We start from the raw sequence: 57,671 nt of genomic DNA, 5'->3' as shown, positions 1-57,671 counted from the left end.
TATATCCTTTTATGAACATGAAGAGTAATAGGAAGATGATTAAACTAACAATAATTACTGGAAACAAAATAAATCCTCTCCTTACTGTGCTTTTTAGCTGATTTTAAATCTGATAAACCATGGCTTACTTAATCCTAATATCAGTGTACCATTAGAAACCATTAAGTTAGAAATAACAGATTTATATCTACGATTTCTCGAAAGTGTTTAGTTCCATTATAATAAAAGCAGATTGCAAATAATTAATCACTTTGACCTGGAAGCACCGGGCTAACTCCGTTAGGAGTTAGTTCCGTGTGCTTTTTTTGCGTTCGAACGAGGGGGGAGAACAAGTGCAGTAGATTTATCAGCTAAAGCAAACTGATTGTAGAAGGTTCTTTTTCATAGCAATAACTGAAAATCTTCGACTCTAAGAAAGGAGAGATAGAACTGGAGAATAATATGCAGCAAGAGGAAGAAGAAAGATCGATGTCATTGCTAACTGCTCTATATCGAAAATATTGGGTGGATAATCGCGAGCGGGTAATGGAATTTTACCGTAAATATTTCCATACCATTTTTGTTACCTTGTTGATGATATTGAACCTGATGACGGGCTATTCAGCTATCATTATCTATCTTTCGCAATGGAAGCATAATTCAGGCAGTGTCGAGACGTTTCTCACGCTTTTTTTTGAAAGCCCACCTGATTTCCTAATCCAGCTGATGAGTATACCATTCATTGATTTGGAAAGTCATATGATTTGGTGGTGTCTCTTTTTCTTGAATCTACCGATATTTACTTGGTTTTATTCGACTGTAACTCAACCAATTAAAAAGGGATACACTACCTTGATAGACTGGAAAGGTCAAAAAGGACGAATTATCTCAGTAGCGATAAATGGATTTGCTTTACTCGCACATTATTGTGCTGTATTTGCTTGGTACGTGGAGCATTACATGTTTGATTTTTTTGCAGGAATCCAATCTGATAAAGAGTACCTAGCAGTAAAATCAATGGCGAGTTTTGGGTATATCTTGATGGCCGTGCCTGTGTTTATTTGCATAACAGGTTTTTATTTGTTATTAAAACAATTTCTAATGAATGAAGACTTGCGGAAGATGTTCTTTACATGGGAATTCGGTCCTTTGGCAAGACAATCATTCTCATTACGTAATAATAAAGCAGACGTTATTATTGGATGGGATAAGGCGACAAAAAAACCTATTGTTTTAGTTGAGGAATCACGATATCTCCATGAACTTGTTGTGGGGGCAACAGGTACAGGCAAAACCTCTACCACCATTCTAACTAGGATAGTACAAGATCTAATTCGTATCGCAAGAGGAAGAAAGATGGGTGTGTGTGTACTAGAACCAAAGGGGGATCTTATTCGCGATGTTCTTAGTCTCTGCGAGAAATTAGGTATTCCAAAAAGCAAAATCAAGGTAGTAGATTCCACGGATCTAATTCATTCAACAAAGTTTAATCCGTTTGTCGGTCCTTTAGAAAAAGCAGCAGAAACGTTCAGAGGAGTACTCGATGCTCTTACTGGCGACCAAGACAAATTTTTTAAAGATCAACAAGGTGAGACTGCTGCTTTATATACTATGCTCGGTAAAATAAGATACGGTAATATGTTTTCTATTATTCATATGCAAAAAATGTATACAGATCCGCGTTACTTGGCTGACGTGACAGAAGAAGTAAGAGCTTGGATTATAAAAAATTTAGAAAATCCAACGTTAACAGAGGAAACTCGCATTTTATTAGATCGATATGACAGAGTTTGTTCTTATTTTGAGGATGAAGTAATCCAATTAAAAACTTGGAAAGATAAAGATAAAATTATGCCGGTTCTATATCCAGACGGTCATAAATATGAAGGAAGACAAGTAGTTGAGAATTTGAAAGATAAATTTATTTCTGGTGCAAAAAAATATGTGAATGATATCTGTATGAATGCCATGCTAGCTGAACTTATGGTTGCGAACGATGATGATGAAGTACTCGATATCGATAAATTTTTGGATGAGGGTGGGGTTCTTTTAGTCAATACTGCACTGGGAGAACTTGAAGAATTAAGTATGATGTTCGGTCAATTCTTTATTCGTCAGTTTCAATCCGCTGTCTTTAGGAGACCTCCAGAGTTAGATGGATACAAACGGTGCCCTATACTTTTTGATATTGATGAATTTCCTCTTTTCATCAACGAAGCGTTTGAACGTTTACTTACACTTGGTCGCTCATATTATGTAGGTACCCTAATTGCAATTCAATCATTGGGGCAGCTAGAGTCCGTAGTCCGAGGCTATGAAAGAACAATCATGTCTAATGCCTCCAACAAAACGGTATTTGGTCGCGGTCAGATTTCGGATAATGAGTTGTTTAGTAAACAGTTTGGAGAAGAAGCACAGGTAGAGGAAAGTATGAATGAATCCGTCACACCAGTCAGCCAACCGAATCCAAGTTTAGGGTACCGTTATAATACAGCACGCCAATTAGCTCCCCGATTTACGCCAACTGACATTATGGAGCAAGAATTTAAAGGATTCATCGTACAAATGGTTAAACCAGACGGTGCAATAGAAGTACCAATACAAGCATACGGGAAATTTATTTCTGAGACTAAGTTTCTAAAACGATTTGTTAAAATTGGACAGGCTGAATTAGAAACAAGTAAATACAAGGGTCTGGGTGACCCGATGAACTGGATTCAAAAACTTGCGATTGATACAGTGGAAAAGTTAAGTCCATTTGAGTTGTTGGATAAGCTCACCAAAAAAGAACAAACTGAGGAACCTTTATCTGATGGAGATAATAGGGTGGAATCGTCAGAAGAAACTGAATCAATTGCACACGAAATGAATCAGAATCAAAAACAAAATGCACTTCCTGTTAGAACTGATGATGTTGAAGAAACCGAAGTTTTTGATGAAGGTGTCAGTTCATCAGTCGAAAGATATAATTCAAAATCTGCAAATTCAGAACTAATCGATTGGAAAATAGAAATGCCGGCCGCTCCAGATCCTACGGATGACGTTAATGAATATGAAGGAGGGATTCATTTCAATGGAAATAATCCAGGGTCAACAGATTCTCCAGGTGAACAACATATAACTTGGATGGATTTACCTGTTCTCTCTGAACCAAACGCCCAAACTGGAACTGCAATTGAGAATTTGATTCGGGAAGTCACAGTAGGACAAGAACAAACCGCAATGGATCATGGATCACTTGAAGATAAAATAGCAAAAGAGTGGAGTCTGGATGACCTTATGGCATCTGACGCAATAGATGTAAATTCAAGTAATAATCCACATACTCCGCAGGAAACTCATGTTCAACATGAAAAGGTTAAAGAAATCGAATCGGTGGTAAATAACCAAGATGATTTAGTCCCAGAAACATTAACCGGCATCATAATAGAGGAAGACGACGTTTAGTTGACAACTCATTTAGAACCAAATACTATTGAGTTAGTAAATTTATAATGAACGAAAAAGAGGGAGCACCTCTAAGTGTCGGGCCAAAAGCCCGTTCTTAGAGGTGCTCTTTTTCTTCGTCGTCCATCAAATCTAAAAACTTATAACAAGGGAAGGTGCTTTTGATGACAAAACGAACTGTTTCACGACATATCGATGAGGAACTGAATGAGCAAATGGTAACATGGTTATCACTTCGAGAAGCGAAAAACCGTAAACGGGTACTTTATGCTAAGGCGGTTGGCTTGGAGGAGATTTCCCTTGGTGATCTCAGAATGGAGTGCTTAAAGCTAAATTATGAAGGGGTTTACGGCTATCTTCCCCGAAACAAAATCGATGATTATGAATTCAAAGGTCTCCATAATTTTATGGGTAAAACTTTTGAGTTTGTAGTAGAGACCCTTATAACAGAACCAGACGAGCAAGTGGGTACATTTGTAGCTAACCGGATTGAAGCTCTGAAATTATCAGCAAATCGATTCTGGAACAATGCTCAGGTAGGAGAGATCTACGAGGCTTTTATTCGTGGTATTGACCCTTACCATCTTTACATCCTAGTGGAAGGTGTACAGGTTAAGTTGCATCGTTCTGAGGTAGGTTACAGTTTGTATGACGATCTTCGTGAAGTATATAGTATCGGGGATAGCATTGAAGTGAAGATTCTCGAACTCGGAAAACCCAATGAGGAGAATTCTGAAGGCACGCTTCAAGTAAGTGCTAAGATTCTTAATCAGGATCCATGGGACAATATCGGCAATTACAAGGAACGAATGTTTTATCTGGCCGAGCTCAAGCGCATTCATCCAGTTCATGGGATGTTCTTAGAACTTGAGCCGGGGCTGAGTGTGTTGACTTATTTTCCTGCCGGTACACGAGGGAGAAAGTTTAAACCAGGTGATGAATTGGAAGTCAAAATTAAAACAATCGATGTAGAAAAGCGGGAGATCTTTGGCACCATTGTACTCCCACGAAATAAAATCGGGGCAAATAATCCTTCATTTAGGAATAGTGGTATCCGTCGAGGCAACAGAGGTTAATCTATGTCTCAAGAACAGCTTCTATCTTTTGATCAGCACCAACATGCTGGTACAGGGGGAGTGGAGAAGACCTCTTCACTCCTCCTAACGCCACCAGTGGCTCAAGAAAATCCTTATAAAGACTCGTTGTGCCCCAACGATCTAATGGACTTTCTGTTGCCGAACGGAGAGCTTTTCGGATGTTTTGCTGACCCTTATGCGACCATGTATTACCATAATCCAAATGAAGGCCAACGTGCGGGCCGATATTGGCTACAGGAAAGAATCGAAGATGGAACATTTACTGAGCGTGAAATTCGATTGTTGGATTTCCTTTCAAATGTCCGAATTGCAACCCGTAGTCAAATTCGTAGGGTGGTGTTTAAAGAAACCGATGATGATAAAGTTGTCATTGAGTTCTTAAAAAAATGCCGACGGACGGGTATCCTATGTGCTTTTAGCTGGGTAACTCCACTTAAGAATAATAGGAAGAAACCCCTAGTCTACGCACTAACAAAAGCAGGCTATGATGCAGCCGAGATCATTTTAAAACGGAAGTTGGCCGAGGATTTCTGGTTTCAACCGATTGAGCTTCAGGCAGGTAGAGGCCCAGAAATGGCTCCCCTATTCCTTGATCTTGTATCAGCTGAAATCTACAGTGAACTTAGCAAAATTGATCGTCTCATTTCATGGCAGAGAAACCCTCTAATTCGATTGAAAAATGGTCAAGTACATCACCCGACAGCAACTTTCCAGGTTATAAAAGATGCAGGTGAAATGCGGATATTTTGGGTTGAGACTGTTCGAGCAGGTAAGGACTGGGTTGGAAAGGTAAAGAATCGATTTCAAAAAACCCAAAACGCGATAGATCATGTAAATGGATTTCAAAAACCGACTCGTGTGATCGTCGTAGCTGATGGTGATTCAAGGATTCCTTTTTTAGCACAACTTGCAAAGCAGTATATGCCTAATGTTGAAGTTCGATTTACTACGGATGAACGCCTGATCCAAGGCCTTGGTTCTGACACGTTTTTGGCTTGGGATTTTGATTCAAATAGTCTTATTGTCAAGAGAATCGGTTTCCTCCAATCAGGAGCAACAGGTATGACAGCATCCGAATATCTTAACTCTCAAATGAGTGAACCGGATGAAGATGAATTTGAGGAATAATCCCTTTAATCGAACTCAATGACAAGACAACCGGGGAATTACTTCGGTTGTTTTTTGTCATGCTTATGCTTCATTTTATATGGTACACTTGTTCAACGATAAGGAAAAAATCAGTTGGATACTACTGAACGGGAATGAGAAACGCGGCGTCAATGTAGTTTTGACTTAATCGATAGCTCTTCTTTTTCCCATAGAATTATGATATTATATCAATAAATCAAATGATTTTTTATGGGTCTCGCCAAGCGGCATAAGGACTATATGATGTAGCTATTTCTTGTAAGCGAAGAATGGCCATTTAAGGTATTAACACCTCTTAAAAGGGAATTGTTAATGCTTTAAATGGCCTTTTTTGGCTTCTATCACAACCCATTTGAGTATTCTCCAATGAAAGGAAGGATTACATGAAGTATTTGTCTCAAGAAACGATTGATATGGTCAAGAAGGTATCTGTGTACGAACTCGCAGATGTATTGGGGTATGATCTTAGGAGGTCCGGAAACCATTGGAATCTCAGGTGCCCGAACCCAAATCATCAGGAAAAAACACCGGATACTTATATCAAAATTTCTACTGGGTATTATAAGTGTTATGGTGGAGGTGGCTGCGGACCCGAAGGTGATGCAATCAATTTTTACAGTTGGCATCACTTTGAAGGTTATGATTCAAAGAAAGATTTTTATCGTTCAGTTGAGGGAATAGCGAAACTGATGGGGATCCCGGTTCAATATCGAGATGGTACCATCTTGATGGATGAATCGCGACCTACCTACGTCCCAAGGGACAGACCCAAGGTCCCCGTAATTCCGGCTGCTTCTGCTGATGTCTGTGATCGAACCTATCGAAGATTCTTAGATTTGTGTCCCGTTTTTGATGAACATTTAGACGAATGGCTTGGATCTAAACGTCAGTATACACGAGAACAAATTGGTGCTATAGGTCTAAGATCCATTCCTAAAACACTGGACCATGCAAAAAAAATTGTTGATACACTGATATCCGAAGGTTATCAAATTGAGAGAGTACCTGGCTTTACTCAGTTTCTTAGGAATGGCGGAAATCCTAATCGCGAAGAGGACTGGTTTTGGTTAATAGCAGGTAAGGGGAAATATTATATTCCGGTACGCGATGACTTGGGACGAATTATTCGTCTTCGCATCAGAACAAATTACGATAATAAGAAGAAATATGTCTGGTTCTCTTCAGCTCCTGTAAACGAAGGAGATTTTATCAGAAGAGGAGGAGCTGAATCGGGTGCGCCTATTAATGTTGTACTCCCTTCAAAGGTTATGGCCATCTGGGAACCAGGAACTGATATATCTGCAATTTATAAAATTCAGAAAGCACTTATTATTGAAGGAGAGCATAAGAGTTATATTTCAGCGGATCGATTAAATATGCTTGTTTTTGGTATTCCTGGGGTGGGTAACTTTCGTGAGGTGCTCCCACTACTTAAAAAATATGGGATAAAGGAAGTTGCAATCGCGTATGATATTGACGCGTTTCATGATGAGAAAAAACCTACCGGGAAAAATGAACAAGTATTTAAACAACTTGTTAACTTGGGAAAACAGTTAATCAGTGAAGAGGGCATACATACCGAATTATGGGCCTGGAATCCGAAGGACGGTAAAGGATTGGATGATCTTCTTATAAATTTAAAATTTCCTGTTGTTACGGATCTAAGAACAAACGAACGACTACCATTTGCAATTTAAGTTTTGATTTTCTTAAACAATGAATGAGTAATTATAAAAAAAGGGCGAAGCGCAGTGCTCCGCTCTTTTTTTATATCTTTTTAAAGGAGAAGAATAGATATGAATTATTACACTATAAAAGCAAGAGAACATGAAAGATTGTTTTCAAAAAAAGCAAAAGAAGGCATGATGCTTACCACAGGAAATGGAAAAGTGAATTTCATTGAGAGTATCACCAACAAGTATGTTTTCTTTAAAACTGAACAAAGCAAAAATCTAATTAAAGTTCCACGGGAAAAAATAAGAAGTGCTATAGAGTATTTACTCTACAGAAGAGCGGTTACACGAGAGAAGTTGGGTGATTTCTACAAATTTAATAGTTTTCTCATGGGGTTGCTCCGTCAAATGTTCGTACATTTGAGTGACCTAGCCAAGATGAAAAAAAGTTTAGGTAAGAGAAGCATCATGCGTTTAGTACTTAAAGGTACACGTTTTTATTTCGCCGGAGCTGATAGAAGTCCTGGTGATCTTGCCATGATACAGCAGCATGGAGGACGGTTTGTATTGTTCTCTTATTGGAATCTTCGAACGGACAAACACGAAACATGGAAATATCACATCAAAAAATTGGGTTTAAAGGTTCTTTTAGATTCTGGTGAATATAGCATGCATCGATTACGAAAAAGGATCGATGTCGTCCAAGATCGATTGCAAACTATGCAGGAAGGGACGAGCAATTGGTCAAAACAAATCTCTGAACTACGCAAATTAGAGGCTAAAAGCCAACATCCTGTGAGAATAACGGATTACGCAGAGTTTATCTTAAGACATCAGTCTGTTTTGTTTGATGTATTTAACCTAGATAAAACAGGAGATCCGGAGGAATCAATGTTTAATCTGAATTATCTGTATAGAAGAGGGATCAAGGCAATTCCAATTTGGCATCCACAATCCCCCATGGATGCTCTTGATACTCTTGTAAGGGATGGGAGGGGGTTTGATGTCATCGCGATTGGTGGCCTATTAAGCCTAAAAGAAGAAGAGAGGCACAGAATAGTGAACACAGTCATGGAGCGTTACGGGGAGCATCAAAATTTTCATCTCTTAGGCTGCAGCAGCCCCCTTATTTTTAAAGGGGAAACTTTTCAGTGTGACTCTACTGGGGCGCTTATGGGAAGAAGATACATGACGGTTATAACTGAGCATGGTCATATAAAAACAGATGAAGTTTACCCTGAACAAAAATGGACAGAAGAAAAATGTCTTGCTTTCAATATACAAAAGTTGTCTAGTCTTGAAGATTATCATACTACTCAGCAGCTAGAGATACTAATGCCACCGGCGCTAACATCGGAAGCAATTACGTTATTCTAATTCTAGGAGTGATTAATTTGCAACAGATATTAGATACGATACTGAATACACCCTCATATATCTTAATTGCTATTACTTTGGTAATCGTCATTATTTTTGCACGAAAAACCATGAGAATCCTTCGGAAATTCGCAAGTATAGCTTTCTCGATACTTACCATCTTCAAGCTATTACATATGCTGAATTTAATGGACATACTGAAGTAAGACCAAAACGAAAAAACTCCCCAGTCTATATGAGGAGTTTTTTCGTATTTGTTCCTTTGGGCTACTTGATCATAACTCACTTGTTATCAATGAAAGAGATGTATTCCGCCGTTTTATGTTTCAATTTATAAGAAGGATACTCCATCCCGTCTTCAAAAACAAACAGAGATCCCTTCATTAGAAGAGACCTCCGTTATCCGTGCTTTGCGCTCTTGGTCACAACCCATTGCTTCCAAGGAAGTGCGAGCAACCGATGCAAGGTTGCTATGTGGTTATTGTAAATGATTCACAAGGTAAACGTCAAATTTTTCTGCGTTTATGTTGTTCAAATGAAATTATCTTGGCTTTTGATGGTGTTTTGATGGTTTGGGGATAAATGTGTTCATCTGCATATGCTTGTTGGTCCTTCAGATTTATATAATGTTCTTCTGCAGTGTTAGCCCATTCCGGAATATGATCCTCTGTAAATGGACGTTCAGGAATTGTAGGACAATCGAATACTGGCATTCCTTGCGTTCCGCGTTTCAAAATACGATCATACAACTCTTGTCGTTTTTCACTCTCCTTTTTCCATACATCTAAGATGACCTGACCCATACGCTGATTTGGAAATAGTTGAAACCATTTGATTCTCGGCTCTACCTCACCGTAATTGGCGAGGAAAGCCCTATCAATTTTTTTATATGTTGCCCCAGAAGAGAGCACGGCTTTCATTAAATAATAGATACGTCGTAAGATAAATACTTGTGCAGGAATGAGGAAGGTAGACCATCCAGAATACCAATGCTTTAAATCGTTCAAATAAGCCATAATAACAAATGATAGAGTAAGACCAAAAATATATCCTGTTATTTCTGCTGAGAGTTTCGGACCAATTACTTTTAGCAGATTCGGCCGTTTTTCAGGTGTAAATGTTGTGTAATTAACGTTATTAAAGATCCGATTGCGAAAATGATCTACATTATAACGATATGTATAATCAAAGACCTGTGCTCTTCTCGATTGATGAAAAGCCTGAGGTGGGAAGATCATGTAGTACAAATGTAATGGCGATATGTAGGGTGTAGCGTTCCATCTTTCAACTTCCATATCAATGTGTCTCTGACGGATACTTGAAGCAACTTCTACATATAGCCGCTTAGATCCGGTAAAAAAGATCGTGACAATTAAAGCACTGAACACTAATATATTTGTACTAAAAAGAGAATACAATTGATGAAGATTAGAATTGTAATTTGTAAAAAGCTGAAGATTTGGGAAGCTTTTTTCGATTATAAATGCAATTGGATAGGTAGCGATTGTAAGACCACTTACCCAAAAAAGCAAGCTTGAGAAATTAAATTTATTTTTCGTTTTCACTGTTATCACCTCTACAGTGATTATAGATCGGTGTGGAAGGTTTATACAATTTTAGAATGAAGAAAGTGGAAATGTGATCACGAATATGATACATTCGTGATATAACATTTTAAAAACTTCTCGGCGTCAGGCGACATACCGAGTTTTATCTTAGAACCACGATTTAAATGTGTCTAGTAAATGACATTGTCATTTCTTTGCCCATTTATCGTGGTTCTTTTTGTTATGTCGCTTATCAATTAACCACAAATAGGGAGGGAACGAGAATGAAACTACGTGCAAAAATGCCTGTTAAGGCCACGGAGAAAAGCTTGAGAGTATGTTTAGAAAGTGTTTATCGACAATGGAAGAGCAGAGCTGGAGAAGTAAGAAAAGCTGAGTTGACAGATGATGGATGGTTTGAGATTCTCATAGGACCTAACCTTCATCCACAAGAATTTGGATACATCGAGCCAGCTAAGAATCCCATCTCACAAGAGGGAAATATATTTCAAGTATCCATAATAGGTAGTACCTCAGAGAAATTAAAAGCTATCTTTCAGGAATTATCAATGAAGATTATAGAGCACGAAGTAGAAAGTGGTTATATTTCTGAAGTTTTATTATGCAGCGGTGAAGGAATTCAGTTTCAATTGGTTGAAGCAGATTGGCAGCCAATGCAGTCTGGAATGAATCATTTAACTCAAGTTGGTTCTCAAGCGGCGGTACCTTTATCTGAAAATGAAATAAAACTAACTTCAACAGATAGAAGTACAGTAACCCCTCCAACAATGTCCTCATCTCTTTTAATCATTGATGCAATGAACTTATTAGCAAGATGTTACTGGGCAACTGCTTATTCTAAAGAAGAGCATGAGTTAATGAAGTCTTCAAAAGGGAAATTTACGAATGCGATTAAACCACTGACCGAGAAGTTGGTTAAAATGATTCGTAGATTTGCACCTACACATATCGCTGTAGTATGGGATCCACCGGGAGGCCGATCTACATTGTGGAGACGAAGATTAGCAGATTTTTATAAGGCAAACAGAGATAATAAAGAAGATCCAGTACCATTTAAGGAGCAGATAGAGACTGCAAAGTCAGTGTTTCGTGCCATGAACATTCAGCAATTCCATGTAGATACCATGGAGGCAGATGACCTAGCAGGCAGCTTATCTAAAAGGTGGTCTACAGAGATTAATGGTAATTGTCTACTCTGGAGTAACGATAAAGACTACTTTTAATTGTTGGACCCAAATATCGTTCAATTAGTAGAAGATGAGCCATTTGATCTAAAAATGTTCATGCAGAAATATGATGGGATAACACCAACTCAATTTATAGACTACAAAGGTTATTGCGGTGATACGAGTGATAATATTCCAGGTGTTACCGGCATTGGGCCAAAAGGTGCAATTGAATTATTAAAAACATATGGAAGTATGGAAGCAGCAGTATCCGAGATAAATAGGAAAAAAGACGATCCAAAACTTAAGGGGGTCGAGAAAAAACTTCTCATGGGATCGGAGAGCGGGTTGTTGAGCCGGGAACTTGCAACCATTTTACTCGATGTACCGGAAATGAAGGCAGTCGCTTGGGAGGATCTTGCCATTAAGATTAATCGTTCAGGGTATCTTGAGATGATGGCTGAATTAGAAATCGAAGTAAAAAGTAATGCTGCTTGAAGCCCAGAAATTGGGCTTCTTCTCATTTCGTAATGAGCGAAAGTAGCAAGTAGTGTATCTAATAAGAATCATTATCTTGTAGCAGGTGATAAAGCAGGAAGTAAGCTTGACAAAGATACTAAATTAGGTGTTATGGTACTTGACGAAGATACATTTTTATCATTGATCAGTATCAAGGACGACATGGATCAAGTTGATAAATTTGTAAATTAAGTGCACTAGTGATAAAATATTTTTAGATACTTTCATTTTCTGATCCTGGCCAAGCGGCGTGAGGATATTCCGTAAACAATGCACTTCATAAGTGATCAACATCATTTTAATGATGGATTGATTATTCTATGAAGTGCATTTTTTGTTTTTCGGGCAGAGAAGGGAAGTGTCTTTTTTACTATCCCATTATTCCAAGGAGTGAATGAAAATGTCCAAATCTATTAAACCAGAGGTTATGACGAGAAAATTAGCTGCATTAAGAAAAACCAAAGCACGTTACATCAATGCTAACAAAATGCAGTATGCACCTGATGATAATGTAGAATTTGATTTTATGATGCACCTTTATCTTATGCTCGGAGCATATGAATCAGACATTATTCAAATTAAACAAAATGCAGCTGGTGTTCTTAACACACCACAGTCTGACGCAGAAAAAAGAATATCTCTTCTATTAAATGAAGCGGGGTTCACAGCTATGGAACTAGCTCGATTAGAATCATTCGATTTATTAAATCAAAGGTCTCTTCTGATACGAGATATACACCGTCTAATGAAAGTATGTATGGTTGTTACCGCAAGAACTGAGGTTGTTATATGAGTAAAAAATGGTTTACTCCTCTCCATTGGTTGGTTTCGCGCATAGGCGAGATGGATCCGATTGAGGTTGAACAATTTTTGATCAGACTTGCAGAATCTGCAGATCCCCAAATATTAAAGTCTGTTTTTGAAGATGAACTTATTAATGATGGATATTATGATGATGTTCGCTCAAGCGAGTGGGAGAAGACATCAGAGATGCAGTGGGTCTATCGTGTGACGGATACTAGGTTCGATGTGCTGGATGTTGTGAACCATAAGCTAACAGAGGATGGACGAGGGGTTTATCGAATCCGTCTTGTGGAGGTTGAACTAAGCTCTTATACCGAAGAGCAAATTGCAAAGGAAATCGAAGTACATGGTTATACAAACGAAAAACATGTAAGGACTATTTATGGATCAGATACTAATTATATTATCGCTCAATGCATAGCAGAGAATATTGAACCATCTTCAGATGGTCCTGAGTATACAAATCTCATAATGGTTGCTGATGTGCTTTTTCACGAGAAAGGAATTAAGACAGATTGGATTGAATCGATTGCTGTTTAATTCTGAAAGAATCACAAAAAAGAGTCGGGTAAAAAACCGGCTCTTTTTTCATTTAAGGAACTGAATTTTCATCAATGGAATTATTAATACTTGTAATAAAAATAAAGATAACCAAGTTATTAATTATAGAAAGTCTATAAATATCAACTTTCAATTTAGAAATTGCCATGGTACTATAATCACATATATAAGGGGATTTTGGGTTCTGCCATACGGCAAGGGCCATTAGAAAGGCACTTACACCGGTATGTTTGTTCTCACCTTTAAGGAGGGACTTTCTCAAAAGAGAACATATATGTGAGGGGTGTCTTTTTTTATATTCATTCCTTGTTTAGAATATAAAGAAAGGGGTTATATGGGTAGATAAAAGGCATTATTTTGAAACGCAATGCTTAATAGTCTATGGTATAATACACATGCGGTGTTAGCTTGGGGAGGATAAAAAGAGTGATAAAGAAGCATTCAAAGATACAATGGTCTTCATTGATGGGGGAAGAGGAAAACGAGTTTCACGTTCGCTTTCAATTTTCTCTACATAGAAAAATGGATTATAGTTTACTACTAGATGAATTTCTAAAGCGTCTTCAGTCAATTAAAGAGGATGGTAAAAGAATAGTATCGATCGAGATGGAAGTTGAAAATATAGCAAGACAAGACAATGAAGTTATATTCGATTTCTCCATTAATGCATTTTTTGAAGGTGAGTGTACAGAAGAGTGGGCCCATCGAAATATTGAAGCAGCCCTGAAAACTTCACTTGTACCTTTCAATTGGATGAGAATCGGCCGGCGGTAATTTTAGGAAGAAGCTCTCTTCCATATCAAGAAAGCCCTAAACATCCCGCATGGTTAATTAGTCTTCATAAACCCCCAGCGCAGCTTGATGCAAGCTGTGCTTTTTACATTTATTATGGAATTGACATATAGATTTCACTAGTCAATTTTTTTAATTCATGACAGAACAACTTTGTTATTCTCATAATCAATATGATGTGATATAATAAGACGCATAAATTACTTTTACTTTATTTTTTGTCTCAGGCCTGGGTCATAGAGACACTTTCAGAGATTAATTCCCAACACCTATTTTTTAAGGTGACCAAATTCTACTTTTGTAGGCATTCTATTTGAATGGATTGGTCATGTTAAAAAGTGGGTGTTTTTTGCTTTGCTCACTTTCACAACCCAAACCACATTCAAGGAGGAATTTAACATGTCTCAACGTGAACTTGCTATTGCCATCTCCCGCATGCAGCGCAGAAATGCTGCTAAAAACAGGCTGGTAATCATTACTGGATCTGTTTCTAAGTAATTATCATTTCACCTAAAAGAGATGCACTTTTGGGTGGGCATTCAAGAAGGAGCGAGCGACTAATGGTTGCTAGCTCTTTTTTTCTTATCATTAGTTATTTTGGCTCTTCGGATTTAATGGTGGAATGATCAATTGACGTAATCCATTATTTCGTGAAATTGGTTATTAGCGAAGAATAGTAGACTCATTTTGCGCAGGAAGGTGGGAGAAACGTTGGATACTCTATATGAAGAATATTATTTAACCGATGGGTTCGGTAAGTCACTTGGCTATTATAACACCTATGACGAAGCGGTGAACATTTTAAATGTCAATGGTTCCGGAAGAATATACGGGGCGCATTGGATGCCCTCAAAAATCATGGGATTGTTGTGTAGAGTGTGGTCGGAGATAAAAATGTAATCAACCGGATGTGACTGGAAACTGAATCATCTGTTTCCACCATTAAATCCGAATACCCGTTATTTTTAATAATAAAGGAGAGTGGATTTTTTATGCCATTGACTTGGGTGGATCCAGCTATTTTAGTGCAATATCGCGGGCTTACCGTGTATTACACTTATAAGAATGACGATATTAACAATCAATCAGAAGTTTGGTTTTCCTTGAATGATGATGGGACGGACGCCTTCGATGTTAGAGATCTTCCGGTGCCTGATTACATTAGTGAAATGGATTATAAAAAGATCGTCATGAACGCAATAGACCAAGGGAATTTGGCAGAATATATTGCCCTTCTTGAAAAAGGATCACTTCAAACCTTGATTATTCCGAGTGTATGGACAGATCTCGAATTTCATCTTCTACTTGCATTTGCTGATAAATATAATAATTATATTAAACAGGCTAATCGTGAGAATGAAAATTTAACTGGATGGAGACCGGTTATGATGGATGAATTTTACGATACTTACTTCCGTACTTATCTTATTGACTTGTTGGTTTGAATAATTGAATCATACAGTAAAAAGAGCAATTAGGTCGAGTTGATTCGCCTTTGCTCTTTTTATTTTGAGGTGAATCATTCTGATACTAATAACATTTAAAAATCCAGAGAATGTTTAGCTCTATAATTTTGATTACAGATTTCGGCCATGTTGATAGTAAACTTTTTCTAAGAGGTGAAGCACCGAAATGAGTGATTCAGTTTTATTACAACCTTTCGCTAAAAGTGAAGTCCTTGTTGTTCAATTTATGAGAAAAACTTGGAAAATTGAATTTAGTGGCTGGGAACCTATGACGAATAACGGTAATGTTAATTGTTTATGTGGAACAAGAATTGATGGAGATGAGAGATGCCATGTGAGGATAAACGCTGATGTTATCAAAACAATTAATGGTGTTGTTTTTCATCAGGATAACATTTCAATCTAAGTTAAGGAGTGATTAAGATGCCAGACTATTATCATGCTTCTCTTGAAATTGTTAAAGCACAATACCCTACCCATATTTGGGATAAAATAAGTTCTTATATACCAGGTCATTTAGAGGAATGTGAGAACGTATATTGCTATTCAAATGGATATCTGATTAATGGAGAATTTGAAGAACTTGAAGAATATCTAGTACAAGAGGGAATACCTTTTAATCGGTCATCAGAGGGTTTCATGGAGATTTCACCTGAACGCCGTGTTTATAGACCAAACCTTATAGATCAGGTAATCTATCTTAACGAAGAAAGCGAAGCATATGTTACTACAAATTCTTTGCGAGTATTATTAAAAAGGGAACTTTCTCCTCATGAGATTCTAAAAAAAATAAAAGAGCTCTTAGATGAAAAGGATCCACAATATCCTGAGCTTAATAGCTATAAAATTTTGTGGAAAAAGGGAAACGAAATTCCATATGAACCTGACGAAACTATTTCTGATGAGGATGAAACCATTAGTGTAGTTGCTGTTCTTAAGTAGAATTAAAAATAAGTGTGGTTGTGCAGTTTCTTTATAGTAGAGACCTAACGGATCTACTACGTTAGAGATGTGCCTATCAACCCAGTTAAAAGTCGGACGCTGAGTTAATTCGTCCGACTTTTTCATGAATATCTTTAAATGAGGTGTCTATTACATGGAGAACGATGAAATTAAGATGGTTCGAAATTTAAGAACATCGGAGAAAGATGGACACACGAGGCTAATTTTTGAGCCGAGTGTTCTGGAAGAGGCGGGTTTCTCAATCTCCGATCGAGTGAATATCCGAATTGAAAAAACTTCAATAGTTGTTGTCAGAACGGAAGATGAGGATGCAGACGGGGTAATATCACGTCGTATGAGAGCAGGATGGACTCAACCTCGTCCTTTCTTTGATCGTGCGAATCGTAACATCTCTAAGGTTTTAAGAGCGCGGAAACGTATCGATATTGTCATTAAAGATGGTGAAATCGTAGTGACACAAGAACAAGAGACATTTGACGTGTGTTTTGTTTCTGAAGATACGTATCTCAGAGGGCATAGTCTTTCAAAAATCCGTCTTTTCAGTCTACCGTCTGGAGCTGGTATGGCTACATCTGCACTTGTACATGGTACAGGGTTATATGAGTCGGTTGGTGGTGTGGACGTTAGTCAACAAGCAATTGATACATTCAGGTACAATTTCACTTCCGGAGTAACCATTTGGGGTGACATTAAATTTATTAGCCCAGTTTGGATTAATGCAGCTGATGTGTGTTGGATATCACCCGATTGTACGGAGTACTCACTGATTGGGTCTAGAAATATTGGAACTACTTCAGGCCTTACTCCACATTATGCACGACTTGTTTGGGCAACAGGATGCCAAGCTTTAATTATTGAGCAGGTCCCGTCTTATTACCAAACCCGTAGTTATCATCAACTTCGATCATTACTTAAGGCAGCAGGTTTTGTACATTGGTACGAAACTTCATTGAACTCTTTCGATTTCGGATCAGTAAGTTCTCGTCCGCGTGGATTCGCTGTAGCAACAAAAGAAGAGACAGATTTCATGTGGCCAGAAATACCACAAATCCCAGATCGTTTTCGTACTACTGTTGGCCAAGTCTTAGGTAATGAATGGGAATCAGGGGGACAGTGGCATAAGATCCAGGGCAGTCCTATCGAAAAGATTCTCCAAAAAAACAACATTACAAATAACTTTAAATCAACACATACTCTTGTTGATCTTGAGTCAACAAGAATCAATGCGATTCTTTCTTCCTACCGTCGTACGAACGTAACCAGTAGCTACTTACGCCATCCTGATGGTGAGCACTTTCGATATTTCTCCAGTGAAGAACTTCTTCGATTCATGAACATTCCTTCCGAATTTATTTTTCCAGAATGTATCACGGAAACTCAACGGACGCAGCTTGTAGGTCAAGGAGTTTGTGGATTATTAGCACAGGCTATCTCTACTAATTTAGCTGTAGCCATTATGAGTAAACAGGTCAGCGCAACAACAACTGCACCGAGACAGCGAAATGATGATACTGCTCTCCTGATGAACAAGAAAGGGCAGTTAGAATTCCTATTTTAAAACATTGAATTTTTTGGAGGTATGGTAATGAAAACACCTATTATTCATCAATTTATTGGGAAATCAACATATAACGGAGAACGCATTTATATCGATAAAGCCCTACTCACCCAGGCAGGATTTATTCCTGGCACAAGATTTCGTACTGTTACAAGTACTGAAAACAATAAAATAGAATTTACAGTTGATCATGAAGGTGCAAATAAAGTTTCTAAGAAAGTAAGGAACCAGAACTCGATTCCTGTTATCGATAAAACCGGAATCGATATTAAAGGTGCTTTAAAAGATTGTGCACATATCAAGGTTACATTTGTGGAAGGCAGAGTGATCATAGAAGGATTGAAGAATACCGCTACGATCCTAAAAGAAAACAAACACTGCACTTCTGATGGTGAATTAAAAACCATATCTTTTTGTGCTGGTACCGGTATTAGTTCACAGTGTTTGATCGAAGCTGGTTTTAAAGAGATTGCTTCAGTTGAATGGAATCCTAAGGAGGGGAGCGAGCATAAATTCTCTGATATTTATGTTAGGAATCATCCGGAGTCCATAATGTTTAATTTACCAATGCAGCTACTTGATCCAAATGATCTACCATACGCAGATGTGTGGGTAGCAACTCTCGATTGCACTGATTTTTCAAAAGCTTCTAATGGTACTAAGAAGGAATTCCAAACAATGCATTTATTCATGCATTTAATGCGTTTGTTTTGGGGAAAAGAACAGTCAGAGAGGCCTGTATCCATATTATTTGAAAATGTAGGAGAATTTGAAAAAGTCGCTGGAGTGAGTCTAGAACTCTGTCTGAAAGAAGAAGGCTTTAGTGTTACTCGAACGAAGATCGACAGTCTCGATTATGGCAGTCGCACAAAAAGAGAAAGGTTCTTTATGGTTGCGTCTATCTTCGAAGGATTTTGTTTCCCAGAGCCTACTGGAAGGAATAAAAACTCAATAGAAGAAGACGGAGTTCTCTCAATAGATGAATTGGAGTGGATCACTCCTGATGAGAGTGATACACTTAAGTACTTTCTCACAAGGGAAGATAAGGGAATAACCCACAATCACTACATGACTATGTTTGACATTTCGAAAGACGCTTATGTTGGAACTATAACTAAAAGCCATCATAAAATACAACCAGAGAATTGGATCAAGCATCCGACAATTCCTAATAATTTTGCTTATTTAAAAGGAAATCACATTCGAGCTCTTCACGGCATTTCCGAGGATTACTATTTGGGTGATAGTAATAAGTTAGTTGTTGAGAGTATCGGACAATCTGTATGTCTTCAAACCTTTAAAGCAATAGCACAGAGACTTTATAAGTTTCTTTTGAAAAATCTGAATTCTTTAATGAAAAGAGATCAAGAGAACATTCATACTAATAATCATTTTCATAAGAATTTGATTACTGATGATATATTTACTATTGAAGACTCTGGACAACTAGCGATGCTTTAAAATATTACTAAAAAATTGGAGGTTTTAAAAAGCCTTCTTAATTTAATATCCAAGAACAATGTAAGATTTTTTGGTAATCTAAACATTTTCCATAAGAAAGAGCAGCCACCAAATGGGGTTTGACCAAGTTAAAATAAAGATAAAGTAAGACCAATTAAAATACCTTCAAGAGAATGTGTCCATTGTTGTAAGACATGGAGACAACCTTGGAGGTTTTTTTGTGTTGATAACAAGAGTTAGCTTATCCAGTGGTGAAAATGAATGCAAATGTGATGAACTTGGAACTGTAGAAGACATTTCTCGATTGGGCAGACCCAATTGGAAACTTGGATAAGGCAGTGGTATGGAAATGGTTGATGGAAGTTTACACCTGATGTAGATCAATATATAATTGTGTTAATCACATACAGATAAATTGAGGAAGCACCTCAAACTTATGGCTCTGTTGCCATGGTTTGTGGTGCTTTTTTTTGTGAAAAAGTTCTGATTATGTCAGCTCATTGAAAAATTAATTGATATCGATCTAGTAGCAGTTTACTTTTTGCCTATGAAATAGAAGGGGGATGTTTGTTCTCTTAAATTCATACCTTATTTTTTTGTATTAACTAATAGATTTAGCAGGTGAAAGGAGTTCCTTAAATGAGAAGAATGTTAGCAATCGTTTTATTGCTCTGTTTAGTAAGTTCATCGTTTTTTAGTTTAGTTGGCCATAGTAAGGTCCACGCAGATGGATCGAACAATTCCCCTATACTTACAATTACTTCATCAGGAAATAGAACAATAAACCTTAAGGCAGGTTCGAATACATTTACTATTTCAGGCAAGGTGTCAGATCCTGATAATAATAAAGTGACGGTTACTGCAATCGTGGGCGGCATAACCAAAAGTATATTTATATCCAATACAAACTTAACTAAGGATTGGTCGTTAACCTGGGAAACGGCTGAGTTGAACTCTGGTGCATATGCAACGATTAAGGTATCAGCTAATGACGGCATAGAAACCACTACCACAAATTATAACGGTACGTTAACCGTGGACAAGACACCGCTCTATTATTGGGATAAATACACCGTAAAAGAGAAAACACAATTTGAACTGAAATCAGGAAAACAAGAGACCGTTTATCAAGGAGACGTGTGGGCATACCAAAATTATAGTTTTGACAAAGATACTGGACGTTGGGGGGTCCATAATCCAAGACTGGTACAAGCGGGGGAATACGGATCATTTGTCCTTGACCGCTGGGGAACATTGACCTTTATCTCCTATTTGGGTGTTGTGTGGAATCCCAATACTAGGGAGAATGAATATGGTTGGTCGTATACATCCATGATTATACAGGAAGTATCAACCGGTGAAAAAATAAAAGATACGCTTCTAAATGAAAATATAATAGATGTTGATGGTACATATCCCGACAACGGACTGCATCAAGATGGTTATTGGTACGTTAAAAAAGCAATAAATAATCGTATTCCTGTCGTTACGCTAAATCAAGAGAGTAAGGTTATTAATGCGAGTACCACTGAGGATCTACAAATAAACGGCACAGTTAAGGATGTAGAAAACGATAATGTTCAAATCTCGGTAACGGTGGCTGGAATCACAAAGACCACTTCTGTTAATGCATCATCTACAGCAAGAGAATGGGTGCTCAGATGGACTAAAGGTGAGTTGCCTGAAGGAACTTTTATAGATGTCTTTGTAATTGCGGATGATGGAAAGGGTGGCGCAGTAGCTGCTGTATACGACAAAAACATTCTTATCGATAAAACAGGGCCATCTGCTCCAACTATATCGGTCAGTCCAGAAGGTTGGACCAATCAAAACGTTCAAGTTAACGTCACTCCCGGAATTGATTCAATCTCTGGAATAAGTAAAACGGAGTATAGTATCAGTAACGGATCCTGGCAGACCTATACTGCACCGCTTACGATATCAACTGAAGGGATCACATCAATCAAGGCACGTTCGATAGATGGTGCTGGCAATGCAGGAGCGTTACAAGCAGTCAAAACCATGATTGTTAAGAATCCTCCAACAACTCCTTCAATTAAATTGGATTCTGGCTCGATCTATAGCAAAGGATGGTATAAAGGACCTGTTAACTTTGACATATCGGGTAGTACTGGATATGGGAACATTCAATATGAATATAAAATTGGTGATGGTCCCTTTCAGAGTGGTACTTCAGAAGTGATTGACTTGGAAGGAAGAACATCAGTAACTGCAAGGGCAATTAATGAGGCCGGGATCGGAAATGAGACACAAGCTATTGTTCAGATTGACAAAACGGGTCCTACTGCGACATTAACGCCTAACAGTAGTGAATGGACTTCAAACTCAGTAAGGTTGAAGGTCGATGTAGTAGATGAATACTCAGGTGTTTCTCAGGTCAAATATAAGGTGCTACCAACACCAATGTTTCCATCAAAAGGATTTGAAGTTCTTGATGATGATGAAATTGTAATCGCGAATGAAGGTGAATGGTATGTTCACTTGTTTCTAGAAGATGAAGTAGGAAATCAATCTTTTTACTCATCCCAAGCATTCAAAATTCAGAGCCAACCGGCATCACCTGAAAACGTCAGAGCTACAAATGTGCAAGAGAATCAAGTTACTATCCAGTGGGATCTACCACAAGGAAATGTCTATACGGATGGTTATGTATACGAAATAAGGAATACCGTTACAGGTGCAACTTATAGCGTATCATATCCAGAAAATCAAATAACTGATTATAGTGTCGTTGGTGGAAGAACATATGAGTACATTGCGACTGTCAAAAATCATGTTGGCCAATCTTCAGCGGAAAGCATTTCGGTTCTCACAAAACCGGACGGACCGGAGCAGATGCAAGTGCAAAAAGTGGGCCGCGATTACAGTAAAGCACTTCTTACGTTTATACCATCAGTAGGTGCGGACTCCTATCGAGTTATCGTTAAGGACAGTGCTGGAAACAATTTGATCGATGAGATCATTAACACTAACAGTTATACAATCAATGGTTTGCTTGCAGGTTCAAATCACAATATTACTGTTCATGGTATTAATAGTACTGGACAGGGACCTGGTAACAGTATCAGTTTTTTATCTCTACCGGATACACCGGGAGGGTTCTCTGGTGCGAGCATTGAGGAGAATGCGATTACGCTAAAATGGCTCACAGTTACAAGTGCTACTTATTATGATCTGGAACGTTTCACGGATCTGATATATGAAGGACCGGATCTTGAGTTTAAAGATATTGGATTGGACTCTGGAAGCATCTACGATTACCAAGTTACAGCTGCTAATGATACGGGGGCTGGGGAATACGCTGAGCTAACTAACTTGATTACACTTCCAGCTAAACCAAGCAATGTACAAATTACTGGAGCAACTGAAAACAGTATGACCATGCAATGGGACTTAGTAACGGGAGCAGACAACTATCTTCTAGAATCAAACAGAGGAGATCGTGAGATTGTTTATTCAACCCAGCATACTTTCCAAGGGTTAGATCCGGGACAAGAGTACGAGTATACATTAACGGCACAAAACCGGAGTGGACAAGGGAAGTCCGTTAATATAACCGGTGTAACAATTCCAGAGCAGCCACATGGTTTAAATGTTGAACAAATTGAAGAAACGACTGCTGAAATAACGTGGAACTCATCGGCAGGAGCTGATAAGTATATGGTCCGGATAGAAGACAAGGAATATGAAGTTTCCGGGAACAGACTGCAGCTGAACGGACTTACGGGCAGTAAGTCATATCGTTTTACAGTATCAGCCGGTAACAAATCTGGTTATGGGGTATCTGCGGCCAGTGAATTCTTGACAAAGCCGTATGCACCTTCTGATTTATCTATTCAATCAGTAACCAAGGATGCAATAACGTTGATTTGGGAACAGGATGAAACCGCGATTGGTTACAAGGCCGTGATATCTGGATCAGTGGATGTAATGGATGTTTCGAAAAATGAAGTTACTTTCAAGCATCTTGAGCCAGGGAAGACCTATGGATTCGAAGTACGGACAATCAATGGATCCGGAGAAAGTATTCCAGCCAAGCTCTCGATAACCACCAAAACTCTTCCAGTAAACCCAGAAAGTATTATTGTTACGGTTGAAGAGGATCAAGTTATCATTGAATTTACTCCTGTGGAAAATGGGCTGGATCACGTTTTGATTGATGAAGTTGGATCAGAGATATGGAGAGGTACTGAGGGGCCAATAAAATTGTCTCCTGTAACACCAGGTAAAGAATATCATTACAGCATAGTAGTTGAAAATGAACAAGGTGTACCTTCTGACCCGTCCAAAGTAGAGTTTATCACCATCCCTTCAAGCCCGACCGGAGTAGTAGTCCAAGGGATAGGAGAAAACAGTATCGTGTTTGATCTTCGTGCCGCGAACAAGAAGGGTGTCGACTCGATAATAGTCTATCGAGACGGTGAAGAGATTCGCGTAATAAATTCAAGCGAAAATGCCTTTACTGATAACAATCTTGAGCCCGGAAAAGAATATTCATATGAATTTAAATCTCGAAATAAATCGGGAACTAGTAGTGCCGGGATATCTTTCGATGTACAGACTACACCAGGTGCACCCAACGGAATAAAAGTAAAAGGTGTATTTGAGACATCTGTCACGTTTGATTTGTCAAAGGCAAAGACACAAGGTGCTGATAGTATCAAAATACGTCGCAACGGCGAAGAGTTGAGAGTAATAGAGATTAGTGAAAAAGAGTTTATCGATGGAAGTCTTGAAGCTGGTAAGAAATATTCTTATGAGTTCTTGGCACAAAACAAATCAGGAACCAGTAAATCAGTCGCCTTTGAAGTAGAGACAAAGAAGATGCCTCCAGTTGCTGGCGGGGGCGGTAATGAATCGAGCAACGGTAATCCAGAAACCGGAAAAACCCCGAATCATGAGAAGCCGATTCCTGAAGAGATTAATGGAGACACATCTGATGGTGATGAAAAGGACAAACCAAGTCCAGGTAACCAGTCCTCATTTAAAGACATTCAGAATAGCTTTGCAAGAGAATACATTAATGAGCTTGCCAGTCGGGGGATCGTAAAAGGAACATCGGAAACCTACTATGAACCGGTAAGACCGATTACAAGGGTAGAATTTGTATCTATGATAGTTCGAGCCCTCAATCTCGATAGCACTTCACAAAAAGAAATGGAGTTTAAAGATATTAATCTCAAATTGTGGTATGGCAAGGAGCTGCAAGCTGCTTGGGATAACGATGTAGCCCATGGATTTAGCGACACGATATTTAGACCACATGATCTTATTAACCGGGAACAAGCATCTAAGATGCTTGGTAACGTGCTGAAAGCAAAGAGTGAGAACGGTAGCCCAATGTTTACAGATGACGATAAAATCGCAAGTTGGGCCAAAGGAGAAGTAATTGGCTTAAGTCTGAAACAGTTGATTACCGGTTACCCGGATGGATCTTTTAGACCAAAAGCTAATCTTACGCGTGCGGAGAGTGCAGCACTGATTTATCGGATGATTACTTTGGATGCGGCTACTGGTGTCGAGGAGAAGATTAGTGGTACAGATAAAGTATTAGGATGGCCTACTATAACTCCGGATGCTAGTAAAGTAGCGTATCTTGCAAAAGACGGTAGTACTAGTGGTTTGATCAAAGTGTATGATGTTTCGACCAAAACACTAGAAGTTCTTAATTTGCCAACAGGTTCACATAATCCTGTGAACTCTATGCATCCACAACAACACACTACGTTATTGTATACAGGTGATGGGAATAGTCTATTAATCTCGTACACAACTAACACCGCTAACAGAATGCAGTCTATAGGTACATATAAGTATGATGTTAATAGCGGTACTTTTGATACTGTATTAACACCTTCCTCGAAATATTATTCTTCGCTTTCTAACAAAGGTGGCCAGGGTATTATTTCAACGAACTCTGATGGAAGCAAATTTATTGAGTATGTAAATAGTACTGTGTCTGAAGGTGCAGGATTTTATTTGGTTGATTCCGCCAGTGGTAATAGAATTCGGCTAACTCAAGAGGAAGTGTTTCCTCAATATGGAGCAGGAACGTTGCTTGAGGATGCGAAGTATGTGACTTTGCCGAATGTAAAGGGAATAATGGCTACTAGCACTCTAGAGGTTGTAGATCCTGAATTATCGATGGGCTATTACAAATTCTATGGTCTATCGGGAGATGGACAGAAATTATTATCTTTAACAGGAACCTCCGCCCTAGATCTAGTAGAATACTCATTTTCAGATTTGACTGATGGAACGGGTTTTGTGGCACCTGAAAGTGCAACAACTATAACAGCTAGTGTTCCTGGTGATTTCGAGACTGGTAAGATAGAGTGGACTCCGAATCAAACCACATCTGAATTCGAATTGTATATCGACGGTATTTTAAGTGCAACTTTTACTACAAAGAATGTAAGCCCCACTCAGAATGGAACTATAACTTATAATCTATTAAGCTATCCATATTCTGGGGCAATAAAGTTAAAGATTGTAGAGAAAAATAGCAAAGGTTCTGTAGAAAGTAATACTTTCACACTGAATGTGGTAAACTTGCCAGCAAAGCTTGGTAATATAGATAGTTATGTTACCAGTTATGTAGATTTTATGGGTCAGAAGTGGTCGTTAGTTGGTGATAACTATTTACTTAAAGTTAACCCTACTAGCTCCTCTACACCATTTGATAAAAATGGTAGCGGAATATATGATCCTACAAGTGCAGATAATATCGGCGGATATTTGAAGAACTGGTTTGAAGGAAATGCAACTCCAGAGGAACAGGGCATGGTTTCTTTGCATACTTGGAATGTACCTCAAGATGCCAGTCCTTCCAATTCATACACAGTTAGATCAAAAATTGGATTGCTTACCTCGCACGAAGCCAATACTTTAAAAGCAGGTAAAATCCTGAATATGACAGGAAGCACTTCGGTATGGTTAATGAATACGTATGGTGGTACTGGTTATAGTACAATGACCATGAGAAAAGAAGGAAACTTCATCAAAACTAGCAATTCAAATGCGACTGCCACATATATTGCTACATTGCCTGCGTTACATCTACTACCGACTGTTAGCGTTTCTGGAGGGGATGGGTCATTCTCAAATCCATTTACATTAAGTACAGTTCCTGTACAACCACAAGTTCCGGCAGTTACGAATTTGGTAGCGGTTGCTGATTCTCACGAAAAAGCAAGCTTAACGTGGGATTCAGTTCCAAATGCAACAGGCTATGTAGTAAAGCGTGATGGTACAGTTGTAGGTAATCCAACGAGTAATTCCTTCTCTGAAACTGGATTAACCGCAGATACTAACTACACGTATACCGTTAGTGCTAAGATTGGAACAACTGAAGGTCCTGTTACATCTGTAATGGTGAAGACTAAAACTCAAGTACAAATTCCTCAGGTAACAAACTTGAAAGTAGAAGAATTGAGATTTGGGTATGTTAAGATTAGTTTTGACCCAGTTGCGGGAGCAACTAACTATGCTATGAAGCGTAATGGTTCTAACATAGGAAGTGGTTATGAAACTTTCTTTGTTCATAACGGACCAATGGTGACAGGCACTGATTATACTTATGAAGTTCGTGCTAATGTTAATGGAGTGCAAGGACCTGCGGGAAGTATTACAGTTACTGCTCCTGAAAAGGTACCTACTCCTACAAATGCTGTAGGAGTTTCTAATAGTCCTACGACTGTTAATTTGAGCTGGGATTCAGTTCCAAATGCAACTGACTATATTGTGACATTGAATCCGAGCACTATTAGAGATGTAATAACAGAAACAACTGCGACTAGCTATGAGCACACAGGACTTCGTCCTGACACAACTTATTACTACCATGTACAAGCGCGTATAGGGGATGTTTATAGTGATCCTGTAATCGTTCCTGTAAGAACTATGGCATCTATTCCTTTGACTGCTCCACAGGATTTTAAAGTAACAGGCAAGACGGATAAAACTGTAAGCTTCTCTTGGACTTCTGTTCCGGGTGCAACAGGCTATGAAATTAAAGATGTGGCATCAGGAGCTGTTCTCTATGATGGAGGTACTGTAACAGTTGCAACCATTTCTGGTCTGAGTCCAAGTACTGACTATACATTTGAAATTGTAGCTAAGGATGGTTCTGCACAAACCAGCCCTAGCAGTTCTGTAAGTGTAACTACAAATGTGGAAACTATTCCTTACCCTGCTGGGTTTACTGTGACTAAGGTAACTTATGATCAAGTAGACCTTATCTGGGAACTTGTTCCGAATGTAGATAGTTACACTGTGTATAGAGATGGAGTTGCATTAGACACTATTGATTACACGTTCTTTACGGATAATACTGTAACTGAAAGTACTAAGTACATTTACAGTGTGGTAGCAAATAAAGGTGGACAATCTTCTCAAGCTGCCTTGAAAGAGGTTAATACCCCTGCCAGACCTATTGATGGTCAAGCACCGGGAATGCCTACAGGTTTGAAGGTTGTAAGAGCTTATGCAGATAAGGTTAAGTTGCAATGGGATATAGTTTTGGATGCTTCCGAGTATGAGGTTTATCGTAACGGAACTAACCTTGTGTATAAGGGGCCTTTGTCTGTCCTTACAGACGACACCACTGGTCCAGAAGAAACTTATGCATATCTCGTGGTAGCAGTTAACCAATTCGGTAAAACAGCTGGAGCACCTGTTAGTGTTACAACGCCAGCAGAAGCTCCACAGATCATTATCACTCCAGTACCTAGTCCGGCTGAAGGAACTATTACTTTTAACTTTAAAGTAATTCCTGAGGTAGATAAGTACTATGTAGAGCGTAACCCTCAATGGACCTATACGTCTAATGGAGATGGGACGTTCCGTAGAACTTTCGTAAACTCGGTAACGGGTGAAGTTAGGGATTATGGTAATGTAGCTGTTGAAGATGGAAGTCTGCCATTCTATGAAGAAGGCGTCTCAGCAGGTCAGAACTATCACTATGAAATCACAGCCGTAAAGACAGCTGCTGATGGTACTCCGGAAGTTGTTGGAGAAACTGAAGTTTCTATTGATACTCCTACCGATGGTAGTGGTGTAACTGTACCTGATCCAAATGGAAATGGTGGTGGAGGAACTAATCCTCCAACTACTCCAGGAGATGGAAACAACGGTGGTGGAACAACTCCACCGACAAATCCGGGAGATGGAAATAATGGTGGATCTAACCCTGGAACTGGCGGTAATGTAAGTCCTACTCCTCCAAGTGGTGGAGCTGGCGGCTCAACAACACCTCCTACATCTGAAGGAACCGGAGAGAACGGTAAAGATACCTCCGAGGATGGGAAAGGGGCTGAAGGTACGGATGCCCCTGACAAAACTCCATCTGAATCCGTTGAGTTCACTGATGTAGAAGGAAGCCATTTCGCAAGCGATGCCATAAAAGAGCTTTCATCGAAAGGGATTATTACTGGCTACAGTAACGGAACGTTCGGACCAAACAAAACTGTAACAAGAGCAGAATTCGCAATCATGTTGAAGAGAGCATTAGGACTGTCTGGATCATCAGATTTCAGTTCTAAGTTTACAGACTTTAATCAAAATGCTTGGTATGCAGAAGAATTATCAGTTGCTCTCCATCATAGAATCACGAAGGGATTCACCGATAAGACGTTTAGACCTAATGATCTTATTCCTCGGGAGCAAGCATCTGTGATGATCTCCAATATTTTGAGAAACGCTGGCATCAACAATGATGGTACTGCACAGGAATTCAAAGATAGCAAGGACATTGTTGCATGGGCCTCTGAAGACGTTAAATTAGCTGTTGAGCAGGGAATTATTAAGGGCTATGCCAATAATACCTTCCTACCAAAAACTAATATCACTCGTGGTGAGACAGCTGTGCTTATTCAACGATTACTGAAGGTTATCGAATAGGCCTGTTAAAGAAAATGTATTCACTTTTTATTTGAAATAACTGAATTGATACAAGTAAGAAAACAAGCCCTTGTCTATGACAAGGGCTTGTTTAGTTCTATCCTCAGTTGTTAGTCGAATATATAATGCTCATTTATAATTAGAATTGTACAAGTCTATTAGAAAAGGAGAGATGATGATTTGATAAAAAAATATTTGGAAGCTCGTATCCATATACCTATTAATGAAACTAGAGGAAACTATGTTAATGAGAAGGTGGATTGGATCGTAAATGATTTACAACAGTTCCTCAGTATAAATAATGGCATTATTATCGATCAAGAAGTCTTTGAAAAGGAAATTGTTTATACCTCGTCGAGAAACGAGGATTTCACGAAAGAAGAAATTCTAAGTTTCATTGAAAATTGGATGACAACAAAAGAACCGTTTGCGTCTTTTTCAGGGCAATTATATGAATTTGCTAAGGATGATATATACGAACTCTTAATCAATAATTTTGATGGCAAGCATCCTAATCAAGCACTGCAATTTTTTGATGAAGACGAAAAAATGACTATCATGCAGCGGCTTAATGTCCGTATTGAGAAATTGATGGGACTAACACTGACAGAGTACTAGATGTAATCATTTATAAGAATTTTATAATACTGTGGAGGGAACGCATATGAAAAAGAATATTTCTGTAATTATCAAATTAATAGTTATTATGGCTCTGCTCTCTGCCTGTGCATCAAAAGAAACAACAGGAGGTCCAGCAAGGGAAAACAACATGGATGGAACGTTAACTGAAGTTCAATCTAATGTGTCTGAAAGTATCGATAGTTTTATACCGGTAGGTGAACTAGCTAGAATTTATTATCTCCAACATAACAGTGGTAACAATTATCAGGTTGGTCTAAGAACACATCAAAATGAGCTTGTGTGGATTCATATATCCACTTCTCAAGTGTACTTAAAAGAAGACATTGATTATTCATATATCGAACGAGTCGAAGACAAAAGTGGTGCTTTTGGGATAGGTGCTTCTTATATTATAAACGTAAAGGTGGGTACGCCAGTAGGTGGTGGAAGGATAGCACACGGGAAAATACGTTACCAAACAACAATGATCGTAGGTGGAGAGATGGATTAATTGTAAGACAGCTGGCTATCATCCGAACAGAAAATAAAACGTACGTAAGGGGAGGAAGCATTTATTAATGCTTACCTTCCTTGTTTGATTTAAATATGATAATCTTATATTAAATGAACTTTGATCAAGGCTCCCGCCATGCGGCTAAAGGAGCATTTTAAGAGCGCTATTTCAAACGCCTAATCCATTTTTCATGTCATGGAGTGGACGTTTGGAAGAGCGCTTTTTTGCGTTCTATCACAACCCAATCATTCCAAGTTGTAGGAGGAGAATCAATGTTATTAAAATCAAGAAGAGCCAAAGTATCTCAACGCGGTGTTTATTTACAGGACAAAATACTTCAGGAAACTGTCTTTCAACCTGGATCACATTATCGTTATGTCATCGACCAGAATTCAAAAAAAGTCATTATTCTTTCATCTGAAAATAATACGGATAATACAGTATCTAAGCGTCAACTAAAGGAAAGTGTTAAGCCTGTAATTGATATACGGGATAAAGAGGCGCTTGAAGCTTTTAATGGATGCGATTATCTTCAGGTAGAGATTTTCGGAGAGCATGTAGTTGTACAAGGCTACGTTGCCTCCAAAGCATCTGCGTTAGATAAGTCAGCCCAAACGCCAAAAAAAGGTTCCAAGCATAAAATCGCTTATATAAGTGATTTTATTGCAGTAAAGAAGACCTCCGAAATTGTTATGTCTCGGAAAACTTTGCAGAAAGCTGCAGGTTTACTTGGATATGAACAAATGGAGTTCGACCTATTCTTTGGAGAAAACGTAGCATCTGAATCCAATTCATTTCTTCAACCTGCACTTCATAATCTGGAAATCCCGCTTCATGTTGCAAGCTTATTCAGTGGCGCGGGTGTCATGGATTTGGGGTTCTTGGAAGCGGGTTTTGATGTAGTTTTTGCATTAGAGCTTAATCGGGATGCTGTCGAGACTTATCGTTATAATATCGGAAATCATATTATGCATGGAGATATCACGAAAATTGATAAAAGCAAAATTATAAAAGCTCCTGTAATGATTGGTGGGAGTCCTTGTCAGGGTTTTACTAACGCGAATAGAAATACAAATTTTTTAGACAATCCAAACAATCTCCTTGTGAAGCATTACATTGAGGCAATAAAGGCTAATGAGAATTGTAAAATTTTCTTTCTAGAGAATGTACCTCGAATTCTTACGGCTGGAAATGGTCAGTTCAAAGATGAAATTTATTCTGCACTCTCAGATTTTGAGATTACATCTGGTGTTATATCTGCAGCTGATATGGGCAGTCCACAACTGAGGGACAGAGCCTTATTTATTGGAAGTAAGATAGGCAAAATCGAATTACCAACTCCGATATTTGAGAGTAGTACGTATCGAACTGTACGAGATGCATTCACAGGATTGAGAGATGACATACCTAACCAATTAGATGTATCCAAAGCTAAGTCAGAATCACTTGAAAGAATGAACTATGTTCCTCCAGGAGGAAATGTTTTTGACATTCCTGAAGAGATTCGTCCACGGGGTCAGCAATCCAATATGTATAAAAGGTTGGAATGGGATAAACCATCCATTACGATCGTAAATCCAAGAAAGTCTTGTATCCTTCATCCAGATAAAAATCGTATTCTTTCGGTTAGAGAATGTGCTCGTTTATTTGATGTTCGTGATAACTTTGAATTTAAAGGTGGTCTTTCATCAATGCAGCAGCAGATTGCAAATGCTGTACCTGTTCGCTTAGTTCGATCAGTCGCTGAAGTCATAAAATCAGTGATACACCGTTTTAACGAAAGTTTACGTTCATATCAAGGTCTGCAACTGGTATGAGAAATGAATGCTAAATAGTGTTATCTTTATTAAGAAGGAGTAATGACTTCTCAATAGATGAAAATAATGCTACTATAAATGCATAAATAATTACTAGCAAATGCTTCCGCCACGCGGCAACGAAGCTTTCATTTTTATTTCGCCAACAAATGGCGCCTATTTCTGTGAATTACACCTTTTATGGGTGGAATCAGATAGGCGCTTTTTTTGTTGGCTTTTTAGCTATTAAAAGCGTGATGGCATTTTTCGAGGAGGCGATATGCATGGAGGGACAACTTTCATTTATTGTTGAAGACAATTCATTATTGATCACCGATAAGGAAGTTGTGACATGCCATGATAAGTTTAAGGATATGGAGTTATTTATAGAACAACCTGATCCTTTTATTGAGGCTAGCAAAAAGTTCTTTTTTATTGAAGAAGGAGAACAAATTGAGTTAGATGAACTGATTTTACCCATAATAGAGGAGGAAAAAGAGTCTATGAGTTTTCAAGAAATTGTTAAGATATTGAAAGACAGTAGTAAGTATACAATACTGATGTTTGATGACCTTACCGGGTTTCCAATATCGATACAAATTACTTTGAGTAAGGCAGCGATTGCTTCGTTTGCTCAATATCCAGAGGCATTATATCTAGATTATAGAGTAAAACGTCGTCGAACAAATAGCCAGTTTGTTTTTCTGCCCAATAAATCATTTATTATTTGGGACGGGCACATAGATGTAGATACCAATATGTGGGGGAAGTGGACTCGACCTTCTGTTGCATCTATTAATGTTCGCAGAAGTAAATATAATAAACTGGATAAACAGTATTTAGTAGATGGAGTTAACTCAACAGAGCAGCAACCAATTATTGAGTATCTTCCAATGAATGCAATAGCGTAGTTTTTCTTAATAAATATTACTAATTAGGACCCTCTGACTTTTCTTGTCAGGGGGTCTTGTAATTGAGGAGTGGGAAATATGGACCTTTTACTTACATTTATTGAACCGCAGCATGCGATGGAAATTGAAGATGCACTAGATGATGCGGGTTATATATGTAGGATTATTCATACGCCTGAATGCTTACTTGATGTGAATGTCTTCTTTTGCAAGACTGCATTACTAGTTATCGAGCCAGCTGATGAAGTGTATGACCATTTAATTAGTCTACCGGTTGCCTGTGTATTTCAAGCATCTATGGGCCGATACGTGCAAATCGTCCTGGATTAGAAGGGAGCTTAATTGTGGAGCAGTTATCATTATTTACAGAAGAAATCATTAAGGCTAATCCTACAGCTACTTTTACAGGTACTATACCATCCATAAAACCTGCTGGTGAATCAATACGAAAGGTGATTGAGAATATTAAAGAAGCCTACTTGGATCCCAGTAATAGTAGACCTTGGGTTGTGACAACATCTTTTGGTAAAGACTCGACTTTGTTATGTGTCTGTACCTGGGTAGCGTTGTTAGAAACACCTCCTGAACATCGTACTAGAAGGATCTACTTCATAAGTTCTGACACGGGTTTAGAACATCCAAACTTAACACAATATGTCCGAAAGAGTATACGGTTGATGAATGAAAGTGCTAAGGAACAAGGTCTGGATTGCTTCGAGGCTGTATTAGTAGAGCCGGAAGCTAAGGAGAAATTTGCGAGGAAAGTAATAGGACACGGTCTAGTGCTACCAACTTCAAAAAGCCCTTTTCGCTGGTGTACAGATAGATGGAAGATTGCCCCTGCAGAGCGTTTTATTAAGCTTCTAGTAAAGCGATTTGGTGAAGTATGCGTTATGACCGGTGTTCGTCATGCAGAATCCATTAAGCGCTCAAACTCGATCTCTAAGCATGGCATGAAAAATCAGTTTATATTTCCAAAAACGAAACCAGGGAAAGATAAATCGAGTGATCAAGAGAATCGCATTATTATTAAAAATCGATTTGAAAGTCATCCAATTGCCGACATCCGTGACAGTGATCTGTGGGATTACCTAATGCAATGGTCCAAATTTCCGTGGGGTGGAAGGTTTTATGAGATGTACTCTTTCTACTCAGACCAAGGAGAATGCCCGATGCAAGTGCAAGAGATGAAATCGACCTGCGGGCAAAGTAGGAACGGGTGTACTCTTTGTATGATGATTCGCGATGATGGAATGCTTGAACATTTCTGATATTTTGTATTAAAGTTATGTTCTAATTTGCAATAAAGTTGTGTTCTAGTGAAAAAGTTGTGTTCTTTGATTGAATTTTGTATTAAAGTCGTGTTCTTGCTCACTTTTTGCACTGTGGTTGGATTACAACATTTTGTTTGGAGACAGACATTAAAGACTAGTAACTAGTGTTAACATCCAATAAACCTTAAAGCCCATACAAACTCTGCACTAAGCTTATAAAGTTTAACTGTAAGCCGGAGCTGATTTCAGGCATTTACTCCTGATTTCACTCGGCTTTTTCTTTTCTCTCCGATCATTATCCTGCAGCCCCTTACCAGCTCCGAGTAACTTCACAAGAGCTTTATGATTGGATCATTGTTGGCTGGAAGTATGAACCTGTTGGACCACAACTAAAGAAGAACTTTTAGAGGAAACATTGTACACAAGATACTTTTCTGGTAATCGAGAAGGATTTTCCGGATTTTATAATGTGTCCAAGATAGATAGCGTTGAGCGAATTAAAGGCAATACACGAAGACATTTAGTTATTGCAAGTGCATTAAACTATTCAGGACATCACGCTCCTTCATATGAAAGAATCACTTTCACATTAATCGATACACCTGAGAACGGAATAAAAATCATTAAATTTAGAAAGAAAAGCAATGTAGATGGTAATACGAATAGTGAAAACAAAATCGCATTAGTGTGTTTAAACTCCCTCGAAGTGATTCAATTTCCTCACTCAAACTCATGAATTCGCAGGATTTCACCCTGAGCTAAACATGAAAGAAGAGAATCCAGGGGAGTCGGTGGCTGGGGACAGTAGAAAGGGCATGCGGGAACAAGGGTGTTGTGTCCAATACCCACTTTGTTCCATATCATGCACGTCTCCACTTTGCCCTAGTGATTCTCACTCCCATGTCTCAACGGGTCTTAGCCCTTTCATTCCTTCGTCACATCTAACTAAGGGGTGGAGGTCGGTCTTTCTAACGGAACGGGTCCGAGCCCTTTTGTTTAATATCTCCCGATACCTCGTGCTTCTTGTCATCCTGCGAATGCATGAGCTGGTGAGAAAAACTGCTTAAGCTGCTTGCGGAAACACTTTAGTCGAGTCGTAAGCTTCACTGCTTTTGGCCAGACCAACAAGCATACGGGCGACTTTACCGCACAATTTCATTATAGATTTCATTTTCTTGAGTTTTTTCACATCGACATTATGGTGGTGCAGGGCTCTAATATCCGGATTGGTCATGACCATGCACATCGTCATGAGATAGAGAAAACGTCGGAGACGAGGGCGGCCGCGTTTGCTAAGCGCCATTTTACCACGCCACTTTCCGGAACTGGCTTCAGTTAAATTGAGGCCGGCATGTCGTAATAAAGCATTTCCATGTACATAGCCGCTCAGATCTCCAGCTTCTCCTAGAATGCCAGCCAAGCTCGTTGCATTCAAACCCTGAATATCGAGCAGTTTCTGTGCATAGGGGATACGCCTCAAGATGAGATGAAGTTCATGCTCAATTTGTTCAAGTTGGCGCTGAGCCAAGTCATATTCCTCTAGTAGTTGACTCAGATGAAGCTTGTAGGCTTGGAGTGCCTGCGTGGCGCCAATGCTGCATTTTGCTAGTTCAATGAGCTGTTCCGCTCGTTTAACTCCAGCATGACGCTTTACATATTGTTTCCAACCGGTAAGAACCTCTTCTGTGGTTAATCTACTAATTTCCTCCGGTAAGGGAAAGAGTCTGAGCGTAGCAATAGAGCTGGTACAGGTAAGGGTTTTAAAGACCTGGCGCAGCTCAGGGAACACGATATCAACCCATCGATGAATTTGGTTAACAGCACTGTTGAGCCGTTTTGTAACCGTGTCTCGGTTAGCCATGAGAATTCGCAGTTCTTCGTAGGCTTCTGGATGAAAACGAACAGGGGAGTAGTACCCGTTTTTGACCATGTCTGCAATGACAAGAGCATCTTTGCGGTCACTTTTAGATGGCGAGTTGTCACGGTTCTCCTTATTCTTTTTAACGAGATGGGGATTAACGAGAACGGCTTCAATGCGCTGAGAAGAGAGCCAGCGCGCAAGATTCAGCCAGTAATGACCTGTAGGTTCCATGCCTATAATGACTTTGTTAAGCTTGTAGGTTTGGAGTAGATCCTGGATCCAGCGTCCAAATAGCTTGAAACCCTCAAGATGGTTACCGAATTCCAGCGGTGCACCTAAAGCAATCCCGCGAAAGCTGACGGCCCGGGCAACATGAGTATCTTGAGCAATGTCTACTCCGACGACCAGATGATGAGCGGTAATGTTTTCAATGAGTTGATTTTGCTTATCTTGTGCTTTAAACTTCATAGTAGAGCGACCTCCTGGATGGGCTTTTTGAGGCAATGACCTCGTGTGTAACCCCATCGTACCGAGGCGCTCGTTTTTGTTCAATCTCCAAAATATTCGTATTACAGGAATTCTAACGGGCAGATTACTTTAGTTACAACATTAACCTTCGGGAAAATACAAGCTTTACTGCGATGCCCAACCGATACATTCTTATCTAATCAAAACTTTACCTATACCCTTGGCAAGGCAGCATGTTACCATATTACTGTTGTCCGAAAATTTACCAGTACCGGGGGTATTTTAATATATGAGCATTAACTTACAAGATTGGATTCAGGAAGCCGATTTGGTGAGCATGCAAAAGGCAATGTCTTCGGGTGAATGTACATCCGAAGCCCTCGTCCTTGCATATATCGAACGCATTCATAGGTATAATCCTCTGATCAATGCCGTATTAGAGATCAATCCAGATGCTCTTGAAATAGCAAGGAATCTTGACCTTGAGCGAAATACAACAGGTAGTAGGGGGCCGCTGCACGGAATTCCAATCCTGCTAAAGGATAACATCGATACGTACGACCGGATGCATACGAGCGCTGGTTCAATCGCATTGGCTGAGTCGTTTGCTCCTGAAGATGCGTTCGTAGCCGCAAAGCTCCGGGCCGCTGGCGCTGTTCTTCTAGGTAAGGCCAATATGACCGAGTGGTCGAACTTTATGTCCAATCGTATGCCAGCTGGATACAGTTCCAGAGGAGGATATGTGTTGAATCCATATGGACCTGGCAAGCTCTTCGTCAGCGGATCAAGTTCAGGATCGGCTGCAGCCGTAGCGGCGAACCTGACAGCAGCAGCGATCGGAACAGAAACCGCAGGTTCGATTATTGGGCCGGCCAGCCAACACTTTCTCGTCGGAATAAAACCTACTGTAGGGCTTGCGAGCCGCAGCGGAATTATCCCAATCTCTATAAGTCAGGATACGCCAGGACCGATTTCAAAGACAGTCACTGATGCAGCGATTCTACTTGGGGCAATCGTCGGGATTGACGAAAACGATAAGGCAACTTGGACTAGCACACATCGTACTTTTCATGACTACACAACTTATCTAGACAGAGACTTTCTGTGTAAAACTCGAATTGGGATTTCTAGACATTACTATCGGTCGTTGGATGAAGAAAGACTTTCCATCATGGAATCCGCCATTAATGTTCTGCGTGAGCAAGGTGCTACAGTTATCGATCCTGTGGACCTCCATTTGGAACAGCATCCATGGAACAATGATGTTATCTGCTACGAATTCAAAACAGGCCTGAATCGCTATTTATCAAAGTTGAACTCGGATCTGCCCGTACATTCTCTTCAAGATCTGATAGCTTATAATCAGAAACACGCTGCATCCGCATTGAAGTTTGGCCAAGATAATCTGATTCGTTCGGAACAAAATGCGCTAAACGAGACAACATATCAACTTAAACGACAAGAATATAACCATCCGGCTGTAACGCAAGGGATTGACTATGTACTCGATCAACACGGCTTAGATGCTTTAATGTTACCCGGTGACGTTGATGGCATGTACATTGCTGCCCGGTTAGGGTATCCCCTTATTACGGTGCCCGCCGGTTATTCAGCAAAAGGAACAATTGATGCTGATGGCGATTCGACGCAGGGGCCATTTGGTGTTGTCTTTTCCGGGAGGGCTTTAAGTGAGCCCACGCTAATCAGCATCGCCTATAGTTTTGAGCAGGCAACACTAATCCGTCGTCAACCAGAAATGGGCTAAGCTAACGGAGAACGATAGTTGAACCAATACAGGGAGCAGAACGCCGCGACGCTGCTCCCTGTTCTATTGTAATTGGCAGGATAATTCAATAGGATATTAGTCTTTTATGGTAAGATTATAGAACAAGATAAGTTATAGTCGTCGTTTTTAGAATAAACAGTATGAAATTATAGGGGAGTCCTAAATTGAAAAAGAAAATGAACTATTTAATCTTAATTTTAACGATCATCTTTATGGTTGGTTGTACCAATGTAGAAGATCCGCCTATTACAAATGGAGAAAACGCCATACAAGAAGTAACCAAAGTTGATAAAGAAGCAGAGGGAACTATTACCGAGGCCATTAAGGAACCAAAAGGAGAAGAAAAGGTTGTTGATGAACCGGCAGTCGAGGAAACACCAACCCAACCAAATAACGATCTATTCTCAGGATACGAACGTATTGAAGTGGATGCTTGTGATTTGTCTGGCCATCGTGAACCTAACGTCGTTGTGGATGTTGGTTACGGGAAGCGTGAATACTGGGCATTTACAAACGAACACGGGCAACTAGTGCGTGTCATTGCTGATAAAATCATTCTACAAGATGACAATAAAGAGCCTGTCTCATCGTCTGGTAGGTATTGTGCTGATGAAGCAAAGGTCCCTGGGGTTGAGAGTGCTGTTTTAGACGAAGGACATGCCATAGCTGATTCTCTTGGCGGTGTATCCAATGCTTATAATATCACCCCACAAGATAGTACGCTCAACCGACATGGTGATCAAGCATATATGGAAGACGCTATACGCAAAGCAGGTGGAGCTACTAATTTTGAAGCAATTATCACCTACCCGAACACGAAAACGCAGATTCCCTCCAGTTATCAATACACCTATACGTTAAAGGGTAACGTGATTGTCGATAAATTTGATAATGTGAATCCTGACGAAGTAAACAAAACCCTTGGTTTAACAGACAGTAAGCCTTCTGATTCAAAAAGTTCGAACACAAAAGCGACTAATCCAAATACAAAAGATGATCTTTCTAGTGTTGATACCAATGGTAACGGGAAGATAACGATAAAAGAAGCGAAAGCAGCCGGTTATAGTATGCCAATAACGAGTGATCATTGGTTATACAAATACATGGATGATCGTGATGGTGACGGTATGGTAGGTGAGTAAGACTAAAATTAAATGAACGGAAGAACAGAACATACTCCTGTTTGCCACAATTCCCTATGGATGGTTATAACTAGAGATGAACATCCTGAATGGTTTCAGAGTATTGAATAATAACTCTTGATAACTCATGGTGGTTGAACTAACGGGAAACGATAGCTTAATAAAAACAGCAGCGATCGGTTTAGATGAACTGTGACCCATAAGATGGACACTTTGAAAAAAGTGACTTCTTGTGGGTCATTTGTGTTTTAATCAAGGTATGTGACGAGGAGTGATACGAAATGGGGAAGTTGAAACGGTTACTCTTTACCGAGGAGCAAATGAGGAAGCTTGAGGAGAATCCAAACGTACATCATGTGACCGAGGCGGCCATTACATACACACCTGCATTCAAGCTGGAGGCGCTGAAAGCCTACAAGCAGGGGCAGACACCTTCAGAAATCTTTATTCGTGCCGGCTTCGACCTGGACATTATTGGTCATAAGAAGCCCAAAGACAGCTTAAAACGGTGGCGTGAAACCTTCGAGCTGTACGGTGAGGAAGGATTGGCTACAGAGCGGCGCGGTAAGAGCAGTACAGGGCGCAAGCCAGCCGGTCAGTTGTCAGCAGAAGAAGAATTGAAACGGGCTAGGGCCCAGATCAAACTGCTTGAAGCTCAAGTGGACATGCTAAAAAAGCTCGAAGCGCTCGAGCGGCAGAAGAAGAAACGCTGACGCCCTCTGAGCGCTATGAGATCATAAATCGCACCATTCGGGCATATGCCCTGAAACGAATGACACGCTATCTGTGCGAACTCGTGGAAGTAAGTCCAAGCGGCTATTACAGGTGGCTGGGAGCGGAAGAAGATCGTGAACTTCGTGCGGCTGCGGACGAGCAGGACATCCTTCTCATCAAGCAGCACTTTGACGCGCTTTGCGGCAAAGCAGGTGCGCTTGTGATTAAGATGCGGCTGGAACAGATAAGCGGCGTTGTCATGAACCACAAGAAGATTCGCCGACTTATGGGAAAGGCAGGTTTGGTGGCCGTAATCCGTCAGGCGAACCCCTACCGCAAGATGGCTAAGGCAACTCAAGAGCACAAGACATGCCCGAACCTGCTGAAGAGAAAGTTTGACCAAGGTGAACCTGAGAAAGTGTTTCTCACTGACATCACTTATTTGCGCTATGGAAGCGGACGCTGGGCATACCTTTCCTGTGTGAAGGACGGGGCGACCAGGCAGATCCTTGCCGACAGCGTGGCAGCAACACTCGAGCTTCCGATTGTCGAGCGGACAATACAGGGTCTTTTAGAGCGATTAGATGGAAACATTCATCCAGAAGCGATCCTGCACTCCGACCAAGGGATGCACTACACGCATCCTAAAACTCGTCTTCTTATGGCTGAGGCAGGATTTAAGCAGTCGATGTCGCGCAAAGGCAATTGCTGGGACAACGCTCCCATGGAATCATTCTTCGGTCACTTGAAAGACGACGTTGATTTTAGCGATTGCCAAACTATTGATGAAGTGAGAGTGCGAGTGAAGGAGTACATAAGCTACTACAACTCAGAACGATACCAGTGGACATTAAAAAAGATGACCCCCGATGAATTCAGAGGTCATCTGCTTGCTAGCTAAGCTCTAGGCGGTTTATTTCAAACTGTCCACAAACTGGGTCACAGTTCACCCCTCAGGGGCTCTTTTTATTTAATCTTTTTTCTTGACCTTTACATTAATGTGAAGCTTTATAATAAAGCTAACGTTCCTAATCGATGAGGTGATCGTTTTGAAGATCGGAAAGGTAAGAAAAATAACTGGCGTTAGTGCCCGTTCGATTCGTTATTATGAGGAGAAAGGATTGATCAAAACATCTCGTCAAGAAAATAATTATAGAGAATATGACGAAAAGGCGATCGAATCCATTAACGCAATTCAACTTTATTTAGGTTTAGGGCTGACAACTGACCGGCTAAACCCCCTTATAGTGGACACAGCACCTCTTATTCACTGTTATTCTTAGAATTTCTTCCAATTCCTTCGTTTTTCGCCTGAATGAGCATCTTTTATCCCAGCAAATTTATACTCCAGAACTCCTCGTCAAAATTCAGGCTCGGTGAGCTTTCGATATCGTTCCAAATTTCCTTTCTCAAGGGCGTCACGCTGCTTGATCAGACGTTGAATCTCTTCCCGCAATCGTTCGATGGTAGCTTCCATCTCGGCAATCCCTTCTTGCAGTTGCACACGATGCTCATTCATGGATGTTCGCCTCCTTTTCTCATCCCGTGATACTTAGACCTTAATCTGCTTTGCTTTCACCGTTCCTTGCTTCACCGCTTCCATATATTCATAGGGAGACAAGTCATAGATGCTGCCATGGATACGGATACGATTGTAATCTTGGATAAACTGACTGACCCCTTCGTAAGCCTGTGGATAAGACTCAAACTCGTTTTGCTGGTAGCATTCCTGCTCTATGATCGAATGGTAAGATTCGATGTGAGCGTTTTTATTCGGTGTTTTGGGCGGAATTCGCTCGTGAACCATGGCAAACTCGGTACAGGCCTCCTCAAATAGATGGCTAATAAACTGCGGACCATTATCTGTACGTATCGTCGGCTTTTCTGCCTTGTCAAAGAGCTGGCGCCTCATCAGCGCTTCCTGCGTGATCTGGACGAGATGCTTGGCCTCACACGTTAGACCGATGTGATACGTGACGACCGCACGGTCAAACACATCCAAGATGCTCATCAGGAAGAAGAAACGTTGCTCGCCGTGAATCCAACCGTACTTAATATCCGTTTCCCACAGTTGGTTCGATCCCGTTATGATACGGTTATTGGCAAGGCGCCTCGGGTGCTTGATCTTGAGTTTCCGCTGTGGACGAAGCACGTCCATTTCCTTGCATAGGCGGTAAACTTTCTTTTTTTTAATCTTCAGTTTATGGCGGCGACGTAGCAGGATGGTTAGCTTGCGGTAGCCGTAATTCGAGCCTTCCCCTGCCAAGAACTCCATGATCCATTCGCATATCTGCTCATCACTGATGGGCTTACCACCCTGTGTATAAGATAAACCAGGGGCGGGGCGACCGGCCCTGTGGATGTTTTCCTTTCCTTGTTGCGATCTATTCACATGTGCATAATACGTGGAGCGCTCTACGTTCAACACACGCAGTACGGAGCTGATGGCATGCCCTTGGCCCATATACTTCTGGGCAATCTCTATTTTATCCGCAAGTGTGGGTTCGTTTTTTTTAGTAGGTCTTTGAGAATATCCCTCTCCAGGGCTTGTTCTGCAAAGAGCTTCTTGAGCTTCTCATTTTCTTTCACAAGCTCTGCATAATCCGCTGCGGTAGGCACAAATTTCGCTTGCTTGATACTCGCCCCATTCAGTTGATCGAGATCCTTACGGTTCAGCTCTTTTGCCCATCGAAGCACCATCTTCGGATCGAGTTCATGTTGTCTGGCCACAGCCGTCATATTGCCAATTTCCTTTCCCTTGGCAACCACCATTTTCTTGAAGTTCAGATCATACTGCTTCCTCTTCATTTCGCGTTCCCCTCCGCCTTAATATGATTATATCGGAGTAAGGGGTGTACTGTCCAAGTTCATTTAGGGGCTAAATAGATAGAACGGTAAATTAAAGGAGGGCTACCCCATGACTATATTTTCGATTGTACTTCAAAGTTTATTGTTCCTGTTGCTGGCTGATATCCCTCGATCGAAGGCCGCACAAGTTGAAGCTGGTGGACGGTTCGTCGTTCAAGTACAACGCCCTGGTGCTCGCCTCGGCAGCGAGACCAGGCCTACTCTATTGATACAAGTATAGTAGACTGATAAAATCATAGTTAAGAGTGTCTCATAAGACTTGTCTCAAAAATGAGGTGAAATTTTGCGGAAAATCGGTTATGTACGCGTCAGTTCGACTAGCCAAAATCCTTCAAGACAATTTCGGCAATTGAACGAAATTGGAATGGATATTATTTATGAAGAAAAAATTTCAGGAGCCACAAAAGATCGTGAACAACTTCAAAAAATGTTAGAGGATTTACAGGAAGGTGACATTATTTATGTTACAGATTTAACTCGAATCACTCGAAGTACGCAAGATTTATTTGAATTGATTGATTTAATACGAAATAAAAAGGCAAGCTTAAAATCACTTAAGGATACATGGCTAGATTTATCAGAAGATAATCCATATAGCCAATTCTTAATTACGGTAATGGCTGGTGTTAACCAATTAGAGCGAGACCTTATTCGTATGCGTCAGCGTGAAGGAATTGAGCTCGCAAAGAAAGAAGGGAAGTTTAAAGGACGGTTAAAGAAATATCATAAAAATCACGCAGGAATGAATTATGCAGTAAAGCTATATAAAGAAGGAAATATGACTGTAAATCAAATTTGTGAAATTACAAATGTATCTAGAGCTTCTTTATATAGAAAGCTATCGGAAGGAAAAAAATAAGCATTCATTACTTATATTAAAAATTTCCGGGGATTGTGAAACAACGTACCTAACCAAGCAGGCTATTTCTATAAGGAAGTATCAATATTTGTTTATCTAACTAGGCACGATCATCAAAGGGTTCCGAGTACATTTTAACGGAGATATACGCTAAACTCAGATTTAAAGCAAGGCTGTATTTTCCGAGAACACTTTATAAAAAACAACCTTAGTCAATCACAAACGAAGGTTGTTTTTATAAAGTCATGGTCTAATTAAAACAATTGCTGTCCCAAGAGCATACCTGAGACTGAAAAGGCACCAGCAGGTGGTAAAACATTAGTATATATGGGAGGTCCCAAACGGGGTGTAAAGGTTGTAGCAATCCAATTTCCATATTCACCAGCCAGCAAAGAGGGAGGTTTCATTATAAACCGTCCACTTAAAACGAAATGCCGAATGCTTATAGCGGTCTCATCAAATATTGTCAAGTTGCCAAAAAAGGAGGCATATGGTGAATCGAAACTTATTTGTTTAGCGCTTTCGTCCCAATACCCATTAATCGGAATAGATATACCACGAAAATTAACTGTACCTACTACTTTGTTGTCTACAATGGAATCAATGGTAAGTATACCTCTAATAATGGATCTCCCCGCAATAGAAGCATCAATCCCCCATACGGATGGAAAGGGGATACTAACTTTGGCTGTCTTTGGAATTTTCAAAATTAACCTCTCCTTGATTATTTTATGTATGGATTGAGTTGTATTTAATCATAATCCTGTAGTAATGATACAGTATATGCACAGAGAATCACTTAGGTGTTTTGTTAAGAAAGAAGCATCAATAATCAATCAGCCTACTGTCTAGATGAACAAGAGTTTGCCTGACCCACGAAAAATATGGAACATTAATTCCTGCTGCTCATACATATGGTCTCGCATTTGGAAAATTTCTTAGCTTTAAAATAAATCATCTGATTCAATGAAATGTAATGCCTATCATCACCTATTTTTATATGTACCTCAGAAGAATTCCTATACCTCCGTTACTCTTCGATCATATTGCATTTGTACGAGGTGGTGTAAAATGTTTAAATTATATTTAGATCCTGGTCACAGGGGAGTGGACCCAGGAGCTATTGGCAATGGGATGCAGGAAAAAGAAATTACCTTAAATATTTCCCATAGCATTCGAAATCTCTCGGAAAACCATTATGAAGGCCTGCAAATTAAAATGAGTAGAACAGCAGATATTACGCGCAGCTTAAAAGAACGTACAGATGATGCGAATGCTTGGGGTGCAGATTATTTTCTATCCATCCACGTTAATGCATTTAACGGTTCAGCTCATGGGTATGAAGATTATATTCATAACAGTTTGTCTGATTCATCGAGAACAGCGTTCATTCGGGACATTAGAAATTGTCAAAGTAAATAACTTGCATAACCGTGGCAAAAAAAAGGCCAATTTCCATGTACTGCGAGAAACCAGAATGCCCGCTTTATTAACGGAGAACGGATTTATTGATCATGCAAGCGATGCCCAAAAATTAAGAGACCCGAATTGGCGGCAAGCGGTTGTCCAAGGGCATGTTAATGGGTTAGCACGCGCGTTTAATTTGAAGAGAAAATCGACTAATCTGAAAAGCAATATGGCTATTAAACGTGTAATTGTTGACGGTGTGCAAGTAGGTGCTTACGCAGAAGAAGAAAATGTGTTGAGAACTGTACAACGCAACCTGAGAACAGCACAAAGGATTATTATTGAAAATGTGTAGTTTCGTTGGGATAACGGTTGCTTGACTGCAAGCACGTTAAAGTTTTATCAAAATGGATAACTAGGCTGGATGAACAAAATATACGCTAAGCCTTTGATGTGACGGGCTTAGCATTTTTTTCTTGCTCTAAGTTGGTCCGGCCGATATAAGCCAGGACTAGCTTAATATCAGATGAATAGAACGAAGTTGTTGAGGGAATTATAGCTCATGATGTTTCTATTTCAAATTGTTGGATTTGAGGTGAGTTTTTGCCTAAGATTACTCCTATTCAGTCATACATGATTATTATGCTTTCGGTTGGATTAATGAACCACGTGATTATTATCCCTTTACTACTCGAAGCATCAAAGCGAGATGCCTGGCTCGTAGTGCTTCTTGTTTTTGTCGCTTCACCTGTCTGGATTGGTTGCTTGAACTACATCATTCAAAACATGAACAATCAACACATTAAAAAGTGGCTAGATCAGCACTTTGGAAAGTTTTTATCTGCAATCTTAGTGATTATTTATAGTTTGTTATTATGGCTCATGGGCTTTATTTCCTTAAAAGATACTCTAACATGGACAATCGCATCTTACTTGCCGCAAACACCGATACTAGTTCTTGCGGGAACCACACTTGTTGCATGCTTCTTTGCTACTTTTCAAGGACTCCGTACAATTGCAATTGTGAGCGGAATATTGTTGCCATTTGTTGTTATTCTAGGTCATCTTGTGGCGATTGCCAATTTTCAGTTTAAAGATTATACCCTGCTTTTTCCTTTGTTAGAAAACGGGACAACTCCATTATGGAAAGGTGTTCCTTACGTTGCCGGGGGATTGCTGGAGTTGCCTTTCTTGATGTTGCTGATTCAGCACAAATTAACAAAAAAACCAGGATTTAAAAGCTTGATGTTGATGTGCTTCATCCTTACAGGAATTACGTTAGGACCATTAATGGGATCGATTGCGATATTTGGCCCTGATGAAGCGGCTAACCAAAGATACCCCGCTTACGCTCAATGGAGAATCGTTAGACTGGGAGAATATGTGGAGCATGTCGATTTTTTTTCGATTTACCAGTGGCTATCCGGTACATTCATTCGTGTGTCCCTTTCTATCTATCTCTTGGGAGAATTGTGGAATTTACAAAAACGCAGATGGTTACCTGTGTTATTTGGCGCATTGGCCATGCTTGTTGCCATTTTGCTGCCGATGAGCGACATGGCTTTTCTAGACTTGTTAGGAAGGTTTTATTTTCCTTCATTTTGTATCTTTACAGTAGGGACCTTGATCCTGTATGTTGGTCGAATGATCATCTCAAGAATTCGCCAAAAGGAGTGACTAGCTAGGATGAATAAACTATTCCGACGAATGAAAAGATTATTTGGAAATCAGGGGGCAGAAAGCAAGAGGCCATCGCCTAATACAGAGGCAACAGTCTTGCAACCACTTAATGAACAATCACTCATCCAACACTTTAAAATGTGTCAAGATGTTAAGCACCATGTTTACAAATTAAACCCTGATGATGAACAATCGAGAATCCTATTGCTTTATTGTGAGGGGTTAAGTGACAACAAAACATTCATTCATGAAACTGTGCTTCCTCATTTGACCCGATTTTATGAAAACAATGGTTTTCATCATCAGGAGGAAATAGTCGAGTCGAGCCAACTACAATTAGAGTTCGTTACTCTTGAGGAGTGGGAGCAAACGGCCGAAACGGATATTTTTGAAGGCAAACTGCTTTTGTTTATTCCGACCCTACGCTCCTTATTCTCCCTCGATATCTCAAAAAAACCAGCGCGAAATCCGGAAGAATCCAGTATTGAGGTCTCGGTACGTGGACCAAAGGATGGATTTGTGGAAGAACTTGGAGTCAATGTGGCGTTAATTCGGAAACGAATCAAATCAACCAGTATGGTTTATGAAACGAAAAAAGTAGGCGTTCGCACGAAAACAACCGTTGCGATTCTATACATGCGTGACATTGTTGATCCTAAGATTGTTCAAGATGTAAAGAATAAATTAGATGATCTTCACATTGACGGAGCGTTTAGCGCCACTCAGCTAGAAGAATTAATGGAACCGACAAAAGCATTATTTCCTTTGATGGGGTATACAGGCAGACCAGACTTTACCGCTAACTGTATGCTAAATGGCCGTGTAGCGTTGATTGTGGATGGTACACCAGCTGCGTTGATTGCGCCTGCCAATTTATTTTTGCTTGTGAAAGCACCCGAAGATATCCACTTTACTGCTTTGTCAGCTACATTTGGTCAAACGCTTCGTTTACTTGGTTTGTCCGTATCGCTACTGCTTCCTGCATTTTTTGTTGCCATTCTTTCCTATCATCAAGATCAGCTGCCCTATTATCTGCTTGCCACTTTGGGGATTAACCGGTTGGGAATCCCTTTTGATGTGGCAACTGAAATGTTTATTGTACTTATCTTCTTAGAAATCCTGCGGGAAGCTGGTACCCGACTCCCTTCTGCGGTCGGCAGCACGGTAACGGTTGTAGGAGGACTTATCCTGGGGGATGCAGCCATTCGTGCAGGATTCTTATCCCCTGGTATTGTTGTCATCGGAGCAATTACACAAATCTTTGGTTCAACTTTATCGAGCCTATCATTGGCTGGAACAATTAGTATCTTACGCTTTTTTCTTTTCATTCTGTCTGCCATGCTTGGCATTTATGGCTTCTTTCTTGGATTATTTATTGTGCTCAGCCATTTAGCCTCATTGCGTTCATGCGGCTTGCCTTACTTGGCCCCAATATCACCTCCATTTAAAGACTTGGCCAACGCTTTGTTTCGATTACCTTGGCCATGGCGAAAAACTCGACCGGACATGTTGAAGACACGAGATTCTACAAGGCAAGGGGACAGGCATAAATGAGGAGATATAAAAGTATGGTTGCACTTTTCCTTCTTCTCACCCTTACCGGTTGCTGGAGCAGATATGAAGTGCAAAACATGAACTATGCTACGGCTGTTGGAATAGACTATGTCGATGGTCAATACACCTTATATGTGCAATTGCTTGATTTCTCGACAGTGGCCAAGCTGGAGGGACAGCAAAAAGCGGAGCAGCCCCCGGTTTGGGTGGGCAAAGGCGAAGGTTCCTCGTTTACGGAGGCGGCAAATGATTTGTACAGTACATCACAACAACGCTTAAACTTGGGACAAATCTCTGCCATTTTGTTCAGCGAGAGATTGATGAAGGAAAACAAAGTCGGAGAAGTGCTGGAATTGATCAATCGTTATCGTGAAATAAGGTACTTGGCCTGGCTGTTTAGCACAAGAGAGCCTCCTGAAGAAATCTTGCTGGCAACCCCATTTTTTAGATTATCGCCAAATGCATCCATTCTTCACAAGCCCGAGCAAAATTTCAGACAGTGTTCTATCCTTTCTCCGGTCCGCCTGCAACAATTTGTACTGGACTCAAACGAAAAGGCCAGAACCAGTTATATACCGGAATTATCGCTTCGCAAAGGTCAATGGCAGGAAAGTAATAAACCAAAAGAGCTGCTTAGATATTCTGGCATACATGTATATGATCTACACAATTATTATGGACGAATGGATCTTAAGGATTTGCCGGGAATGCCCTGGCTAAGTACTCACACGATCCGAGTACCTCTTGATTTGTTTGCCGAAGAGAAGCTTGCGGCTGTTCTTGTCGCAGAAAAACCCAAATATGAAGTGACTCCTATTGTGAAATTGAACAAGGCGTATTTCGATATTTCAGTAAAAGTGAAGGCAGGGATCAATGAATTGCATACGGACCTTACCGAAAAGGAACTCACACAAATGGCTCAGGAAAAAATAGAGGAGCAAATCCGCAAAACGTATCAAACTGCTTTTAAAGAGGGTATAGATATTTACAATTTGGGCGAATCTTTGTATCGCAAACATCCACATCAATGGAAGAGCATTGCCACAGGAAAACAGCAACTCGTTTTAAACCAAGATTCCCTGCGCCATGTAAAGGTTGAGGTGAATATTGTTTACCCTGGAAGATATAAATTACATGAACATGGTGAATCCACCTCGTGATTCTGGCAAGTGAAATTATTCCTGCAGTAGTTCTTTTTTAACATAAAAACAAAATTCTCCATATGCATTGTACGTGGTGAATTGTATTGCTTTCATGTAGCAGCGCTCCTTGTTGTTGTGGTTCTCATCAAATTAATTCTTTCTTTATGATATAGTTACTTACAAAAGGGATCAAGATCAAGTTACTACAGCTGCTTCAGCTATACAAATAGAGGACAAAGTGTACAGTTGTATACACAATGAGAAGCCTTGCTATTCTGTTTTTTGCGGCATTGAAATCGTTGAAAATGTACACACATAAGGATTGAATACTGAATGACGGAGAATGAGAGCCATTACGATCCTAAGTTTTTGTTTTCACCCTGAGGCCCGCAACCGAATCAATTCTTGAATTAGCATAGAAAAATGCACTATCGCGGTCGCCGACAATGGCTGAATTCTTCCAGACGAAGAAGGATTTAAATAGAACTTAAAATAATGGCTTTGTTAAACTGTGTTGTTGATTTTCATTGAAGTAACGAACAGAAGAGTTCAATGAGAAGGCTTCCATTCGGCAAAAAATAGACATTTGCATTCAAGCCGATTCGGAGCTTATTATTGATAACGAAATAGTAACACTTCCGCAATCGGGCGCTTTTCTTGAATAAGATGCGCCCATTCTTTATATTGATAAATATATCTTTATCAAAAGTTCCCTTATTCCACCTTTTCGAGGGGATGGGCAAAAACATCCGAAATGTATTCCTACCCTAGAGGATATGAATTTTTTTGGTAAGGGGTCGGTTGTGTACATATGTTTACTACTTGATCTTCACTAAGGGACTCGCAGTATATATGGGCAAAATTTGATCTATCAGCATGACTTAGGGATAGATGAAGACAGTGAAGTGTAAGCGAAGATTTTTTTGTGAGCAGGACTAATCATTTATGCATATAGATATCTTACTCCATGCTTGCTTGCATCACTACAACACCTTTCTATCCGTGACTGCAACGGATAAAGCATGAGATCGCAGGGGTTGCCGCTACCTTGATAAAGCGGTACATCAACTTCAGTGAGTTTTTAATTCAAACCTGGTTCACTCTTGCTATGAATACCTCTAGATAGCACGAAAATAAACTGCTTTCAATTTTCTACTACCGACCTATTCCAAGGAATTGCAAGGTGACCACGATAGAAGTCAGAAAGACAGATAGGATTAATTGGATCCATCCTAACCTAAGCGCAACCATTCGTTCTTTTTTCATGTGTTTTCTCCGAAATGTCGGACCTTCTACAGCTAATAAAAATAATCCAGACAGGACGAAAAGAGCCACCAAGGACCACCCTAGATTAAGTATCATCTTCAAAAGATCCTCCCTTATTTAACTTTCATACCTACTCTACGAATGTTCACTTTAACGTTCACATGTATGGACATGCCGGCATACAAGTTCTCCCAATCATTCTTAGCTCGAACATTCTCATTCCAGTAGGATCGTTCATGGGCTCTTACATATTCACCCAAACCAAAAATATCAGACTTAACCTTTTGCGTCTCCTTTATCAGGTCGTTAATAGCCATAGTTGTTCTCCGTTCTTGTTCTTCCTCAATTTTTTTCAAGTCTAGAGTCGTGTCAATATTTGTATTCGCAGAGAGTTTTTCAACGAGTTCACCATGAATATAAACATCAATATCAGCATGTGGCTTTCCATTCTGTATTCGAACTTTAGTGTAACTCTTTCGTTTTTTGGCTCTAACCATGACATAACCCGTATCTTGGACAGGGAACAGGACTGTATAACCTCCAGGATTTATCCCTTTTGCTGCCATATATACGCCAATTTCAATAGGGCTCGACGTTGTTCCAACCATTTTATTATTTCTGAAAAAAGCAAATCCATTAATCAGGATATTTTCACCTTCTCGTATCGAAATATAGGGCAAAAACGGGTTTTGTCCAAGTTTAGAACCATTATTCCAAAAGTGTGACAAATACATCTCTGGAAATTTCCCCATCTCAACGGATTTTTCCAGCATAGAAAGTACATATAAAGTGGGTACGCGTTCGAGAGGAGGAGCAACTTCCATCAAATCAGAAGCTTTTGTATCGGTAACGAGTAACCAGGTTGAACGGCGGACTTGCGCATTCCTGCGAAAAACATCATTCAGATCATCCAAACCTCTCTCCGCGATATTCTCACTGATCACGATGATCCTGAGGTGTTCTAAAAAGCGAGGATCTGCTATTTCCTGTTGCAAATTATTCATCGCATCTTCGATCGTGTGACCCACAACCTGGACAACCCAAACCGGACTGCTTTTTTTACTATCTGAGCTACCTCCATTGCCAGGACCGAGTGGAACGCGTCCAGGCACCGCGATTTGAGCAGTTAAACGGATCATGTTTTTATTAAGTTGTTTAACATCTCTTTCTTTGTGATTCGCGAGATCTTCCTTTTTGGAGGCTTCCGGGCCAGCCTCATCGATCGCTAATCCTAAGATAAGGGCACGATCGTCGATTTGGGTACTATCCCAACATCCACTCAATAGCACAGAAATAGCTAGGAGCTGCAGATAAACAACGACTTTCATGAATTTATTCTTCAACGGGATTCCCCCTTATTTTTCGTATTACAGCGATAATCCATAGTAGTAATGGATAGCCCAGTGTTAATGAAAGGCCAACTTTACCTACGATTTCACCCATTCGGTATAACTGAAATATATCTTGTGGGATCATGGCAACAAGGTATAGAAAGGGGAGAAGAAAGCTTGAAAGAAAACCATGATCCTTTAAACCAAACGTCTCGCGCGCAGCATAACTTGCCAAATAATATGTAGCATAAATGGTCGTGAACACAGTAATAACCAACACGGCAATAAATATAGCGTCTAAGCGTTCAAAAATTTTACCGGGAAGGGAAGTTAATCTTGCTATTTCCAGTGTTGGCCAAATCAGTTGAATAGTCTCTTGAGGGCCGAAAGCAGCAACAGTTGAGATAACGATGATGAAATACAATAATCCAGCAATAGTCCCTCCAAGCATACTGGATCTCAATGATTTCTCTGGTTTTTTCATAAAGGGAATGATCAACGTGATAATCAAGGAGCTTTGAAACAATGCTGTGATGGACAATCCCCCCCCAATAACGTCCTTGGGATGGTTACCGATGATGGGTTGCAGATTGAGTACCTCAGCATTTTGAAGTGAGATCAATGCAATACCAAGGACAGGTCCGAGGATAAATGGTAAATAAAACATGTGGATGTAAGAAAATCTGATTATGTTTCGTCGCGTCGTTACAGTGGCAAGCAGCAATAATATGATGATGGTGACTTCAATAGGTGTTTTCCGCAATACCGCGGAAACCACAACCTCGCCAAACTGCCTTACGGTCAAGGCTGTAAGGATTACAAAGAAAAGAACCATACATAGGTTAACCGAATATGCAACTGGCTTTCCGAGGATATGCTGACTATACTGAAACAAATTTTCCTTCGGAAAACGCATGCCTAAAACGGTTATCAACCAAATACCCAATAAAGCAATCGCAATTCCAGCCAATGTGATGAGAGGAGCGCCACTATCCGCAGTGGCAGCTGCGATACGAGGGATATCGAGTACACCACCACCAATAATAGAGCTGATGACTACGGCCGATGCTTGAAACCAGGTTATGGATCTTTGTCTGTACATGAATTTATCTCTCTTCTCTTGTTGGTTGTAATACGGAATCTGTGCTGGGCTGATCATTGTCTGAGAGCCTCGTATTATCGAGTGTATGCAGGTGGCTTGGACGGTGAGACATCCACCATAATGGCGCCCTCATAAGAGAATCTTTTAGCCCTTGCTTATTTCCTGGAACAAAAGGGGATAAGTAAGGAACTCCAAACGAATCAATGTTCAATACATGATTGACAATGAATAGCATGCCAATCACCATACCGTAAATGCCAAACATGCCTGCTAAGATAATCATTGGAAATCGCAGCATACGTACTGCGATCGCAGCATTATAGGCTGGAGTTGCGAATGATCCAATGGTGGTTAAAGCAACAACGACGACAGTAATGGGACTAACAAATCCCGCTGAAACAGCCGCATCTCCAATAACAAGAACACCCACAATCGAGAGGGCGCCTCCAATGAGTTGAGGGAGCCTTAATGTGGCTTCACGTAGGACCTCCATCGACACTTCCATAATCAAGATCTCAACGACGGCTGGATAAGGTACACCTGCACGTCCGCTTGCCACAGCGACGGCAAATTCAGTGGGAATCAATTCCGGGTTAAAGGAAATGATCGATACGTACAGCGCTGGAATAAACAGTGAAAATAGTAAGGCAACTAATCGAATCGTACGTATCAAGCTGCCTATAATAAAACGTTCTGTATAGTCATCTAGGGTTTGATAGAACTGATTAAATACCGCAGGAATGATCAAGGCAAAGGGGGACCCATCGACCAGAATAGCTACACGTCCTTCCAAAAGAGAAGCGGCTGTTTTATCCGGTCGCTCCGTATTTTGAACTTGTGGGAATGGGGAGTAGGGATAATCCTCGATGAATTGTTCAATGTAGCCCGCATCCAATATCCCATCCGTATTAATCTTAGATAGCCTTTTATTGGCTTCATCGATCAGTTCTGGATTTGTAATACCGTTTAAGTAACAAACAGCGACCTTTGACTTGGTTTTTTGGCCGATAGGTTTGATGGTAATTCGCAGGTCAGGCGTCTGCAATCTTGCACGAAGGAGGTTTAAGTTTGTTTCTAAAACTTCAATGTATCCCTCTCGAGAGCCACGAATGACCTGCTCCGTTTGAGGTTCCTGGATTCCTCTTTTCTGAATAGTGCGCGTATCTAACAGGATGGCTTCCGAGGAGCCTTCAACCACGAATAGGGTGTTTCCTTGAAAGAGGGATTCAAGAATTAAGCTCACTTCTGATATGTTTTTTCCCTTGCTTACATGTAAATATTCACACCAGATCATATCGATCAATTCCTGACAAGGAACATCCAAGTCTTTATCATGTGAGGGAGTCAGCATTAAAGGCTTCAGTATATCTCTATAAATGGAGGGTTCGTCAACCAGGGATGACAAGTATACAATAGCCCCGCGGTATTTCCCGAAGATAAGAAACTCTCGATTGATAACATCACCATTTTCCCCAATTCGGGCATGGATCTGTCTCAGGTTCTCATCTAACGCTGGACTTAACCGTTCGGAATGATGATTTGATAATTTCCCTTGAATGAATGGTGCCTCTTTTTTTCGAGGCATAGAAAAATGACGTCCTCTTTTAAACATAGCGTGAAACACTCCAAACACTGATTTATTTTTATAGTTCTTACCATGTGTAAAGATGTGGAGATTTATTCATCTACACGGTGTTGAAAACACACTATTAATGGATACCTAAAAAGTAAAAAATCAGACAGCCTTTGACGGTTGTCTGTTAGATATTCATATTAGACCTTTCACCGCAATTCTATAATCTCTTTTTAACCTTACCAAAGATTTTCGTCATCCCTATGTTCTCATTCATGATATAGAGTAACGAGCGGGAAACGAAAACCCAATGTATGAACTAGAAGTAACTCAATACAATAGATGAAAGACTTCTGGATAGAGACTCTCGTGAACCTCTATTTTCGGTAGGGATTTTTGGCTCCGAATGGCAATAAGAACTTCCAAGCACCTTCGAACTGAATCATTATTTACCTGAATCGCCGGCTTCATCTAACCACTTTCTTACATTATATAATCGCATGTTAAATGCTGTTTGAAATAATCCGGAATATCCATACTTTTCAAAGTGGGTCTTCTTTAGTTTTAAATGAGCTTCATCGTATGAGGAACAGCTAAGCTTATCAAAAATGAGACTGTTCATGGCCTTTTTAATGTTATGATCACTTCTCCAATAATTCATAGGGACATTATTAAATTCCCAAGGTTGAAATTGGTTTGGGTATACGGCATTAATGGCCTGATATGGAGAATCACCAAACAAAGAAAGAATACCAGTCAACCTATGTTGTTTAAAGAAGTGACAGTCTATGTGCTGTGGGATTTTGTTGTGTGGAATATTGCACTTATTTTCAATAACATATTTGATCGTTTCCACAGCACGTTCTAATCCTATGTGTCCCCTCCAATAACCATTCGATACCTGTTTAAATTGCCATGAGTGAAATTGCCCGGGATAGGCATGTTGAATTAGTTCCATAAAACTCCATCCATGCATGCTGGCTGGAGGCCGCAGGCGGTGGCTCCACAGGAGTCTAGCATTCACTTTATTAGGAATATCCTTAGTCGGTATGTTCAGATGCTTTTCTAATAAGTATTGAGTTAGACAGATAAGATGTGTCTTTCCTTGCTTCCCATCAAAAAAATAGTTAGGAAAACGTGCTCGCTTTCCTTCTAATACTTCCCGATATATCGTGATTATTTCTGACGACTCCATAATCCATTCCTCCTAGGGTGCTTTTTTGAACTAACTAAAGCCTAATTTCCCACTTACAACACCGAGAAATTGGGCTTTATATAATGGGATTTCCTTAGCTTTGCAGTCTAAGCGGAGTTCTGGTGCCATATTAATGATGCAGGTTATTTTGGTTTTACCTCGACGTTAGCAAGGCGATTTGTAACATATATCTGTACTAAATTGATAATTATCAGGACAAGCAGGGGAATATACCCAGTCTTTAGAAAAAATAACTCCGAAAGTAAAAAATCCAACCAAATGTTTCATGAATTTTAAATATATTCAGCAGTGTGAACAGCCTCCTTTGTTAAATACTTTTCCACCATATGACTCATTTATTCACACTTAAATTGTTTTTGGGGTCGTTATTTTTACCAAAATGAAATCATTTGTTTCTCTTTGTCCATTTAATAATTCAATATAAAGAATCATTTGCTTTTAAATTCTGTAGGGTTCAGATTTAGCTTGCTTTTTGGGATGTTTCCACAAGAATGTGACATAGCAGAGCTTTATATTTCGAGAGGTTTTGACACGCTCGTTTAGATAATGTCAGCTAGGCAGGAACTATCCTAATAAATGTGTCATAAAGTATGCTTGGACAACGAAACCCTGTTCGACAGCCGGAAATTCAAAACGATGCGCTACATTCTATCCTGACTGTCATTATAATAAGAACCTATAAAAAAGGTCAGCCAGTAATATAAAAAGTACCCCGTAGAGTAGACACCAAAGGTCTACTCTACGGGGTACTTTTCTATATACTTAAGGAAATAAAATTCGGGGAGAAAACCATGAGTATTAAGTTAATTTAGTCAACGTGATGTGAACAAGATAAAATCCAATCCGTATGTGAAAAGCGTAAGTCAAAAGAGTATTACGTACACAGATGAATTCAAACGCTTATTTATTGCAGAATATGAGTCAGGTCGACTACCCAGAGAAATCTTTGAGTCCTGCGGCTTTGACATTGAAATCCTCGGAATGGTTCGTGTAAATAAGGCTGCAAAACGTTGGAAGAGTGCATACACGACCAGTGGGTTAGATGGACTTACAGATACACGTAAGGGAAACTCAGGTAGACCTTT

At 39.9% G+C, this 57,671-nt stretch carries 42 protein-coding genes and 2 pseudogenes; 33 read left to right on the top strand and 11 right to left on the bottom strand.

What is annotated here, in order from left to right; genetic code table 11:
• The first annotated feature begins 441 nt into the window (after window positions 1-441).
• The 5 genes from ACPV3A_RS01600 to ACPV3A_RS01580 all read left to right on the top strand — a co-directional run bounded on the left by ACPV3A_RS01600 (window position 442) and on the right by ACPV3A_RS01580 (window position 8,722).
• Window positions 442-3,426, top strand: a complete 2,985-nt coding sequence (locus ACPV3A_RS01600; RefSeq protein ID WP_063477487.1) for a type IV secretory system conjugative DNA transfer family protein — start codon at window positions 442-444, stop codon at window positions 3,424-3,426.
• A 164-nt stretch (window positions 3,427-3,590) separates the two neighbouring features.
• Complete coding sequence (locus ACPV3A_RS01595; protein ID WP_063477486.1) at window positions 3,591-4,502, top strand: S1 RNA-binding domain-containing protein; 912 nt, start codon at window positions 3,591-3,593, stop codon at window positions 4,500-4,502.
• Window positions 4,503-4,505: 3 nt separating this feature from the next.
• Window positions 4,506-5,651, top strand: a complete 1,146-nt coding sequence (locus ACPV3A_RS01590) for a replication-relaxation family protein (RefSeq protein ID WP_063477485.1) — start codon at window positions 4,506-4,508, stop codon at window positions 5,649-5,651.
• 404 nt (window positions 5,652-6,055) lie between these two features.
• Window positions 6,056-7,369, top strand: coding sequence for a CHC2 zinc finger domain-containing protein (locus ACPV3A_RS01585; RefSeq protein ID WP_063477484.1), 1,314 nt, complete (start codon window positions 6,056-6,058; stop codon window positions 7,367-7,369).
• 99 nt (window positions 7,370-7,468) lie between these two features.
• Window positions 7,469-8,722, top strand: coding sequence for a hypothetical protein (locus tag ACPV3A_RS01580; RefSeq protein ID WP_063477483.1), 1,254 nt, complete (start codon window positions 7,469-7,471; stop codon window positions 8,720-8,722).
• Window positions 8,723-9,228: 506 nt separating this feature from the next.
• Here ACPV3A_RS01580 and ACPV3A_RS01575 read toward each other — a convergent pair.
• Window positions 9,229-10,287, bottom strand: coding sequence for a hypothetical protein (locus tag ACPV3A_RS01575; protein ID WP_063477481.1), 1,059 nt, complete (start codon window positions 10,285-10,287; stop codon window positions 9,229-9,231).
• Between the two features lie 266 nt (window positions 10,288-10,553).
• Between ACPV3A_RS01575 and ACPV3A_RS01570 the strand changes: the two genes are divergently transcribed.
• The 17 genes from ACPV3A_RS01570 (at window position 10,554) to ACPV3A_RS01490 (ending at window position 34,614) form a co-directional block, all read left to right on the top strand.
• Entirely contained in the window at window positions 10,554-11,513 is a 960-nt protein-coding gene (locus ACPV3A_RS01570) for a PIN domain-containing protein (RefSeq protein WP_063477480.1), read from the top strand.
• A complete protein-coding gene (locus ACPV3A_RS01565; RefSeq protein WP_063477479.1) occupies window positions 11,514-11,954 on the top strand; it encodes a 5'-3' exonuclease H3TH domain-containing protein in 441 nt (146 codons plus the stop codon).
• A 421-nt stretch (window positions 11,955-12,375) separates the two neighbouring features.
• Window positions 12,376-12,768 (top strand): hypothetical protein, encoded by a 393-nt coding sequence (locus tag ACPV3A_RS01560; RefSeq protein WP_063477478.1) that lies wholly within the window; start codon window positions 12,376-12,378, stop codon window positions 12,766-12,768.
• The gene (locus tag ACPV3A_RS01555) at window positions 12,765-13,319 is read left to right on the top strand and encodes a hypothetical protein (protein ID WP_063477477.1); all 555 of its coding nucleotides are present in this window, start codon (window positions 12,765-12,767) and stop codon (window positions 13,317-13,319) included. Before ACPV3A_RS01560 ends, ACPV3A_RS01555 begins: the two co-directional genes overlap by 4 nt.
• 447 nt (window positions 13,320-13,766) lie before the next feature.
• Complete coding sequence (locus ACPV3A_RS01550; RefSeq protein ID WP_063477476.1) at window positions 13,767-14,114, top strand: hypothetical protein; 348 nt, start codon at window positions 13,767-13,769, stop codon at window positions 14,112-14,114.
• A 1,010-nt stretch (window positions 14,115-15,124) separates the two neighbouring features.
• Window positions 15,125-15,577, top strand: a complete 453-nt coding sequence (locus ACPV3A_RS01545) for a hypothetical protein (protein ID WP_063477474.1) — start codon at window positions 15,125-15,127, stop codon at window positions 15,575-15,577.
• A gap of 187 nt (window positions 15,578-15,764) precedes the next feature.
• On the top strand, window positions 15,765-16,004 hold the full coding sequence (locus ACPV3A_RS01540; RefSeq protein WP_063477473.1) for a hypothetical protein: 240 nt from the start codon (window positions 15,765-15,767) through the stop codon (window positions 16,002-16,004).
• A 17-nt stretch (window positions 16,005-16,021) separates the two neighbouring features.
• Complete coding sequence (locus ACPV3A_RS01535; RefSeq protein ID WP_063477472.1) at window positions 16,022-16,540, top strand: hypothetical protein; 519 nt, start codon at window positions 16,022-16,024, stop codon at window positions 16,538-16,540.
• 154 nt (window positions 16,541-16,694) lie between these two features.
• Window positions 16,695-18,119, top strand: a complete 1,425-nt coding sequence (locus ACPV3A_RS01530; protein WP_063477471.1) for a DNA cytosine methyltransferase — start codon at window positions 16,695-16,697, stop codon at window positions 18,117-18,119.
• A 27-nt stretch (window positions 18,120-18,146) separates the two neighbouring features.
• Complete coding sequence (locus tag ACPV3A_RS01525; protein ID WP_063477470.1) at window positions 18,147-19,580, top strand: DNA cytosine methyltransferase; 1,434 nt, start codon at window positions 18,147-18,149, stop codon at window positions 19,578-19,580.
• A 639-nt stretch (window positions 19,581-20,219) separates the two neighbouring features.
• Entirely contained in the window at window positions 20,220-29,501 is a 9,282-nt protein-coding gene (locus tag ACPV3A_RS01520) for an S-layer homology domain-containing protein (protein WP_076153562.1), read from the top strand.
• Between the two features lie 180 nt (window positions 29,502-29,681).
• Window positions 29,682-30,119, top strand: a complete 438-nt coding sequence (locus tag ACPV3A_RS01515) for a hypothetical protein (RefSeq protein WP_063477468.1) — start codon at window positions 29,682-29,684, stop codon at window positions 30,117-30,119.
• 46 nt (window positions 30,120-30,165) lie between these two features.
• Window positions 30,166-30,633 carry a hypothetical protein gene (locus ACPV3A_RS01510; protein WP_063477467.1) on the top strand — a complete coding sequence of 156 codons (468 nt, stop codon included), beginning with the start codon at window positions 30,166-30,168 and terminating at the stop codon, window positions 30,631-30,633.
• Window positions 30,634-30,908: 275 nt separating this feature from the next.
• Window positions 30,909-32,453 (top strand): DNA cytosine methyltransferase, encoded by a 1,545-nt coding sequence (locus tag ACPV3A_RS01505; RefSeq protein ID WP_063477466.1) that lies wholly within the window; start codon window positions 30,909-30,911, stop codon window positions 32,451-32,453.
• A 263-nt stretch (window positions 32,454-32,716) separates the two neighbouring features.
• On the top strand, window positions 32,717-33,343 hold the full coding sequence (locus ACPV3A_RS01500; RefSeq protein WP_063477465.1) for a hypothetical protein: 627 nt from the start codon (window positions 32,717-32,719) through the stop codon (window positions 33,341-33,343).
• Window positions 33,344-33,421: 78 nt separating this feature from the next.
• Entirely contained in the window at window positions 33,422-33,673 is a 252-nt protein-coding gene (locus tag ACPV3A_RS01495) for a hypothetical protein (RefSeq protein ID WP_063477464.1), read from the top strand.
• A 14-nt stretch (window positions 33,674-33,687) separates the two neighbouring features.
• The gene (locus tag ACPV3A_RS01490; protein WP_063477463.1) at window positions 33,688-34,614 is read left to right on the top strand and encodes a phosphoadenosine phosphosulfate reductase family protein; all 927 of its coding nucleotides are present in this window, start codon (window positions 33,688-33,690) and stop codon (window positions 34,612-34,614) included.
• Between the two features lie 1,066 nt (window positions 34,615-35,680).
• Here ACPV3A_RS01490 and ACPV3A_RS01485 read toward each other — a convergent pair.
• Window positions 35,681-36,946 (bottom strand): IS110 family transposase, encoded by a 1,266-nt coding sequence (locus ACPV3A_RS01485; RefSeq protein WP_063477462.1) that lies wholly within the window; start codon window positions 36,944-36,946, stop codon window positions 35,681-35,683.
• Window positions 36,947-37,235: 289 nt separating this feature from the next.
• On the opposite strand from ACPV3A_RS01485, the gene ACPV3A_RS01480 reads away from it, so the two are divergent.
• The 5 genes from ACPV3A_RS01480 (at window position 37,236) to ACPV3A_RS01460 (ending at window position 41,871) form a co-directional block, all read left to right on the top strand.
• Entirely contained in the window at window positions 37,236-38,711 is a 1,476-nt protein-coding gene (locus ACPV3A_RS01480) for an amidase family protein (protein ID WP_063477461.1), read from the top strand.
• Between the two features lie 185 nt (window positions 38,712-38,896).
• The gene (locus ACPV3A_RS01475) at window positions 38,897-39,874 is read left to right on the top strand and encodes a DNA/RNA non-specific endonuclease (RefSeq protein WP_231887925.1); all 978 of its coding nucleotides are present in this window, start codon (window positions 38,897-38,899) and stop codon (window positions 39,872-39,874) included.
• Between the two features lie 281 nt (window positions 39,875-40,155).
• Complete coding sequence (locus tag ACPV3A_RS01470; RefSeq protein ID WP_231887924.1) at window positions 40,156-40,587, top strand: HTH domain-containing protein; 432 nt, start codon at window positions 40,156-40,158, stop codon at window positions 40,585-40,587.
• The gene (locus tag ACPV3A_RS01465) at window positions 40,584-41,489 is read left to right on the top strand and encodes an IS3 family transposase (RefSeq protein ID WP_331000348.1); all 906 of its coding nucleotides are present in this window, start codon (window positions 40,584-40,586) and stop codon (window positions 41,487-41,489) included. The genes ACPV3A_RS01470 and ACPV3A_RS01465 overlap by 4 nt, the downstream gene beginning before the upstream one ends.
• A 148-nt stretch (window positions 41,490-41,637) precedes the next feature.
• Window positions 41,638-41,871: a MerR family transcriptional regulator gene (locus ACPV3A_RS01460; protein WP_082834230.1), complete on the top strand. Its 234-nt coding sequence runs from the start codon at window positions 41,638-41,640 to the stop codon at window positions 41,869-41,871.
• Window positions 41,872-41,948: 77 nt separating this feature from the next.
• Here the strand turns inward: ACPV3A_RS01460 and ACPV3A_RS01455 are convergent, their stop codons facing one another.
• From ACPV3A_RS01455 to ACPV3A_RS01445, 3 genes are read right to left on the bottom strand one after another with little or no spacing between them, the layout of a single operon-like run.
• A complete protein-coding gene (locus tag ACPV3A_RS01455; protein ID WP_156515018.1) occupies window positions 41,949-42,107 on the bottom strand; it encodes a hypothetical protein in 159 nt (52 codons plus the stop codon).
• A 33-nt stretch (window positions 42,108-42,140) separates the two neighbouring features.
• The gene (locus ACPV3A_RS01450) at window positions 42,141-43,052 is read right to left on the bottom strand and encodes an IS3 family transposase (protein WP_082834229.1); all 912 of its coding nucleotides are present in this window, start codon (window positions 43,050-43,052) and stop codon (window positions 42,141-42,143) included.
• Between the two features lie 17 nt (window positions 43,053-43,069).
• A complete protein-coding gene (locus tag ACPV3A_RS01445) occupies window positions 43,070-43,396 on the bottom strand; it encodes a transposase (RefSeq protein WP_063477458.1) in 327 nt (108 codons plus the stop codon).
• Between the two features lie 343 nt (window positions 43,397-43,739).
• Here ACPV3A_RS01445 and ACPV3A_RS01440 point away from each other — a divergent pair, with 343 nt between their 5' ends.
• Entirely contained in the window at window positions 43,740-44,315 is a 576-nt protein-coding gene (locus tag ACPV3A_RS01440; RefSeq protein WP_063477457.1) for a recombinase family protein, read from the top strand.
• A gap of 254 nt (window positions 44,316-44,569) precedes the next feature.
• Here ACPV3A_RS01440 and ACPV3A_RS01435 read toward each other — a convergent pair whose 3' ends face one another.
• Complete coding sequence (locus ACPV3A_RS01435) at window positions 44,570-45,022, bottom strand: hypothetical protein (RefSeq protein ID WP_063477456.1); 453 nt, start codon at window positions 45,020-45,022, stop codon at window positions 44,570-44,572.
• A gap of 364 nt (window positions 45,023-45,386) precedes the next feature.
• Here ACPV3A_RS01435 and ACPV3A_RS01430 point away from each other — a divergent pair.
• The 4 genes and pseudogenes from ACPV3A_RS01430 to ACPV3A_RS01415 all read left to right on the top strand — a co-directional run bounded on the left by ACPV3A_RS01430 (window position 45,387) and on the right by ACPV3A_RS01415 (window position 50,116).
• Window positions 45,387-46,077: pseudogene (locus ACPV3A_RS01430) on the top strand (N-acetylmuramoyl-L-alanine amidase family protein).
• Between the two features lie 248 nt (window positions 46,078-46,325).
• Window positions 46,326-47,399 (top strand): GerAB/ArcD/ProY family transporter, encoded by a 1,074-nt coding sequence (locus ACPV3A_RS01425; RefSeq protein WP_082834228.1) that lies wholly within the window; start codon window positions 46,326-46,328, stop codon window positions 47,397-47,399.
• Window positions 47,400-47,408: 9 nt separating this feature from the next.
• A complete protein-coding gene (locus tag ACPV3A_RS01420) occupies window positions 47,409-48,956 on the top strand; it encodes a spore germination protein (protein ID WP_256719865.1) in 1,548 nt (515 codons plus the stop codon).
• 14 nt (window positions 48,957-48,970) lie between these two features.
• Complete coding sequence (locus tag ACPV3A_RS01415) at window positions 48,971-50,116, top strand: Ger(x)C family spore germination protein (protein ID WP_063477455.1); 1,146 nt, start codon at window positions 48,971-48,973, stop codon at window positions 50,114-50,116.
• Window positions 50,117-51,253: 1,137 nt separating this feature from the next.
• On the opposite strand, the gene ACPV3A_RS01410 is transcribed toward ACPV3A_RS01415, so the two are convergent.
• The 5 genes from ACPV3A_RS01410 to ACPV3A_RS01390 form a co-directional block, all read right to left on the bottom strand.
• Entirely contained in the window at window positions 51,254-51,460 is a 207-nt protein-coding gene (locus ACPV3A_RS01410; RefSeq protein WP_063477453.1) for a CLC_0170 family protein, read from the bottom strand.
• Between the two features lie 17 nt (window positions 51,461-51,477).
• Complete coding sequence (locus ACPV3A_RS01405) at window positions 51,478-52,707, bottom strand: Ger(x)C family spore germination protein (protein WP_231887923.1); 1,230 nt, start codon at window positions 52,705-52,707, stop codon at window positions 51,478-51,480.
• Window positions 52,697-53,854, bottom strand: a complete 1,158-nt coding sequence (locus ACPV3A_RS01400; RefSeq protein WP_235613119.1) for a GerAB/ArcD/ProY family transporter — start codon at window positions 53,852-53,854, stop codon at window positions 52,697-52,699. Before ACPV3A_RS01400 ends, ACPV3A_RS01405 begins: the two co-directional genes overlap by 11 nt.
• Complete coding sequence (locus ACPV3A_RS01395) at window positions 53,802-55,409, bottom strand: spore germination protein (protein WP_082834227.1); 1,608 nt, start codon at window positions 55,407-55,409, stop codon at window positions 53,802-53,804. Before ACPV3A_RS01395 ends, ACPV3A_RS01400 begins: the two co-directional genes overlap by 53 nt.
• 406 nt (window positions 55,410-55,815) lie before the next feature.
• On the bottom strand, window positions 55,816-56,565 hold the full coding sequence (locus ACPV3A_RS01390) for a DUF4046 domain-containing protein (RefSeq protein WP_063477451.1): 750 nt from the start codon (window positions 56,563-56,565) through the stop codon (window positions 55,816-55,818).
• 840 nt (window positions 56,566-57,405) lie between these two features.
• Between ACPV3A_RS01390 and ACPV3A_RS01385 the strand changes: the two are divergent.
• Window positions 57,406-57,671: pseudogene (locus ACPV3A_RS01385) on the top strand (HTH domain-containing protein); the annotation flags it as partial.

Origin of the sequence: Paenibacillus sp. Dod16 (assembly GCF_049893405.1) — a bacterium.
GTDB lineage: Bacteria > Bacillota > Bacilli > Paenibacillales > Paenibacillaceae > Paenibacillus_AQ.
This window is presented reverse-complemented; position numbering and strand designations above follow the sequence as displayed.

What these genes read in the sequence shown, in the direction of transcription:
- ACPV3A_RS01390 (WP_063477451.1), bottom strand. Translation starts at nt 56,565, where the DNA reads ATGGAGTCGTCAGAAATAATCACGATATATCGGGAAGTATTAGAAGGA.
- ACPV3A_RS01595 (WP_063477486.1), top strand. Translation starts at nt 3,591, where the DNA reads ATGACAAAACGAACTGTTTCACGACATATCGATGAGGAACTGAATGAG.
- ACPV3A_RS01495 (WP_063477464.1), top strand. Translation starts at nt 33,422, where the DNA reads ATGGACCTTTTACTTACATTTATTGAACCGCAGCATGCGATGGAAATT.
- ACPV3A_RS01395 (WP_082834227.1), bottom strand. Translation starts at nt 55,409, where the DNA reads ATGTTTAAAAGAGGACGTCATTTTTCTATGCCTCGAAAAAAAGAGGCA.
- ACPV3A_RS01420 (WP_256719865.1), top strand. Translation starts at nt 47,409, where the DNA reads ATGAATAAACTATTCCGACGAATGAAAAGATTATTTGGAAATCAGGGG.
- ACPV3A_RS01485 (WP_063477462.1), bottom strand. Translation starts at nt 36,946, where the DNA reads ATGAAGTTTAAAGCACAAGATAAGCAAAATCAACTCATTGAAAACATT.
- ACPV3A_RS01580 (WP_063477483.1), top strand. Translation starts at nt 7,469, where the DNA reads ATGAATTATTACACTATAAAAGCAAGAGAACATGAAAGATTGTTTTCA.
- ACPV3A_RS01480 (WP_063477461.1), top strand. Translation starts at nt 37,236, where the DNA reads ATGAGCATTAACTTACAAGATTGGATTCAGGAAGCCGATTTGGTGAGC.
- ACPV3A_RS01600 (WP_063477487.1), top strand. Translation starts at nt 442, where the DNA reads ATGCAGCAAGAGGAAGAAGAAAGATCGATGTCATTGCTAACTGCTCTA.
- ACPV3A_RS01500 (WP_063477465.1), top strand. Translation starts at nt 32,717, where the DNA reads ATGGAGGGACAACTTTCATTTATTGTTGAAGACAATTCATTATTGATC.
- ACPV3A_RS01400 (WP_235613119.1), bottom strand. Translation starts at nt 53,854, where the DNA reads ATGATCAGCCCAGCACAGATTCCGTATTACAACCAACAAGAGAAGAGA.
- ACPV3A_RS01590 (WP_063477485.1), top strand. Translation starts at nt 4,506, where the DNA reads ATGTCTCAAGAACAGCTTCTATCTTTTGATCAGCACCAACATGCTGGT.
- ACPV3A_RS01545 (WP_063477474.1), top strand. Translation starts at nt 15,125, where the DNA reads ATGCCATTGACTTGGGTGGATCCAGCTATTTTAGTGCAATATCGCGGG.
- ACPV3A_RS01560 (WP_063477478.1), top strand. Translation starts at nt 12,376, where the DNA reads ATGTCCAAATCTATTAAACCAGAGGTTATGACGAGAAAATTAGCTGCA.
- ACPV3A_RS01415 (WP_063477455.1), top strand. Translation starts at nt 48,971, where the DNA reads ATGGTTGCACTTTTCCTTCTTCTCACCCTTACCGGTTGCTGGAGCAGA.
- ACPV3A_RS01535 (WP_063477472.1), top strand. Translation starts at nt 16,022, where the DNA reads ATGCCAGACTATTATCATGCTTCTCTTGAAATTGTTAAAGCACAATAC.
- ACPV3A_RS01555 (WP_063477477.1), top strand. Translation starts at nt 12,765, where the DNA reads ATGAGTAAAAAATGGTTTACTCCTCTCCATTGGTTGGTTTCGCGCATA.
- ACPV3A_RS01510 (WP_063477467.1), top strand. Translation starts at nt 30,166, where the DNA reads ATGAAAAAGAATATTTCTGTAATTATCAAATTAATAGTTATTATGGCT.
- ACPV3A_RS01505 (WP_063477466.1), top strand. Translation starts at nt 30,909, where the DNA reads ATGTTATTAAAATCAAGAAGAGCCAAAGTATCTCAACGCGGTGTTTAT.
- ACPV3A_RS01410 (WP_063477453.1), bottom strand. Translation starts at nt 51,460, where the DNA reads ATGATACTTAATCTAGGGTGGTCCTTGGTGGCTCTTTTCGTCCTGTCT.
- ACPV3A_RS01540 (WP_063477473.1), top strand. Translation starts at nt 15,765, where the DNA reads ATGAGTGATTCAGTTTTATTACAACCTTTCGCTAAAAGTGAAGTCCTT.
- ACPV3A_RS01450 (WP_082834229.1), bottom strand. Translation starts at nt 43,052, where the DNA reads ATGGGCCAAGGGCATGCCATCAGCTCCGTACTGCGTGTGTTGAACGTA.
- ACPV3A_RS01455 (WP_156515018.1), bottom strand. Translation starts at nt 42,107, where the DNA reads ATGAATGAGCATCGTGTGCAACTGCAAGAAGGGATTGCCGAGATGGAA.
- ACPV3A_RS01445 (WP_063477458.1), bottom strand. Translation starts at nt 43,396, where the DNA reads ATGAAGAGGAAGCAGTATGATCTGAACTTCAAGAAAATGGTGGTTGCC.
- ACPV3A_RS01570 (WP_063477480.1), top strand. Translation starts at nt 10,554, where the DNA reads ATGAAACTACGTGCAAAAATGCCTGTTAAGGCCACGGAGAAAAGCTTG.
- ACPV3A_RS01520 (WP_076153562.1), top strand. Translation starts at nt 20,220, where the DNA reads ATGAGAAGAATGTTAGCAATCGTTTTATTGCTCTGTTTAGTAAGTTCA.
- ACPV3A_RS01470 (WP_231887924.1), top strand. Translation starts at nt 40,156, where the DNA reads ATGGGGAAGTTGAAACGGTTACTCTTTACCGAGGAGCAAATGAGGAAG.
- ACPV3A_RS01585 (WP_063477484.1), top strand. Translation starts at nt 6,056, where the DNA reads ATGAAGTATTTGTCTCAAGAAACGATTGATATGGTCAAGAAGGTATCT.
- ACPV3A_RS01530 (WP_063477471.1), top strand. Translation starts at nt 16,695, where the DNA reads ATGGAGAACGATGAAATTAAGATGGTTCGAAATTTAAGAACATCGGAG.
- ACPV3A_RS01525 (WP_063477470.1), top strand. Translation starts at nt 18,147, where the DNA reads ATGAAAACACCTATTATTCATCAATTTATTGGGAAATCAACATATAAC.